This window comes from Streptomyces sp. CC208A (genome assembly GCF_030010625.1).
GTDB lineage: Bacteria > Actinomycetota > Actinomycetes > Streptomycetales > Streptomycetaceae > Streptomyces.
The window spans coordinates 401,068-455,288 of the sequence record NZ_JASCXN010000001.1 but is presented as its reverse complement, the minus strand read 5'-3'; the positions used below and the strand labels follow the sequence as shown (position 1 = coordinate 455,288).

Genomic DNA, 54,221 nt, shown 5'->3' with positions numbered 1-54,221 from the left:
CGCCGTCGTGCTGCTCGCCGCGCCCGTCGGCGGCGCCGTCGCGTACGGCGCGGCCCACGCGGACGCCCGCGAGGAGGCCCGCCAGCAGGCGCTCCTCGCCCGGCTCGCCGCCGCCGACGCGCTGGTGACCGCGCACAAGGGCGAGGCGTTCGCCGCTTCCGAGGGGGACTACGTCAAGGCGCTGGAGGAGTACGACGACCTTGGTACGAAGCACGGCGACTCGCGCGCCGGGAAGCTCGTGCCGGACCGGCTCGACGCGTACTACAAGGCGGTCGCGGCGCCGTACGCGAGCAAGAGCTACTGCGAGGCGCTGGCCCCCCTCAAGCACCTGAAGGGCCTCACCTCCCTCGTCGACAAGGACCTCCTCGGCGAGCGCCCGGCCGGAGTCGAGGAGCCGCTGGCCCACTCGCTGTACGAGTGCGGCGCCGAGGCCCTCGACGGGGACTCCTCACCGACCGCCGAGGGCCACTTCGGCGAGCTCGCCAATCTCTTCCCCGGGTCGCCGTACACCGCGAAGGTCCGCCCGGCCGTCCGGGACGCGGTCCGCACCCGCGTCGGCTCGCTCACCGACTCCGGCGACGACCACTGCGCCACCACGGAGGAGCTGCGCTCCCTGCGGACCACCGCCGACTCGCTGCGCACGCTGAAGCTGACGGAGGTGCGGACGGAGGCGGACCGGGGCGTCCGGAAGGGCGTGTTCGCCTGCGGAACCCAGCAGTTCGGGAACGAGCAGTTCACCAAGGCCGCCGCGACCATGGAGAAGTACGCCAAGGACTACCCGGACAGCGACCAGGCCGCCCACGCCCGCTCCATCGCGATCGCCGCGCAGATCGCCGACAAGGAGCCGGAGGCCGGGAAGAAGCTGCCCCCGGCGAAGGCGCCCGGCGGCGCCCGCATGACCATGGTGATCAGCAACGACGCCCCGGACGAGGTCGAGCTCCTCTACACGGGCCCGGTCACCGGCAAGATCACCCTGAGGCCCTGCGGCGACTGCCGCACCTACGACCGCGTCGAGACCGTCCTGCGGGGCTTCAAGCCCTGCTCCGGGGCGTCCTCGAAGTACCCGAAGGCGACCGTCCAGCTGCCCGCCGGCACGTACCACCTGCTCCAGAAGCGGGCCGGGTCGGGCTTCGCCACGGCCGGCGACACCAAGACCAGCAAGGCGAAGATCGAGCCCGGCTACAGCTACACCAACTGCCTCTACGTGACCAAGGGCCTCTACTGACAGCGCCCCCGGGCCGTCCTCAGTCCGCGAAGACGATCCGGTCCACGGCGGCGGCCACCAGCGCCTCGCGCTCCTCCTCGGAGAAGACCTCGGGGAGGGTCAGCTGCTCGACGATCAGCCAGTTCAGGGTGAGGATCAGCAGCTTGACGGCGGTGGCGTCGCCGGGGAGCCCGGACGCCTCGTGGAAGGTCGTGTTCTGCTCGACGTCGGCCCGTACCCGCTCGGTGAGGATCGAGCGGAGCGCGGGCCGGCGCGTTGCCTCCAGGCGCAGTTCGAGCAGCGCGAGGTAGCCGGTGCGGAAGGCGGAGACCCGCCCGACCAGCTCCCGCATGAGCCGGGTGTACGTCTCCTTGTCGTGCGGCGCGGTCCTGGTGCCCTCCAGGGTGGCCTCGTCGGGCTGGAGCCGCTCGTAGACCCGGGCGCCGGCCTGGGTGAGGAGGTCGTCCCGGTTGGCGAAGTAGTTGGAGGCGGTCCCGGTCGGCACCCCGGCCTCGCCGTCCACCGCCCGGAAGGTCAGCCCCCGGGCACCCTCCCGGGCCAGCACCTCGATCGCCGCGTCCACGAGCGCGGCACGCCGCTCGTCGTTCCGTCTCGCCACAGCGGTCACTCCATTCGTAGTACTACGCCCGGACCCCTTTGCGCAGCCTACTCCGACGGGCGGTGCGGTCAGGGTCAGGCGGAGACCCGGCGCAGCACCCGCAGCGAGTCCGTGACCGAGACCTCCTCGAAGTCGCCGGACTCCAGGGCGCGCAGGTAGATCCGGTACGGCGCCTGGCCGCCGTCCGCCGGGTCGGGGAAGACGTCGTGGATCACAAGGAGACCCCCGGGGGCGACCTTGGGGGCCCAGCCCTCGTAGTCGTTGGTCGCGTGCTCGTCCGTGTGCCCGCCGTCGACGAAGACGAGCCCCAGCTCACCGCCCCACACCTTCGCGACCTGCGGGCTCCGCCCGACCACCGCGATCACGTGCTCCTCCAGGCCCGCCTTCCGCAGCGTCCGCCGGAAGGTCGGCAGCGTGTCCATCACGCCGACCTCCGGGTCCACCACGGTCGGGTCGTGGTACTCCCACCCCGGCTGCTGCTCCTCGCTCCCCCGGTGGTGGTCCACGGTCACCGCCACCGTCCCCGCCCGCCGCGCCGCGTCGGCGAGCAGGATCGTCGAGCGCCCGCAGTACGTGCCCACCTCAAGCAGCGGCAGCCCCAGCTTCCCGGCCTCGGCCGCCGCCGCGTACAGCGCCAGGCCCTCCCCGGCGGGCATGAACCCCTTCGCGGCCTCGAAGGCGGCGAGGATCTCGGGAGTGGGCTCGGGCGTGGCGGACATGGCGCTCTCCTACTGGCGGGTAGTACGTCGGTGCGGGCGCCCATCGTGCCCTACGCGTCGCACTCGAACCACACCGTCTTCCCGTCCCGCCGCTCCTCCACCCCCCACCGGTCCGTCACGCCCTCCACGACCGCGAGCCCCCGCCCGCCCTCCGCCGCCGGGTCCGGCACCTTCGCGTGGAGAGCACAGACCACCCCGTCCGCCACCTCCACCCGCAGCCCGTACGGCTCCCGCAGGAACAGCACCGAGCACCGCCGCCCCGGCACGTGCCGTACGACGTTCGCGACGAGCTCGGTGAGCGCGAGGCCGCCCGCGTCGGACAGGTGACCGAGTTCCCAACGCGTGAGGAACATGCGCAGGATGTGCCGCATGTGGCGGGCGGAGTGCTCACCGACAGTGAAGCCCATGCGGTAGCTGGCCCCAAGTTCTGCGGGATGCAGGTCTGTTGCTTCATTCATGTCCCCAGGGTGGGCGGCTTTCGTTACGCTCGGCTACGGCCTGAACACAACGCCTGCGTGCGTCTGCTTGGGGGTGACCTCGTCATGGTCAACATCCGCAGCCTCGATCCCAGCGCCTCGCCGCTGGACTACTACGGCGCCGAACTCCGCCGACTGAGAGAGGAGGCAGGGCTCAGCCAGGCGCAGCTCGGGGACCTCCTCTTCTGCACCGGCTCGCTCGTCGGCCAGATCGAGACGGCGAGAAAGGTCCCGACCAGGGAGTTCTCGGAGCGGGTCGACGCGGCGCTGATGACGGGCGGGCTCTTCTCGCGGCTGATCGGGCTGGTGCTGAAGAGCCAACTGCCGTCGTGGTTCAGGCCGTACGCGGACCTGGAGGCGAAGGCGACGTACATCTACTCCTTCCAGGCGCAGCTGATCGACGGCTTGCTCCAGACGGAGGGCTATGCCCGCGCCGTCCTGAGCGCCAGGTTCGAGAGTGACCTCGACGGCTTGGTCGCTGCCCGCATGGAACGCCAGCGGATCCTGGACCGCGAACACCCGCCCCTGCTCTGGGTCGTCATGAGCGAGGCGGTGCTGCGCCAGGAGGTCGGTGGCCGGGAAGTCATGCGAGAGCAACTGGCCCACTTGTTGAGGTTGCAGGAGCGCGAGTGGGTGAAGATCCAGATCCTCCCCTTCAAGGTCGGCGCACACGGGGGGCAGATGGGCTCCTTCAATCTCCTCCGCTTCGACGACGACCCCGACCTCGTCTACACCGAGGACTTCGTCCAAGGCCATATGACCGTGGATCCAGCCGCGTTCAAGGACGGGTCACTCCGTTACGATCACCTGCGAGCGGCCGCTCTCTCGGTGGAGGATTCGTCCGCGCTGATCACCCGCGTCTTGGAGGAGCACTATGGAGACCAACCGGAGCCTGGCGGGAGCGCGCTGGCGTAAGTCCTCGTACAGCGGCGACACCGGCGGGCAGTGCATCGAGTGCGCCCCCCTTGGCACAGCCACCTGGCAGAAGTCCTCGTACAGCGCCGACAACGGTGGCCAGTGCATCGAGGTCGCCGACCTCACCGCCCACATCGCCGTCCGCGACTCCAAGAACCCCGAAGGCCCCGCCTTCCTCACCACCGCCGCCGCCTTCACGGCCTTCGTGAGCGCCGCCGCCGAGGGGCGCATCGGTCGCTGACCGCGATGGCGACCCTCATAGGAATGGTGATCCTCGCCCTCGTCCTGCCGACGTGGGCGGGGATCACGTACGTGGGGCTGCTACGGGCCCGGCAGAAGAGCGCCGGACTTCTTCCTTCGGCCTACCTCCGCCTCCGTCGCTCGCCCGCGCAGAAGGCCGCCTGGGTCGCGGTGTTCGCGTGCCTCCTCGGCGGGGCCCTGCACCTCTACGGCCTCTCGTACCTCCCGTTCCTCTTCCCCGAGGACGCCTGCTGGTTCAACGCGGGGCGCAAGATCACGCCCGACTCCAGCAGTGCGCTGCCCGTGAGCCTGGTGTGCGGGGGTGAGGAGATCGTCCCGTGGTGGGTGAACCCGGGGCTGCTCGTCCTCGCGGTGGTCGCGGTCGGCGCGACGGTCGCCGCGATCGCTCTCCGGCGTCGGTAGAGGCCGGGCGCTGCCCGTACTCCGTCACCGCTTCAACTGTCCCCGTTTGAACGGCATTCGCTCCTCCATCCCGGGATGCGAGGGCGCAACCGAAGGCGGACGATGAAGTGGTCAGAAGCCCGTGCACGGAGGCGCCGACATGCCCGTGACCTTCTTCGACATAGGGGCGACCCTGGCGGACGCCCGACTGGGTGCCGACGGCTCCCTGACCCTGTCCCCCCGGCCCCGTGTCCTCTCCGTGCTGGACGACCTCCACGGCGTACGCCAGGGCATCATCTCGAACCCCGGCCCTGGCGAGGGGGCCGTGGAGCGGGCCGCGTCGGCCCTGCGGGAGGCGTTCCCCGGGCGGTTCACGGACGACGCGCTCGTTCGCTGGGGGCCCAAGGACGGCCGGGAGATCTTCGACGCGGCGGTTCGCGCCACGGCGGGGGAGGGGGTGCCGGCCGCCGCGCCCGACGAGTGCGTCTTCGTGGGCGAGGACCACCGGGAGCGCGCGTTCGCCGGGCGGGCGGGCCTGCGGACGGCCGCTCATCCCGTCTTCACCCGCGCCGCCCTGGAGGGCCGCCCCGTCTTCTGGGCGAGGATCGAGCTGCCCGAGGAGCAGGGGCTGCCCGACCTTGAGACGGTCGTCGGAGAGACCGAGGTCGTTCCCGTGCACATCGCGTCCCCGCTGCTCGTCCTGGCCATGGCGAGCACGCGCGGCGCCACGGCGCTCGAAGAGGCCGGGTTCACGGTCGACCTGTGGGGGCCGGTGGAGGACACGGCGGCCTTCCTGGTCCGCGACGACCGTCCCGCCGTCCGCGCCGCGTCCGTTTTCGGGCGCGTCGCCGACGAGCTCGCCGGGCCCGCCGCCCCGTCGCCGCTGCCGCTGGGCCCGGCGCCCGGCGGGGTCTACCTCGCCGCACCGGCCGACGCGCCGGTCGAGGACGTCCACCCGCCGGGCGCGAAGCCCGGCCACACCGAGCGGCTGCTGCCCGACCCGGCCCTTCTCTCCCGGCCCGGCGAGGTGCGGGCGGAAGGGCTCGTCGCCGGTCCGGCGGGGCCGGAACCACTGGAATCACACGCGTCGGAGGAGACGATCGCCGCCGTGCTCGCGGCCGTGACCCCCGAGGTCCTGCGCGACCACGTGGCGCGCATCTCCGGCGTCGAGCCGCTGAGGGGGAGCGGGGAGGACGAGGGTCTGCTGGTGCGCAGCCGGGACGCGTCCGCCGCCGACAACCCCCGGGTCGTCGAGGCGCTCGCGGAGTACTTCCAGGACCTCGGCCTGAGGGTGCGGCTGCATCCGTTCCGGTGGCGCGGCCGGCGGCTGTTCAACGTGGAGGCCGAGCACCACGTGGCCGGGGCGGACTCCGCCGTCCTCATCACCGCGCACCTGGACTCCACCGCCTCCAGCGGCCGCTTCGTCGACGCGAACGGCGACCCGCGCCCCTACGACCCCGGCGTGGACCCCGCGCCGGGCGCCGACGACGACGGCAGCGGAACCGCCGCCGTCCTGGCCGCCGCGGAGTGCCTGCACGCCCTGCTCGCGCAGGGCAGGACGCCGGCCAGGAACGTACGCTTCGTGCTCTTCAACGCCGAGGAACAGGGCCTGGTCGGCAGCAAGTTCTACGCCCGGGCCGCCGCGGCGGCGGACGACCGCATCGCCGGGGTCTTCCAGATGGACATGATCGCGGGCCGGCAGCGGGGCAGTACGCCCACGGTCGAGATCCACACCGGTTCCTCGGTGCCGGGCCCGGTCGTGGGCGCGTCCGACGCGCTCGGCGCCCTCGTCGCGGACACCCTCCCCGTCATCGACCCCGCGGTGACAAGTCAGCAGCTCACCGGGCCTTCCGACCCGGCGATCGGGCGCAGCGACCACGCCAGCTTCCACGAGCGGGGCTGGGCCGCGATCGCCGTCTCCGAGGACATCTTCTCCGCCGACGGCGGGCCCGGCACGGGGACCCGGCAGTACCACACCCCGGGAGACACCCTCCTGGACGAGGACCACAGTCCGCGGTTCGCGGCCACGATCGCCCGCTCCGTCACCACGACCGCCCTGACCTTCGCGGGCCTGTGACCCGCACACGCATGTCACCCGTACACGCATGCCACCCCACGACCACCGTCGACACCGGGCCCCGCGCCCGCGACGAGCAGGAGCATCCGTCATGACACAGCTGATCGACAAGCGGGACCTGGAGTACGACCGGCTCGCCCGCGTCCCGGGCGCCGAGGCGTTCCTCGCCGAGACCGATCGCGTGGCGGAGTCGGTGCACCACACCCTCATCGCCGAGAGCGACAAGGTGAACCGCTTCACCGGCCACCTGACCGAGCTGCGGGTGGAGGGCGCACCGGCAGGACTCGCCGAGCGGGCGGGTGCCGGAGCCGCCGCGGCCACCGACGGCGACTACATCGCCAAGGCCAAGGAGTACCTCTCCTCGGTGTCGGAGGCCATCGGCTTCGCCGCCGGGGAACCCGCCGAGTTCGAGGCCGACCCGAAGGTGGGGGAGACGAGCGGCGGCATGCGGGTGGTCAGCCTCCAGCAGACGCTCAACGGCATCGAGGTGTGGGGCATGGCCCCCAAGGTGTGGCTGGGCGAGGACGGCACGGTGGAGCGGGTCGTCGGCGACACGGCGAGCGTGCCGGCCAACGTCCCCACGATGCCGACGGTGCCGGTCGAGACGGCCCTGGCGGCGGGCGCCGCGAAGGCCGCCGAACCGGCCAGGATCGAAGGCCCCTTCGGCACCGACGAACTGCCGGGCCTGGACGTCTCGGAAGGCTTCCGCCGGCTCGGCGCCCAGGCGGGCAGCGACCAGCCGATGACCTTCGAGGCGGGCGCCTTCGACGAGGCGATCCCCGCCCGGCTCGTCTACTTCTACATGGGCGACGGCGTCCGGCTCGTGTGGTCGTTCCGGTTCTCCCGCGCGCAGGGGGCCGTGCAGTACGAGGCGCTGGTGGAGGCCGACGAGAAGACGGCGGACCCGTCGGCACCCCAGGTGCTCTACCTCCAGGACCTGGCGAACCACGTCGTCGGAGGACTGGTCTTCCGGCAGAACCCGGCCGAGACCGGCTTCTCCCTGGCCTCCTTCCCGCTGCCGCTGACCGACTACCCGGTCGCACCCCCCGCCGCGCCGATGCCCGGCTTCCCCGGCCCCTGGGTCACGCGGACCGACGGTCACATGGCGACGGCCGGGAACAACGTGCAGGCCGTCGACGGGGACACCGGCAAGAGCTTCCGCATCAATGTCGACCAGGCGGGCAACGGCGTGTTCGCCCCGAACCCCGACACGCCGGAACAGCTCATCACCAACATCTTCTTCTTCTGCAACTACATGCACGACTTCTTCGTGATGCTCGGCTTCACGGAGGAGCACGGCAACTTCCAGACCGTCAACTTCTCCGGCCTCGGCAAGGGCGCCGACCCCGTCGTGGCCCGCGCCCACCCCCGCCCGGTCTTCGGCACGGCCAACATGTTCACGCCCGTCGACGGCCTGGCGGCGGAGATGAACATGGGCCTGGTCGCCGACACCCAGAGGCACACGGCCAACGACGCGAGCGTCGTCTTCCACGAGTTCACCCACGGCGTGTCCAACCGCCTCGTCGGCGGCCTGAACGACGCCCACGCCCTGCGCGAGAAGCAGTCCGGGGCGATGGGCGAGGGCTGGTCGGACTACTTCGCCCTCACCATCCCCAACTTCTTCCGGGAGCAGGAGCACACCGTCGTCGGCGACTGGGTGGTCGACGACCCCGGCGGCATCCGCCAGCGCCCGTACGACGACGGGTACCCCGGCGACTTCGGGAGGATCGGCCAGGTCGGGGGCGGCCTGAACTACACGAGGATCCACAACGTCGGCGAGATCTGGTGCGCCGCGCTCATGGAGATGACCCGGCGGATCAGCACGGAGCTCGGCAGCAAGAAGCGCGGCTACCGCATCGCCTGGCAGGCCGTGGTCGACGGCCTGAAGCTCACCCCCAAGAACCCCTCCTTCCTCACAGCCCGCAACGCGGTCCTGCGGGCCCTGAAGGACCTCCAGGGCGGGCCGCTCACGGCGGCCGAGTACCCCGGCGTACGGAAGGCGGCGTGGGGAGCCTTCGCCCGCTACGGCATGGGCTTCGACGCCTTCTGCCCCAACGCGTCCTTCACCGGCTGCCAGGCCGGCACGGCACCGCCCCCGGCCGGCCACGAGGACTGACCGGCGCACCCGGCCCCTCCCTCACGACAGGCCGTCGCGCCCCAGCCACGACGGCCTGACCGGCACCCCGTCCGAGTACCGCTCGACCGGATCCTCCACCGGCGCGGGCTCCGGTACGGGCTCCGGTTCCGGTTCCGGTTCCGGTATGGGCTCCGGGACGACGGGCGCGGCGGGCGCGGCGGAGTCCTCCAACAACTCCGCCACCGTGAACCGGGTGAGATAGGACTGCCACGCCCCGTCGACGACGAGCAGCAACGTGTCCCCCTCCCGAAGAAGCCGACGTCGCTTCGGACTCACCGGATGCGCGGGCACGAAGTTCCGTGCCCGCTGCTCCAGTTCGGCGAGCGCCTCCTCACGCGACCCGGTGACATGCGCCACCACGTACGCCTCCACGTGCTTGCGCTCCCCGGTCCCCACGGTCATCTCCACGACCAGCCCCCACGTCGGCATGTCCCGGCACCCTCCACTCTCGTCCGCCCCCTACGGTAAGCGGCGCGCGGAAGCCGCCCCTTCCCGGCCGTGCGGTCTGGCGCCGGCGAAGAGAACGGTGGCATGGTGAGACGGAAGGGCGACCGTGAAGGAGCCGAGATGTCCAGCAGGTCCAGTGACGACGAAGACGCCCGCCGCCGAAAGGAGGAGGAAGAGGAGGCGGAGCGCCGCCGACGGCAGGAGGAAGACGAACTGAGGGCCGCCGAGGAGCAGAACCGGTCCTCGTGGTACTAGACCGGCGTACCCCCTCGACAACTCAGGGCGCCGCACACGCCTGCACCGCCCCTTCCGCCCTCAAAGTCCTGCGCAGAATGCTCTCCAACGTGGAGTCCGCCGGAAACCGGTAGCCGCCGGCCCGCCGGCTCAAGCCCCCGCCAGGACCCCCGCAGCTTCCGTATCCCCGCCTTCCACGCCTCGCCGTCCGACTCCTCCCACAGCTCCAGGAGTTCGGACGGCTCGGCGAGCACCCGGTCGAGGGCGGTCACGGCCTCCGCCCGCAGTTCCACCGGCAGTTCCCCCAGCGGCTTCTCGGGCCCGTACGAGGTCGTCACCGGCTCCCCGCCCGGGCACTGCGACGCCACCAGCGCCGCCGCCGCGACCGCCTCCACGGCCAGGTCCGCGTCCAGGTAGTCGTCCCCGGTTTCGGTCACCTCCCGGAAGGCCGCGCGCAGCACCTCCGCCTTCTTCCCCTCGGGTGCGGAGTCCACGTCGTAGGAGAAGTCCGCGGCGGTGTCGTTGTCGAACGGTCCGATGTCCCAGGTCCCCATGGCGGTCGTGCCCTTCTCGTGTCAGTTCTCGCATCAGCACCAGTGCTGCTCGGTCCTGCCAGCGTGCCAGGGACCACTGACAACGGCCGGGACGGCTACCTCGCGGCCGCCCACTCCTCGTGCGCCGTGCGGACGCGGTGCCACAGGTCCGTGCGGGCGGGGGCGTCGACGTCGGTCAGGTCCAGGTGGAACGTGCCGGCCAGGACGGCGTACCAGTCGTCGGGCGTGTCGATGGTCCGCTCGGTCGTGCCCGCGGCGTCGAGCCGGCGCAGGACGCAGCCGCGCAGGACGTCCACGCCCTTGGCGTCGCGGCGCTGGGCGGTGAGGACGCGGACGAAGCTGGAGTCGGGGGAGGTGGACAGGCGTGTGTGCTCCGCTGCGAAGGAGGGGAGGTCCACGGGGGCGGGGGCGAAGTCCATCGCCGTGAACGAGCCGCGGGGGTCGTGGCCGAGCCGCCAGCCGCCGGGCTCCGCCGTCGACGGGGCCAGGGTGTAGGTGAAGGGGCCTTGGGTGTGGCTGCCCTCGCGGAGGGGGAGCGGTTCGTGGAGGCCGTCGCCGAGGCCCGTGTCGACCAGCCACCGTTCGCCGTCGAGGCGGACGGTGAGCGCGAGGTGGTCGCCGGACGCGCCCGCCGGGTCCTCGGGGGTGGACTGCACGCCGGCCCGGTGCAGGGTGACGTCGTAGCCGAGGGCCGTGAGGAGGGCGCCGAAGGCGCCGTTGAGGTGGAAGCAGTAGCCGCCGCGTCCGCGTGCGATCCGGGTCACGGACTCCTCGGCGCCGATGCCGGTCGGCCGTCCCAGGTGGATGTCGAGGTTCTCGTAGGCGACCCGCTCCACCTGGGCCCGGTGCAGGGTCCGCAGCGCCTCGGCGGTGGGGGCCGTCGGCCGGGCCACCCCCAGTGCGGCCAGGTATCCGTCGACGTCGATCATGTCCGTAACTCCCCCCCTGTCACCGGAAAGATGACCAGCATAGTCACCGGGAGCGGGGGTCCCTCGGATCCACCACGTATCTGACCTTCCGTCAGAATGGAACGTGTTCTACTCTGCGCGCCATGGGCATCGCCATCACGCACGAACAGCGGGACCTCGCCCGGTCCGTCCGCGCCTGGCTCACCCGCGCCGTACCCCCCGAGGAGATCCGCCGGTGGCTCGACGCGCCCGAGCCGCCCGGCGGCAGGCCGGACCACTGGGACGCGGCCGCCGCGCAGGGGCTCCTCGGGATCCACGTACCCGAGGAGTACGGCGGCGGGGGCGGCGGCCTCGACGACCTCGCCGTGGTCGTGGAGGAGGCCGGCCGCGCGCTCCTGCCCGGGCCCTACCTGCCGTCCGTCCTCGTCGCCGCACTCCTCCACCGGGCCGGGCCGCCCGCCCCCCGTGAACTTCTCGCCGGGCTCGCCGAGGGGCGTCGGATCGGTGCCGTCGCCCTCGGCGGGGCCGGCACCCTCACCGCCGTACGGACCGGCAGCGGGTACCTCCTCGACGGCACCGCGCCGCCCGTCCTCGGCGCCGCCCACGCCGACCTGCTCCTCCTCCAGGCCGCCACCGCCGACGGCACCGTCTGGCTCGCCGTCGACGCGGAGCCGGGCGGCGGGCCGGGCGGCGGGCGCCACGGGTCGGGGCCCGCCGTCCGTGCCCACGCCTCCGCCGACCCCACCCGGCCCACCGCCGAGGTCACCGCCGCCGCCCTCCACGTGCCCGCCGGCCGCGCCCTCGCGCTCGACAGCGGGCTCGTGCACGACCTCGCCGCCGTGCTCTTCGCCGCCGACGCCTGCGGCACCGCCGCCCGCGCCGTCGAGACCGCCGCCGAACACGCCCGCACCCGCGAACAGTTCGGCCGGCCCATCGGGAAGTTCCAGGGCGTCAAACACCTCTGCGCCGACATGCTCGTCCGGCTCGAACAGGCCCGCGCCCTCACCTGGGACGCCGCCCGCGCCGCCCACGACCCCGCCCGGCCCCTCGTCGCCGCCCTCGCCGCCGCCACCGCCCTCGACGCCGCCCACTCCTGCGCCAAGGACTGCGTCCAGATCCTCGGCGGCATCGGCTTCACCTGGGAGCACGACGCCCACATCCTGCTGCGCCGCGCCCTCGTCGCCCGCCAACTCCTCGGCACCGGCGACCGGTTCCGGCTCGACGCCCTCCGGCACGCCGCCACCGGACTGCGCCGCACCCTCCGCCTCGACCTGCCGCCCGCCGCCGAGCCGTACCGCGCCGCCGCCCGCGAGGCCGTCGCCCCCGCCGCCGGACTCGACCCCGCCGCAGCCCGCCGCGTCCTCGCCCCCACCGGCTACGCCGCCCCGCACCTGCCGGAGCCGTACGGCCTCGGCGCCGGGCCGCTCCAACAGCTCGCCGTCCAGCGCGAACTCGACGAGGCCGGGATCACCGTCGCCGGACTCGGCATCGCCACCTGGGTCGTCCCGTCCCTCCTCGCCCACGGCAGCCCCGAACAGCAGGAACGCCACCTCGGGCCCACCCTGCGCGGCGAACAGCGCTGGTGCCAGCTCTTCTCCGAGCCCGGCGCCGGATCCGACCTCGCCTCGCTGCGCACCCGCGCCGAACGCACCGAGGACGGGCGCTGGCGGATCACCGGACAGAAGGTGTGGACGAGCGCCGCCCAGTGGGCCGACCACGGCATCCTGCTCGCCCGCACCGACCCCGACGCGCCCAAGCACCAGGGGCTCACGTACTTCCTCGTCGACATGAGGAACACCCCCGGCATCGACATCCGCCCGCTGAAGGAGATCACCGGCGAATCCCTCTTCAACGAGGTGTGGTTCGACGGCGCCCTCCTCCCCGCCGACGCCGTCGTCGGCGAGGTGAACGACGGCTGGCGGGTCGCCCGCAACACCCTCGGCAACGAACGCGTCCACATGGCCGACCAGGTCGTCTTCGACACCGGCCTCGAAGCGCTCATCAAGGCGTCCGCGGAGGCCGACGGCTCCGTACGGGCCCGCACCGGCGCCCTCCTCGCCGAGGCCCACGCCCTCGCCTGCATCGGCCTGCGCACCACCCTCCTCCAGGTGTCCGGACTCGAACCGGGCGCGGGCGCCAGCGTCCGCAAGCTCGTCCAGACCCTCCACCAGCAGAAGACCGCCGAACTCGCCCTCGAACTCCTCGGCCCCGACGGCGCCGTGCGCGAGGGCCCCGGCGCGGCGGCCGTCCACGGTTTCCTCATGTCCCGCTGTCTGACCATCGCGGGCGGCACCACCCAGGTCCAGCTCAACGTCGTCGCCGAGCGCCTGCTCGGCCTCCCCAGGGACTGAGAAACCGAGAGGGGCACGCCATGAAGCACGCTGGGAAGTCGTACATCGTCGGTGTCGGCACGACGAAGTTCGAGAAGCCCGAGACCCGCGACTGGCAGTACTGGGACATGGCCCGCGAGGCCGGCACCGCCGCCCTCGCCGACGCCGGGATCCCCTACGAGAAGGTCGAACAGGCCGCCGTCGGCCACTGCTTCCAGGCGTCCACCGCCGGCCAGCGGGCCGTCTACGAACTCGGCCTCACCGGTATCCCCGTCTACAACCTCAACAACAACTGCGCCACCGGCTCCACCGCCCTCATGGCCGCCCGCCAGTTCGTCGAGGGCGGGATCTCCGACTGCGTCCTCGCCCTCGGCTTCGAGAAGATGAGCCGGGGTTCCCTCGGCGGAGGGGCAGGCGGTGCCGGGGACTTCAAGACATCCCCGGTCGCCCGGCACTACGGCATCATGGCCGCCGCCCACGGCTTCGAGGCCTCCCCGCCCACCGCGCAGATCTTCGGCAACGCCGCCCGTGAGCACATGGAGCGGTACGGGACGACCGAGGCGCAGCTCGCCGCCGTCGCCGCCAAGAACCACCTCCACTCCTCCCGCAACCCCCACGCCCAGTTCCAGGACGTCTACACCGTCGACGAGATCCTCGCCGCGAAGACCGTCCACCGGCCCCTCACCAAGCTCCAGTGCTCGCCCACCTCCGACGGCGCCGCCGCCGCCCTCGTCGTCTCCGCGCGCTTCGTCGCCGAACACGGCCTGGAGGGGCGGGCGGTGGAGATCGCCGCCCAGGCCATGACCACCGACACCGGCGAGTCCTTCGCCTCCGGCTCCTGCGTCGACGCCGTCGGCCGCCCCATGTCGAGGGAGGCCGCCCGGCAGGTGTACGAGGCCTCCGGACTCGGCATCGAGGACGTCGACGTCATCGAGCTCCACGACTGCTTCTCCGTCAACGAGCTCCTCACCTACGAGGCCCTCGGCATGTGCGAGGAGGGCGCCTCCGGCAAGCTCGTCGAATCCGGCGCCACCACCTACGGCGGCCGGTGGGTCGTCAACCCCTCCGGCGGCCTCATCTCCAAGGGCCACCCCCTCGGCGCCACCGGCCTCGCCCAGGCCGCCGAACTGGTCTGGCAGCTCCGCGGCGAGGCCGGTGGCCGCCAGGTCACCGGCGCCCGCACCGGCCTCGCCCACAACATCGGCCTCGGCGGCGCGGCGGTGGTGACCCTGCTGCGTAAGCCGTAGGTTCCGCGGGTCCTGGGACTTCTCGCTCATGTACGGGGCGGGGGCGGTCTGCGACCATGACGCCCATGTGCCAGACCGGCCCCGCCACCGGATCAGCCCCGTCCCACCCCTCCATACGCACCCCCCCGCCCCTGGCTCGTCGTCCTCGTCGCCTGCGCGGGCCAGTTCCTCGTCGTCCTCGACGTGTCGGTCATGAACGTGGCGCTGCCCTCGATGAAGGCCGACCTCGACCTCTCCACCCCCGGCCTCCAGTGGGTGCTCAACGCCTACGCGATCGCCTTCGCCGGCTTCATGCTGCTCGGCGGCAGGGCGGCCGACCTGTACGGGCGCAAGACCATGTTCCTGGCGGGCCTCGGGCTCTTCACCGCCGCCTCGGTCGTCGGCGGCCTCGCCCCCGAGGGCGCCCACCTCATCGGCGCGCGGGCCGCGCAGGGCCTCGGCGCGGCGGCGCTCTCCCCGGCCACCCTCACCCTCGTCACCTCCGCCGTCCCCGCCGGGGCCGCCCGCAGCCGGGCCATCGGCACCTGGACGGCGGTCGGCGCGGCCGGCGGCGCGGCGGGCGGTTTCGTCGGCGGGCTCCTCGTCGACCTGCTGAACTGGCGCTGGGTCCTGCTCGTCAACGTCCCCGTCGGCGTCCTCGTCCTCGCCGCCGCCGCGCTCTGGCTCCGCGAGGGCCGCGCCGCCGGCCGCCGCCTGGACCTGCCCGGCGCGGTCCTCGTCACCGCGGGCCTGGCCACCTTCGCGTACGGCATCGTCCAGACCGAGACGGCCGGCTGGACCTCCCCGGCGACCCTGCTGCCGCTCCTCGGCGGCCTCGCCCTGCTCGCCGTGTTCGTCGCCGTCGAGCGCCGTACGAAGGAGCCCCTGGTCCCGCTCGGCATCTTCCGCAACCGGGCCGTGTCCGCCGCCAACACCGGGATCATGCTGTGCGGCGCCAGTTCCTTCGGCATGTGGTTCTTCATGACGGTGTACGCGCAGAACGTCCTCGGCTACACCCCGCTCCAGGCCGGCCTCGCCCTGGTCCCCAGTTCGCTCGCCGTCCTCGTCGGCTCCAAGGCCGCCCCCCGCCTGATGGCCGTCACCGGCGCCCGTACCCTCGCGATCACCGGCGTCCTCGCCGCCGCCGCCGGCTTCGCCTGGCAGTCCACCCTGACCGCCGACGGCACCTTCCTCACCATCATCCTCGGCCCCGGCATCCTCATGATGGGCGGCATCGGCCTCGCCACCACCCCGCTCGCCACCCTCGCCACCTCCAGCGCCGCCCCCGGCGACGCGGGCCTCGTCTCCGGCCTGGTCAACACCTCCCGCACGATGGGCGGCGCCCTCGGCCTCGCCCTCCTGACGACGGTCGCCGCCGCGACCACGCTCTCCCCGGGCCCGGACCCCTCCCACCTGGTCCCCGGCTACGCCATGGCCTTCCGCGTCTCCACCGGCATCCTCCTCACCGCGGCCGCCCTGATGACCCTCTGGCTGCCCCGCCCCGTACACCGAACGGCGCGGAAGGGCTGACCGCCGACGCCGTCCGGTCCTGATCGGCGCCGTCCGGTGCCGGGTGGGGGGTGCGGAAGGTGAACGCGAGGGGGCCGGGGCCGTGTTCGCGTAGCAGGGCGACCCGTTCCATCGCCTCGGCGACGCTCGGGCGGTGACCGGCCGGGATCCACCACAGGGCCTGGTGCGCCTCGGCCATGCGGTGGAACCACTCGCGGCGGCGGCTCAGTACGCGCAGGTGGTCGGTGTGGTAGGTGAAGTTCCGCAGGGCTTCGACCGATTCCCAGACCGAGCAGTTGAACAGGATCGTGTCGTCGTTCTCGACGGGGCGGAAGCCGGTCGAGTCCTCGCCCCCGTCGTCGACCATGCGCCACACGAACCCGGGGCTGCGCTCGGCGAGTGCGTTGATCTCGGGCAGTTGGGCGACGAAGCCGGCCAACTCGGGGCTGTCCAGCGGGGCGACGATACGGCCGATGTTGACCTGCGCGAGGTGAAAGCCAGTCATGGGCCCAGCATGACCCCGCCCCGCTTCTATAGTCAATGATCCTTGTTTTTAGAAAGTGCCACGCAGCACCCGCCGGGACACGGATCCATCGCCGGCGCCCACTCCTCGGACGCCATGCCTTCGAGCAGCGCGAGATTCATCCCGCAGACCAGGGCGGGGAACTCCCCGGCCAGCGCGTGGAAGGGGCAGTTGCGCAGCCGTAGCGTCTCCCCGTCCCAGAAGGGCTGGTAGCCGCGGCCCCGCAGCACCTCGACCAGATCGCCGGCGGCCGCGTCCGGATGCGCCGCACCCGCGGCCTTCGCCGCGGCCTGCAACTCCCGGTCCAGGCCGGCGTTCTCCACCACCTCGGCGAGCAGCCGGCCGGCCGCGTCGTAGGACCGGGGCGGGACGGACACGGAGTGCTCGCCCTCGGCGCGCCGGTACACCTTCGCCGGCCGCCCCGCCCCGGGGCCGGTGCGCCCGGACAGCCGCCGGAAGGACACGGCGAGCAGCCCCGCCTCGACCAGCTTGTCCAGGTGGAAGGCGGCCAGCGACCGGGAGACCCCGACCGCTTCCGCGGCCGCGTCGCGCCCCACCTCCCCCGGAGCGGCGGCCACGTGTCGATAGAGCCGGCGGCGCACGGGGTCGCTCAGCACGCCCAGCACCGCGAACGCGGAATCCTCGGAATCCTCAGCAGTCACGCGCCGATTCTATGACCAATGGGAATATTCGAAACAGCGTCGAGCGCCGCCGCCCGAGCACCTGGCGACGGTCGTGACCAGGGCTTTCGCCACACGCTTCAGAGCCAGCCCTGCCGGCGCGCGGCCCGGGCCGCCTCCATCCGGTTCCGGGTTCCCGTCTTGCCGATGGCCGAGGAGAGGTAGTTCCGTACGGTCGACTCCGACAGGTGCAGCCGTCCGGCGATGTCGGCGATCGTCGCCCCGTCCACCGCCGCCGCCAGGGCCTCCCGTTCACGGGCCGTCAGCGGGTTCGGGCCCGCGCCGAGCGCGGCGGCGGCGAGGGCGGGGTCGATGACGGTCTCGCCGCGGAGGACCTTGCGGATCGCCTCCGCCAGTTCCTCCACCGGGCCGTCCTTCACCAGGAACCCGGCCGCCCCCGCCTCCATCGCGCGGCGCAGATAGCCGGGGCGGCCGAAGGTCGTCAGGATCAGCACCCGGCAGTCCGGCACCTCGTCGCGCAGCTCCGCCGCCGCGTCGAGGCCCGACCGTCCCGGCAGCTCGATGTCGAGGAGGGCCACGTCGGGGCGGGCCACCAGCGCCCGGTCCACGATCTCGTCGCCCCGGCCGACCTGGGCGACGACCTCGATGTCCGGCTCCATCCCGAGCAGCAGCGCGAGCGCCCCGCGCATCATTCCCTGGTCCTCGGCGAGGAGAACCCGGATCGACGTGGCCGGGCGGTGGTCCTGCGGCATCTCGTTCACACCCCGAAGCGTAGGCCGGGTGTTTCATCGGTGCCCGGCGGTGGTGAGGCGGGCAGTTCCGCCGTCAGGCGGAAGCCGCCGCCGGGGGCCCGGGACGTGACGAGGGTGCCGCCGGCGGCCGTGAGGCGTTCGGTCAGGCCGAGCAGGCCGCTGCCGGCGGGGGCGGGGGAGGGGCCGCGGCCGTCGTCGGTGACGGTCAGGCGGGCCCGCTCCGGGCCGCTCGTCACCGCGATCTCGCAGCGGGTCGCCCCCGCGTGCCGGACCACGTTCGTCGCCGCCTCCCGCACCACCCAGCCGAGCAGCGCCTCCGCCGTCGGCTCCAGCGGCGGGCCCGAGCGCCGTACCACCGGCTCCACGCCCGCCGAGACGAGGGCGTCGCGGGCCCGGTCGAGCTCCGTGCCGAGGCTGCCCTCGCGGTAGCCGGTGACCGCCTCCCGGATCTCGGTGAGCGCCTGCCGGCCCACCGCCTCGATGTCCGTGATCTGGCCCAGCGCCGCGTCCAGGTCGCGCGGCGCGAGCCGCCGGGCCGCCTCCGACTTCACCACGATCACCGACAGGGTGTGGCCGAGCAGGTCGTGCAGATCGCGCGAGAACCGCAGCCGTTCCTTCTCCACCGCCGCCCGCGCCAGCTCCTCCCGGGTCGCCCGCAGCTCCCGCACCGTCTCGTCCAGGGCGAGGATCGCCGCCGTCACCATGACCGAGATGAACGTCCCGTACACGACCCCGAAGGCCGTCCAGCTGTCCCGCCACAACGTCACCGCGGCGACCGCCGCGCAGAGCGGGAGGGCGACCGTCGGCAGGAGGCGGGGGCGGCGCACCACGGAGCCCACCGCGAGGCCGAGGAGCGGGAAGAGCAGCAGCCACTCCCGGCCGTAGCCGATGGCGAGTGCGAAGGCCAGGACGGCCAGGGCGGCGAGCAGCGCCCAGGTGAGGGGGGTCTCGCGGCGGCTCCGGTCGAAGGCGCGGAAGACGATCGCGACGTAGAGGGTGTTGAAGGCGAGGAGGCCGAGTCCGCCGAGCCAGGGGTTCGGGGCGTCGCCCTGGACGAGGTGGGAGAGCGCGCCCATGCCCATGAGCAGCCAGGGCAGCAGGCTGAACCCGCTGGGCCCGCCCTCCCTCCGGGCCCGCCACCGCTCCCGTACCGTCGCCGGACGGCACACCGCCGTCGTGCGCTTCAGCAGGGCTTCCGTCATGCCGCGGGCTCCTCTTCGTTCTACGCCGTCCTCGCCGCACGACGGTACGAGACCGCCGCGTAGCCGCCGAAGAGGGCCGTCCACAGGGCCAGGACGCCGAGCGCCGCCGCCGTGGGGGCGTGTCCCCCGGCGAGGGCCCCGCCCAGCTGCGCGAAGCGGAAGGTCGGGGTGTACGCGGAGAGCGTCCGCATCCAGTCGGGGAAGAGCGCCGCCGGGAACCAGAGCCCGCCCACGACCGCGAGGCCGAGGTTGCAGGCGAGGTTGACGACGCCGGTGGTCTGGGCGGTGAGCCGGTAGCCGTTGCCGAGGCCGAGCAGGGCGAACGGCAGCGACCCCGCCCACAGGGCGAGCGCCAGCGCCGCCCACTGCCAGGCGGCCAGCCGGACGGAGTTGACCAGGGCGCCGGCGAGCAGCACTGAGACGATCGCCGGCAGGACGACCACCGAACCGGTCAGGGTGCGGCCCGTCACCACCTGCCGGGGCGTCATGGGGGTGATCCGCAGCTGCCGCAGCCAGCCGGTGGACTTGTCCTCGGCGACCCCGGTGCCGAGCGAGAGGGCCGCGCCGAGGGTGCCGTACGCGGCCATGCCGATCATCGAGGCCGTGCGGTAGGCGGTGTCGTCGCTGCCGCCCAGGAGGTTGGTGAAGAGCAGGTACATCATCACCGGCACCCCGATCGTGGAGATGACGAAGGCGGGGTCGCGCAGGGTGCGGCGCACTTCGAGGCGTACGTACGCGGTGATCATCGGGCCGTCTCCAGGGCGTGAGGGGTGGTCTGCGAGGTGGTCAGGGCGAGGAAGGCGTCGTCGAGCGAGACCGGCGCCACCTCCAGGGCCCGGATCGCGCCCCGCTCGGCGAGGGCCCGCACGGTGCCGTCGGAGTCGGTGGTACGCAGCAGGGCGCGGTCGCCCCTCACCTCGTACGAGCCGACGCCGGGCAGCAGGCCGAGCCACTCCGTCGGGCCGCCCGCCAGGTCGAAGGAGACGAGGCTGCCGCCGACCGCCCGCTTGAGCTCCTCGCTCGTGCCCGCGGTCACGATCCGGCCGGAGTCGAGGACGACGATCCGGTCCGCGTACGCGTCCGCCTCCTCCAGGTAGTGGGTGGAGAACAGGACGGTGTTGCCCCGGCGGGCGTACCCGCGCATCGCCTCCCAGAACTCCCGGCGCGCCTCGACGTCGAGCGCCACCGTCGGCTCGTCCAGGACGATCAGCTCCGGGTTGCCGGCCAGCGCGACGGCGAACCGGACCCGCTGCGCCTGGCCGCCGGAGAGCCGGTCCACCCGGCGGTCCGCGAGGGAGGTGAGGCCGGCCACGGCGAGGGCGTCGGCGACGGGCATCGGCGCCGGGTACGTCCGGGCGACGAAGGCGACGAGCTCGCGGACGGTGACGCGGGGGACCGGCCGGCCCTCCTGGAGCATCGCGCCGACCCGCCCCGCGGCGACCGCCCGGGCCGGGTCGGCGCCGAAGAGCGTGACCCGGCCGCCGTCGGGGGCGTCGAGGCCGAGGAGCAGGTTGACGGCGGTCGACTTCCCGGCGCCGTTGCGCCCGAGGAGGGCCACGGTCTCGCCGCGCCGGACGGTGAGGTCCACGCCGTCGGCCGCGCGGACGGAGCCGTACGTCCTGGTGACCGCCTCGAAGACGGCCGCGGTGTCGTTCGTCATGCGTTCGACGGTACGGAGGCGGGGGCCGCCTCCGGCAGGCACGCGTGTACGGACCCGGCGGTGACAAATGTCCTGGGTCACCGGCCGCCCGAAGTCATCTGACGTATCGTCAGGTGGGTTGGCGTACGAGGGTTCCCAACGTCCGGCCCCTCCGCTATACATGGGGGACACCGAACTGGAACGCGTTCTAAAGCGGCGCGTACGGGACGGTTCCCGCACGGCCTCGGCGTGACCGACGGTGCGGACGGTCGCGCCGAGGTCTTCCACGCCGAGCACCGCCAAGGAGCAGCAGGCCGATGCCCATTGACGCCGCCAAGGCCCTCGCCGCCGAACCCCGCAGCGCCGAGATCTCCTGGGACCACAAGGACGTCCAGCTCTACCACCTCGGCCTCGGCGCGGGCCGGCCCGCCACCGACCCGGCCGAGCTGCGCTACACCCTCGAATCCCGGCTCCACGTGCTGCCCAGCTTCGCCACCGTCGCGGGCGCCGGCATGAGGGTCGTCGGCGGACTGTCCGCCCCCGGCATCGACATCGACCTCGCCGCCGTCCTCCACGGCGGCCAGTCGGTCACCCTGCACCGCCCCCTGCCCACCCGCGGCCGGGCCGTCTCCACCTCCCGCGTCGCCGCCATCCACGACAAGGGCAAGGCCGCCGTCCTCGTGCTCCGCTCCGAGGCCGCCGACGACGACGGGCCGCTGTGGACCTCCGACGCCCAGATCTTCGTCCGCGGCGAGGGCGGCTGGGGCGGCGACCGCGGCCCCTCCGAGCGCCTGGAGGTCCCCGACCGCGAACCCGACAAGACCGTCGAACGCCCGATCCGCGAGGAACAGGCCCTCCTCTACCGCCTCTCCGGCGACTGGAACCCGCTCCACGCCGACCCCGAGTTCGCCGCCCTCGCCGGTTTCGACCGCCCGATCCTGCACGGCCTCTGCACGTACGGCATGACCCTCAAGGCCGTCGTCGACACCCTCCTCGACGGCGACGTCACCCGCGTCCGCGCCTACCGGACCCGCTTCGCCGGGATCGTCTTCCCCGGCGAGACGCTGCGGATCCGGATGTGGGCCGGCGAGGGCCGTACGCAGGTGACGGTCACCGCCGTCGAACGGGACGACGCGTCCGTACTCGCCGACACCGTCGTCGCACACTCCTGACACCCCCGAGGGGAGCCGCACCATGCGCGCAGCCGTACTGCACGAGATCGGCCAGGACAAACTGGAGGTCCTCGACGACGTCGAGGCGGTGGGCTTCGGCCCGGGCAAGGTGCGGATCCGGGTACGGGCCACCGGCCTGTGCCACTCGGACGTCTCCGCCATGAGCGGCGTCCTGCCGCAGCCCGCCCCCTTCATCCCCGGCCACGAGGGCGCGGGCGAGATCCTCGACGTCGGCGACGGCGTCACCGGCCTGACGGCGGGGCAGCGGGTGCTGCTCTGCTGGCTGCCCGCCTGCGGCGCCTGCCCCGCCTGCAGGCGCGGCCAGACCCAGCTCTGCCTGGCCGGCTTCATGAACGCCGGCACCCCCAACTTCAAGCGCCCCGGCGGGGACGTCTTCGGCTTCGCCGGCACCGGCACCTTCACCGAGGAGGTCGTCGTCGACGCCGGCTGCGCCGTCCCCATCCCCGACGACGTGCCCTTCGACATCGCCGCCCTCATCGGCTGCGGCGTGACCACCGGCCTCGGCGCCGCCCTCAACACCGCCAAGGTGGAGGCCGGTTCCTCGGTCGCCGTGATCGGCTGCGGCGGCGTCGGCATCTCCGCGATCCAGGGCGCCCGGCTCCAGGGCGCCGCCCAGATCGTCGCCGTCGACCCCGTCGAGTCCCGCCGCGAGGCCGCCCTCCGCTTCGGCGCCACCGAGGCCGTCGCCCCCGAGGCCCTGGGCGACGCCAAGCAGCGGATCACCGGCGGCGAGGGCTTCGACTACGTCTTCGAGGTCGTCGGCAGGTCCGCCACCGCGCGGACCGCGTACGAGACGACCCGGCGCGGCGGCACCCTGTGCGTGGTCGGGGCGGGCGCCATGGACGACCACCTCCAGCTCAACATGTTCGAGCTGTTCTTCGACGAGAAGCGGATCCTGCCCTCCATGTACGGCGGCGGGGACGTGCTCCGTTCGTACGAGCGGGCCATCGCGCTCTGGCGGGCCGGCCGCATCGACCTGGAGTCGCTGATCACCCACCGGGTCCCGCTGACCGGCATCAACGAGGCCCTGGAGCAGATGCGGACCGGCGCGGCCCTCCGTACCTGCATCGAGATCTGAGAGGAACCTCCGACATGTCACTGCCTCTTGAGGGGCTGAGCGCGATCGTCACCGGCGCCGGGCGCGGGCTCGGCCGCGCCGAGGCGCTCGAACTGGCCCGGCTCGGTGCCGCCGTGGTCGTCAACGACTACGGGCAGCCCGGCCGGGACGGGTCCGGGGAGGCGTCGGCCGCCCCCGCCGAGGAGGTGGCCGCCGAGATCACCGCCGCGGGCGGCCGGGCCGTCGCCCACCTCGGCGACGTCTCCGACTTCGAGACCGCGCGGGCCCTGGTCGACCTGGCCGTCGCCGAGTTCGGCAAGCTGGACGTCCTGGTCAACAACGCGGGCATCCTGCGCGACCGGATGATCTTCTCGATGAGCGAGGACGAGTGGGACTCGGTGATCCGCGTCCACCTCAAGGGCCACTTCAACACCACCCACTTCGCCGCCGTCCACTGGCGCGGCCGGGCCAAGGCGGGGGAGACCGGCGTCTACGGCCGGATCGTCAACACCTCCTCCGAGGCCTTCCTCGCCGGTTCGGCCGGACAGCCCAACTACGCGGCCGCCAAGGGCGGGATCGTCGGCCTCACCACCTCGACGGCGCTCGCGCTCGCCAAGTACGGGGTCACCGCCAACGCCATCTGCCCCCGCGCCCGCACCCGCATGACGGAGGACGTCTTCGCCGGCTTCGCCGAACCGACGGCCGGGAACGAGCTCGACCCGCTGTCGCCGGAGCACGTGGCCCCGCTCGTCGGCTACCTCGCCTCCCCGGCGGCGGCCCGGGTCAACGGACAGCTGTTCGTCGTCCACGGCGGGATGGTCGCGATCGTCGAACGGCCGCGGGTGGCGGCCAAGTTCGACACCGCCAAGGAGGTCTTCGGCCACGAGGAACTGGACGGGCTGCTCTCCCCGTACTTCGCGGAACGGCCCCCGAACGAGACCTTCGCGGCGGCCGAGGTCCTGGGCCTGAAGAAGGGCTGAGACCAGGGGAAGGCGGGGGGCGGTGGGGATGGCGGAGGGCCCCGGGGAACCGATCGGTTCCCCGGGGCCCTCCGCCACGCGCGCGTACGGCGCGGATTCGGCAGCCGGCTTCGGAAAACCGGCCGCCACGCGCGCGTGCTAGCGCTCGTCCGCCTCGCGGCGGTGCCGGCCGTGCGGCGCGGAGGTGGGTTCCTCCGTCGACGCGGCCGGGCCGCGGTGCCGTCCGGCGCCCGTCTTCTGCGACTCCTGGGCCGCCTCCGTGCTGTTCTCCGCCATGGTCGTACTCACCCCGTTGACATGCTCGTGCTGTGTTTCGTGCGGCGGTGAGTCTAACCAGCGGGTTTACGGTCCGTCAGGGGCGCCTGCTGGAGCGGCACCGGACGGCACGCGCGCGGCTGTTCCGCCGCCGCGGCCTCGGCCGTCCCGGGGGCCTCCGCTTCCGGCTCCGGTTCCTCCGGCACCGTGAGGCCCGCCAGCGCGCAGGGCAGCTCCTCCGTCGAGCACGGCAGCCGCAGGACGCCCTCGGGCGACCACGTCCCGGACCCGGCCAGCCAGCCGGGCGGGGCGGCCACCTGGTGCATCCGCCGCCCCGAGGGCCGCCACAGGCCCACCCAGCTGCCCGCCGCCGCGTCGATCCGCAGGGCGACCCCGCAGCTCTCCGGCATCAGCACCTGCCCCGGCTGGATCGCGAAGGGCGTCACCGCCGCGTCGTCGAGCCGCAGGCACTCCGGGAACCGCACCGGCAGCAGGCTCCCCAGCACCCCCCAGCCCAGCCGCTCGTGACCCGGCGAGGGCGCGTCCGAGCGGATCAGGAGCAGCCCGCTGTCCGGGTCCGCGAGCAGCAGCCGGTCGTTGCTCGTCTCGGTGATCTGAAGCAGCGGCGACACCTCGCCGCCCCGCTCCAGGTCCACCGCGACCGCCTTCACGGGGCCGTCGCCGAGCCGCCGGTCCAGGGCCAGCATCCGCCCCGTACGGTCGAGCCAGACGCCGCCCCCGCAGTGGCCCGGGACCTCCGCTACCCGCTCCGGGCCGAAGGCCCCGCCCGCCACCAGCCAGAGGGTGGTGGACTCCGGGCCCGCGTACCTCGCGTACGCGCAGATGCCGTCGGGGGAGGGCGGCAGCAGCTCCACGCGCCCGGGGCCGGGGGCCTCGACCGCGCCGAGCCGCAGCTCGCCGGTGCCCGGCCCTGTCGGGTACAGCAGCGAGAAGGTGTGGCGCCGCCCGTCCACCCGGCGGCACACCAGGACCCGGCCGTCGGCGAGCGGCAGCAGCTGGGTGTCGGGCTCCTCGGGCTGGTCCATGGGGAGCGGTACGGCGTACGGCTCCGGGCCGTCGAGGGTCCAGCGCTCCGCGTACAGGGCGTCCCCGGCACCCGCGAGCCTGGCCGCGTACGCGCCGTTCGCCGTGATCGCGAGACCCGCCGGGGGGTGGACGGCCGTCCTCTCGTGGTCGCCGTCCTCGGCCGCGGTCTCGATGGCACACGCTGTCATCGACTCGTCACCTCCGGCCACGAAGCTAGTTTTCGCACTTCCAGCCGAACAACACGAGCCCGCGCACTTCACACATAAGGGTGGCGGTGGGGGCGTTCCGTGGAGTGGAGGGGGCGGATTGTGCTGACGGGGCCAGGGGTACGTAAGGTAAGGCGAACCTAAGTGGAGGCTGTGGCTCCGTCAGGAGCCGCCCGCTTCCGCCTGCCTCGGCCCGTCCCCGCCCGCCCCCGCCGTCCTGTTTCGACGCCCGCCATCGAAGAGGAGCCCTCCTTGATGTCCCTCCGCCGCCGCGGCACCGCCGCCGCCGTCGCCCTCGCCGCCGCGTTCTCCCTCGCGGCCTGCGGAGCGGGCGACAACTCCTCCGACGCCTCCGGGAAGAAGGAGGACACGACGAAGAAGAAGGACGTCGCCGCCGGCGGCAAGGACTTCGGCGACGCGGCCGCCAAGACCGCCGCCATGGGCACCGACGCCAAGCCCGGCCAGTTCCCCCGCACCCTCACCCACGCCATGGGCACGACCGAGGTCAAGGCCGCCCCCAAGCGGGTCGTCGTCCTCGACGTCGGCGAGCTCGACAACGTCGTCTCCCTCGGCGTCCAGCCCGTCGGCTACGCCCCCGCCGAGGGCGACGACGGCATCCCCGGCTACCTCGCCAAGGACGCGGGCGCCCCCAAGCCGGTCGGCACCATCAACAACCTCAACCTGGAGGCCATCGCCAACCTCCAGCCCGACCTCATCCTCGGCAGCCAACTGCGCGCCGCCGACAAGTACGACGAACTGTCGAAGATCGCGCCGACCGTCTTCTCCATCCGCCCGGGCTTCACCTGGAAGGAGAACTACCTCCTCAACGCCGCCGCGCTCGACAAGACGGCCGAGGCGAAGGAGCAGCTCGCCGCGTACGAGACGAAGGCGAAGCAGCTCGGCACCGACGTGGGCACGGACAAGCCGACCATCTCGATGGTCCGCTACCTCCCGGGCAAGATCCGCCTCTACGCGAAGGCGTCCTTCATCGGCACCATCCTGGAGGACGCCGGCCTGCCCCGGCCGCAGAACCAGCAGGTGGACGACCTCGCCGTCGAGGTCAGCCCGGAGAAGATCGACCAGGCCGACGCAGACTGGATCTTCACCGGCGTCTACGGCGACCCGAAGGCCACCAGGAAGGACGCCGCCCAGGGCAACCCGCTCTGGAAGAACCTCAAGGCCGTCAAGGCCGGACAGGCCAAGGACGTCCCGGACGAGACCTGGTACCTCGGCCTCGGCGTGACCGCCGCGAACAGCGTCCTCGACGACCTGCGCGCCGACCTCGTGAAGAAGTAAGGACCTGGGCCGAGGGTTGTCCACAGGCTCGGACGGCGGGGTGCGGAGGACAGGTAGCCTTTCCTCCGTGCCCCGCCTGTCTGAAGTCATCGCCGAGCTCGACGCCCTCTGGCCGCCCCAGCGCGCCGAGCAGTGGGACGCCGTCGGCACCGTCTGCGGCGACCCCGACGCCGAGGTCACCCGTGTCCTCTTCGCCGTCGACCCCGTCCAGGAGATCGCGGACGAGGCCGTCGCCCTCGGCGCCGACCTGATCGTCACCCACCACCCGCTCTACCTGCGCGGGACGACGACGGTCGCGGCGGGCCACTTCAAGGGCCGCGTCGTGCACACCCTGATCAAGCACGACATCGCCCTGCACGTCGCCCACACCAACGCCGACACCGCCGACCCCGGCGTCTCCGACGCCCTCGCCGGCGCCCTCGGCCTGCGCGTCACCGGCCCGCTCGTCCCCGAGAACAACCTCGGCCGGATCTGCGAGCTCGACCACCCCGAGACCCTCGCCGAGTTCGCCGCCCGCGCCGCGAAGCGGCTGCCCGCCACCGCGCAGGGCGTCCGGGTCGCCGGCGACCCCACCACGACCGTCCGCCGCGTCGCCGTCAGCGGCGGCTCCGGCGACAGCCTCTTCGACGCCGTGCGCGCCGCCGGGGTGGACGCCTTCCTCACCGCGGACCTGCGCCACCACCCCGTCTCCGAGGCCACCCAGCACTCCCCGCTGGGCCTCGTCGACGCCGCCCACTGGGCCACCGAATGGCCCTGGTGCGAGCAGGCCGCCGCCCAGCTCGACGAGATCTCCGACCGCCACGGCTGGGACCTCCGCGTCCACGTCTCGAAGACGGTCACCGACCCCTGGTCCTCCCACCACACCTCTCCTGGAGCCCCCAACTGAACGCCGCGCCCGCCGACCAGATCCGCCTCCTCGACGTCCAGGCCCTGGACGTCCGCCTCCAGCAGCTCGCCCACAAGCGCAAGGCGCTGCCCGAACACGCGGAGATCGAGGCGCTGACCAAGGACCTCAACCAGCTGCGCGACCTGCTCGTCGCCGCGCAGACCGAGGAGAGCGACTGCGCCCGCGAGCAGACCAAGGCCGAGCAGGACGTCGACCAGGTCCGCCAGCGCGCCGCCCGCGACCAGCAGCGGCTCGACTCCGGCGCCGTCTCCTCCCCGAAGGACCTGGAGAGCCTCCAGCACGAGATCACCTCGCTCGCCAAGCGCCAGGGCGACCTGGAGGAGATCGTCCTGGAGGTGATGGAGCGCCGCGAGTCCGCCCAGGAGCGCGTCGCCGAGCTCGGCGAGCGCGTCGCCGCCGTCCAGGCCAAGGTCGACGACGCCACCGGCCGCCGGGACACCGCCCAGGCCGCCCTCGACGAGGAGGCCGCCACCGTCGCCAAGGAGCGCGAGGTCGTCGCGGGCTCCGTCCCCGCCGACCTCCTCAAGCTGTACGAGAAGCTGCGCGAGCAGCAGGGCGGCATCGGCGCGGCCCGCCTCTACCAGCGCAAGTGCGAGGGCTGCCACATCGAGCTCAACATCACCGAGCTCAACGAGGTGCGGGCGGCCGCCAAGGACGCCGTCGTGCGCTGCGAGAACTGCCGCCGGATCCTCGTCCGCACGGCGGAGTCCGGCTTGTGATGCGCGAGCTCGTGGTCGAGGCGGACGGCGGCTCCCGGGGCAACCCCGGACCCGCCGGTTACGGTGCCGTCGTCCTCGACCCGGCCACGGGCGAGACCCTCGCGGAGGCCGCCGAGTACATCGGCGTCGCGACCAACAACGTCGCCGAGTACAAGGGCCTCATCGCGGGCCTCCGCGCCGCCCTGGACCTGGCGCCCGACGCCACGGTCCGGGTCAGGATGGACTCCAAGCTCGTCGTCGAGCAGATGTCGGGCCGCTGGAAGATCAAGCACCCCGACATGAAGCCCCTCGCGGCGGAGGCGGCCCGCGTCTTCCCCCCGGACCGCGTCCACTACGAGTGGATCCCCCGCGAACGCAACAAACACGCCGACCGCCTCGCCAACGAGGCGATGGACGCGGGCGGGCGCGGGGAGCGGTGGACGCCGCGCGACACGTCGGCGGCCCAGGTCGCGGCGGCCCTGCCGCCGTCGGGCCCGCCGGGCGACGCGACGGCGGGCGCGGCCCGCGCCCGAGCGGCCCTCGCCGCCGCGACCCCGCCCGCGGCGGGCAGCGCTGCCGCCCCCGCCCCGCCGCACGGCGCCCCCGACATGTCCACCCCCGCCACCTTCGTCCTGCTCCGGCACGGTGAGACCGCGCTCACCCCCGAGAAGCGGTTCTCCGGCAGTGGCGGGAGCGATCCCGGGCTCTCCGAGGCCGGGCGCCGCCAGGCCGCCGCCGTCGCCGAGGCGCTCGCCGCGCGCGGCACGATCCAGCACGTCGTCAGCTCCCCCCTCGCCCGCTGCCGCCAGACCGCCGAGACCGTCGCCGCCCGCCTCGGGCTCGACGTCGTCGTCGAGCAGGGGCTGCGCGAGACCGACTTCGGCGCCTGGGAGGGCCTCACCTTCGCCGAGGTCCGCGAGCGGTACCCCGAGGACATGGACGCCTGGCTCGCCTCCCCGAAGGCCGCCCCGACCGGCGGCGAGAGCTTCGCCGTCGTGACCCGCCGCGTCGCCGCCGCCCGCGACCGGCTGGCCGCCGCCCACGCGGGCCGGACGGTCCTCCTCGTCAGCCACGTCACGCCCATCAAGACCCTCGTCCGGCTGGCCCTCGGAGCCCCGCCGGAGTCCCTGTTCAAGATGGAGCTGTCCGCCGCCTCGCTGTCCGCCGTCGCCTACTACGCCGACGGCAACGCCTCCGTACGCCTCCTCAACGACACCTCGCACCTCAGACGCTGAGCGCGGGAGGACGCGGGAAACCGGTGGCGGCCGCCCCCGCCCTCGTACCACCATCCCCGCATGACCTGGCACTTCACCACAGACCCCGCCGTCTTCCGCGCCGCCGCAGGCGCGCACCTCGCCGCCGAACCGGCCCGCGACACCGCCGTGCTGACCCTGATGGAGACGGCGGCCCGGCTCGGCTGGTGGACGGAGCCGGGCGGGCGGGTGACCGGTGTCGCCGCGCTCGCGCGAGGCGGCGCGCTGTCCCTCGGGGCGACCACCGAGGAGGCGGCCCGGGCCCTGGTCCTCCCGGACGGCGACGAGCCGGTGGAGCTGCGCGGCGAGACCGCGGCGGTGGAGGCGTACGCGCACGGCACCGGGCGTCCCTGGGAGCCCGCCGCCCGCATGCGGCTCTTCCGGCTCGGCGCGCTCACCCCGCCGGACCCGGCCCCGGCGGGCCGCGCCCGGCTCGCGACCGAGGCGGACCTGCCGCTGCTCGGCGACTGGACCGCGGCCTTCGCCCGCGCCATCGGCGAGGAACCCGCCGCCGACCACACCGACTTCCTCACCGGCCGGATCACCGAGGGCCGCCTCCACCTCTGGGAGGCCCCCGACGGACGCCCGGTGTCGATGGCCGCCGTCTCCCGCACCCTCGCAGGCCAGGCCCGCGTCCACCTCGTCTACACCCCGGACGCCGAGCGGGGCCGGGGCTACGCGGCGGGCGCCACCACCGCCGTCAGCCGCGCCGCCCTCGACTCGGGCGCCGCCGCGGTCGTCCTCTTCACCGACCTCGCCAACCCCACCAGCAACGCCCTCTACCGGCGCCTCGGCTACCGCCCGGTGACCGATCACCTCGCCGTCCGCCTCACCCCCCGGTCGTAGCCGTCCGCAGCCCCGCCGCCTCCCGCGCCAGCGCCTCCACCCGTTCCCAGGCGCGGGCGGCGAGCACGTCCGGCGGCAGCATCCAACCGCCGCCGACGCAGGCCACGTTGGGCAGGGCGAGGTAGCCGGGGGCCGAGGCGGCCGAGATGCCGCCGGTCGGGCAGAAACGGGCCTGCGGCAGAGGACCCGCCAGAGATCTCAGATACGGGACGCCGCCCGCCGCCTCGGCCGGGAAGAACTTCAGCTCCGTGACGCCCTCCTCAAGGAGCGCCAGCACCTCGGAGGCGGTCGAGACGCCCGGCAGGAACGGCACGCCCGACTCCCGCAGCGCCCCGAGCAGTCGCCCCGAGCACCCCGGGCTCACCAGGAACCGCGCCCCCGCCCGTACGGCGTCCGCGACACCCCGCGCCGACACCACCGTCCCCGCGCCGACCACCGCCTCCGGCACCTCGGCCGCGACCGCCCGCACCGCGTCGAGCGCGGCCGGCGTACGCAGGGTGATCTCGATCAGCGGCAGCCCGCCGGCCACGAGCGCCCGGGCCAGCGGCACGGCGTCGGCGACGTCCTCGACCACCACGACGGGAACGACGGGGGCGACAGGAACGGAGGGAGCGACAGGAACGGCGGCCGGGGCGAGCGCGAAGAAGCCGGAGGCGCTGGGCATGGCCTCATCCTGCCCAGCGCCCCCAACCCCCGCAACGGCCGTTGCGCTCCGCGCAACGGAACGTCAGTGGACCTCGTCCACCAGCACGTCGAGGGCCCCCGCCTTCGCGCCCGTCTCCACCACGTACCCGAGGTCCCGCAGCGCCTCCACCAGCTCCGCCGGGGTGCCGGGGGCCGCGCCGGACTCCAGCAGGCTCCGTACGATCCGGCCCTTGGTCGCCTTGTTGAAGTGGCTGACCACCTTCCGGGTCGGCGCGTGCAGCACCCGTACCGTCGCGGTCCGCCCCGCCACCTCGCCCTTCGGCTTCCACGCCGTCGCGTACGCGGCCGAGCGCAGGTCGAGCACCAGACCGTCCCCGGCCGCCTCCGGCAGCACCGACGCCATCGCGCCCCGCCAGTGCGTTCCCAGCGCGCCGAGCCCCGGCAGCTTCACCCCCATCGAGCAGCGGTACGACGGGATCCGGTCCGTCACCCGCACCGCCCCCCACAGCCCGGAGAAGACGAGCAGCGAGGCGCCCGCCCGCTCCCGCGCGGCCGCGTCCAGCGTGGCCAGGCCCAGCGCGTCGTACAGGACCCCGGTGTAGATCTCCCCGGCCGGCCGCGCGCCCGCCGTGCGAAGCCCGGCGTTCTTCGCGACCTCGCCGCGCAGCCCCTCGCTCAGGCCGAGCACCTCGCGCGCCTTCTCCTCGTCGGCGGCGCACAGCTCGACCAGCTCGTCCAGGACGGCCGCCCGCGCCTCCGCGAGCCCCGGCAGCGACAGCGACTCCGGCTTGAGCGGCGCCCCGGCCCCGGAGGGCGCCTTGCCTTCGGAGGGCGGCAGCAGCACGAGCACGGTGGTTCTCCTTCGTACGGACCAGAAACGGGGGTGCGGCCCCGGCATGCCAGCGTACGAGGTGCCCGCCCCCCCGACATGCCTCCGCCCCACGGCATGCCACCCCCCACCTCCGTGACATGCCACCCCGCCCCCACGACATGCCACCCCACGCCCCCCGTCCTACGCTCGGTTGCATGCCCCGCCGCCACATCCACGTGACCGGCGCAGCCGAGGCTCCGCTGCGGGCCGCCCTGCGCGCACTCCGTACCGAGCTCGCGGTTCCCGAGGGCTTTCCGCCCGCCGTGCTCGCCGAGGCCGAGGCCGTCGCGAAGAACCCGCGCCTCCCGGCGCAGGACGCCACCGACCTGCCGTTCCTCACCATCGATCCGCCCACCTCCACCGACCTCGACCAGGCCATGCACCTGGCCCGGCGGGCCGACGGCGGCTACCGCGTCCACTACGCCATCGCCGACGTCGCCGCCTTCGTCGCGCCCGGCGGGGCGCTCGACGCCGAGGCCCACCGGCGGGTCCTCACCCTCTACTTCCCCGACGGCAGGGTCCCCCTCCACCCGCCGGTCCTCTCCGAGGGCGCCGCCAGCCTGCTGCCCGGCGAGCCCCGCCCCGCGCTCCTCTGGCGGATCGACCTCGACGCCGAGGGACGCAGGGTCGCCACCGACGTGCGCCGGGCCCTGGTCCGCAGCCGCGCCAGGCTCGACTACGCGACCGCCCAGCGGCTCATCGACTCCGGCACCGCCGAGGAACCCCTCGCCCTCCTCCGCGACATCGGCCGGCTCCGCGAGGAGCGGGAGGCCGAACGCGGCGGGATCTCCCTCGCCGTCCCCGAACAGGAGATCGTCGAGGTCCCCGGGGACCGCACCTACTCGCTCGCCTACCGGGCGCCGCTCCCCGCCGAGAGCTGGAACGCGCAGATCTCCCTCCTCACCGGCATGGCCGCCGCCGACCTCATGACCGCCGCCGGGACCGGCATCCTGCGCACCCTGCCGGTCGCCCCCGACGGGGCCGTCGCCCGGCTGCGCCGCACCGCCGAGGCGCTCGGCGTCGACTGGCCGCACCACGTGTCGTACGCGGAGGTGGTCCGGCACGCCGACCCCACCGACCCCCGCCAGGCCGCCTTCCTCCAGGAGTGCACCACCCTGCTGCGCGGCGCCGGCTACACCGTCTTCACCGACGGGCAGCTGCCCGACCCGGCCGTGCACGCGGCCGTCGCCGACGAGTACACCCACTGCACGGCCCCGCTGCGCCGGCTCGTCGACCGGTACGCCTCCGAGCTGTGCGTGGCGGCGGTCGCCGGGAACGAGCCGCCCCCGTGGGTGCGGGCCGCGCTGCCCGACCTGCCCGCCACCATGGCCACCGGCGCGCGCCGCGCGTCCGCGGTCGAGCGCGAGTCCGTCGACATCGTCGAGGCGGCGCTGCTCAGCGGCCGGATCGGCGAGCTCTTCGACGCGTACGTGATCGACGTCAAGGAGCGCGAACCGTCGGTCGGCACCGTCCACCTCGACGCCCCTGCGGTGGTCGGCCGGGTCTCCGGCGGTACGGCCCCGCTGCCGCTGGGCGAGTGGCTGCGGGTCAGGCTCGCGGAGGCGGCCCCGGGAAGGGCGAAGGTCCTGTTCACCCCGGCGTGACGCCCTCGGACACGGCTCCGCGCACGGCCTCGTACAACGCCGTGGGATCGTCGGCGTGCAGCCGGATGACGGACACGGCCCGCACCCCGCCGAGGAGCCGGACGACGTCCACCGGCTCGGACAGCTCCAGCGTGACGGAGGTCCGCGACCCGACGGCCAGGTTCAGCTCCCCGTCCCGCTTCTCGTGGGTGAAGACGTTCTCGCGGCGGACGGCCGCGATCTGGTCCAGCGGGACGGCCACGTCCACGTGGGCGGCCTGCCGGACCCGCAGCCGGCCGCCGGCGAGCACGTGCGGCCGGGTGACGGAGGCCGCGTGCAGCCCGAGGACGAAGAGGACCGTGTAGACGTCGAGGACGAGGACGACGGCGTGCACGACGGGCCATCCGGCCAGGAGCCACGACATGCCGACGGTCTCGACGAGACAGACGAACGCGAACCCGTACATGAGGGCGGCCTGCTCCCGCGCGTGCGGGAACACCCCTTCCGCCCCCGCGGTCCCGTGCGGCCGCCGAGCCGCCCACCGTCCGAGGGCCGCCATCAGCCTCAGCTCGTGCGAGACCAGCCGCAGCACCCGCTCCGGTACGAGCTCCGCCAACGCCTCCCGCCGCGTGAACCCCCGCCGCCGCAGCCGCAGCCACACACCCCCCTCGACGACGAGCAGCACGCCCACGACGACTTCCCCGCCCGCGAGCACGACCCCTGGTACCGGCACCCCGCCGACCAGCAGCACAAGCAGCACCACCTCGGCGGGAAGCGCGGCGTACGCGACCGCCCGCAGCCCCCGCAGCACGACCCCCCGCTCACGCCCGGCCACGGCGGTCCCGCTCCTGGACGAGGCGGAGCGCCCGCCGCACGGCGGCGGCCTGAGCGGGCGCGAGATCGGCGAAGAAGACGTCGGCGAGCCCGCCGGCCCCCTCCTCGGGCAGCTCGAACCGCCCGATCCCGTCCGGCAGCACCCCGGCGAGCACCCGAGCGGCCTCCTCGACCCGAGGATCATCGACTTCGGCACCGGCGAGCGCGTCGAGAAGCCCGTACACCTGCCCCGCGCTCCCGGAGACCTCGTGCATCAGCCCCATCAGCCGGGCCCGCTCCTCCTCGGGCACGACGGTGTCGAGCAGCGCGAGGACCTCCCGGTCCTTCACGGCCATCGGCGAGTCCGGCAGCTCCCCGACCCCCGCGAGCAGCGCGGCCAGCTCCGGCGACACCGGCCCCTCGGCGGTGAGCCGCCCGCCCCGCGCGTCGTCGAGCAGCCCGGCGAGCCGCGCCCGCCGCTCCCGGATCACGGCCTCCTGACGCGCGAGATCCGCGTCCAGCTCCTCAAGCACCTCCACCAGCTCCCGTCCCTCGTCGTCGGCGAGCACGTCCCGCACCTCGTCGAGCCCGAGCCCCAGCTCGGCAAGGCGCCGCACCCGGGCGAGCAGCACCGCGTCCCGGATGCCGTACTCCCGGTAACCATTGGCCAGCCGCGCGGGCTCGGGCAGCAGCCCCAGCCGGTGGTAGTGCCGCACGGCCCGGGGCGTGACCCCGACGAGCGCGGCGAGTTCTCCGATCCGCATACCCTCATGAGAAACCCTGACGCTGCGACAAGGTCAAGCGGTGTCGATCAGGCGGGTAGCATGGTCGGCACGGCAGACGAGCCGGGCGGACGGCCGCGTGGAGATCCCCGGATCTCCCCGAGGAACGTCCGGGCTCCACAGAGCAGGGTGGTGGCTAACGGCCACCCGGGGTGACCCGCGGGACAGTGCCACAGAAAACAGACCGCCGGGGGCCTCGGCCCACGGTAAGGGTGAAACGGTGGTGTAAGAGACCACCAGCGCCTGAGGCGACTCAGGCGGCTAGGTAAACCCCACCCGGAGCAAGGTCAAGAGGGGACACCCCGGTGTCCCTGCGCGAACGACCGAGGGCTGCTCGCCCGAGTTCGCGGGTAGACCGCACGAGGCCGACGGCAACGCCGGCCCTAGATGGATGGCCGTCACCCCGACGACCGCGAGGTCCCGGGGCACAGAACCCGGCGTACAGCCCGACTCGTCTGCCACCTCAAGGCTTCTGACCAGCGAAACCGCGGGTCAGTGGCCTTCTTCGTGTAATGGTGGGCCCTCGCCTCCCGGGTCGGAGACCGTACCGGGGCCGTCGCGGCGCCTCAGGCTTCCCAGGTCTGCCGGTCCAGGAGCCGCGGTGACAGGATGAGGCGGTGCTCGACTCCCTGCGTGAACCGTGGCTGCGCGGCATCGCCTTCAACCGGGCGGCGCCCTCCGGCGTACTGATACGCCTGGTGGACCGGGCGGCCGGTGAGGCCGGACCGCTGATGTGCGAGGGCCGTCACCTGCCCGACGCCGTCGTCGACGAGGCCCTCCAGCACCCGGCCCGGGAGATCCGCCGCGCGCTCGCCCGCAACCTGCACGTCGACCCGGCGCGACTCGCCCCCTTGGCGACGGACCCGTCGGGGCTCGTTCGCGCGTCGCTCGCCCGTGGCCTCAGCGTCAGTCCCCGATGGATCCGGCCGCTGCCGGACGACGTCCTCGTCACCCTCCTGACCGCTCAGGACGGGGGCGAGGACGGCAGGCTCGACGCGGGCGAGATCATCGGGAAACTCTGTTCCTCCCGACAGATCCCGCTGTCCTTCCACCGTTCCCTGGCCGACCGTGAGCACCCCGAACTCCGGAGACGGGCCACCTGGGACTGGCACTCGCTCACCCCGGCGCAGCGGGAGAGGCTGCTCGACGATCCGGACCCCGCGGTCCGCGAAGCGGCGCAGGCCGGGAGCTGGGTGCTGGACCCGGAACGGGTGGAGGCCAAGCTGCCGTCCTTCTCGCGCGGCGGCGTCTTCGTGTTCGGCATGTGCGCCCTGTCCCCCGCGCTCATCGAGCGGTGCTTCACGGACGACACGCCGTACCTCCTGACCCTGGCCCGGAACCGCCACGCCCCGGCCTTCGCCGTCGCCCGGCTCGCCCGCCACCCCGAGGCGAAGGTCCGCGCGGTGGCCGCCGTCCGGCCCGACCTGGGGCCGGACCTGGTCGCGGAGTTGAGGAAGGACCCGGACGACGACGTGCGGATGCGCGCACGCCTCCACCCCTTCCTCCGCACCTGGGTCGAGTACGAGATGATCGAGAGGGCCGTCGATCACGGTCCGGACTGCACCTGCCCGATCACCGAGCCCGCCGTCGAGCCGTCACCCGACTGGTTCGCCGCCTGCGCGGTGTCCGGGGAACCGGTACTCCGCCGGGTCGCGGCGAGCTGGCCCCGCCTGCCCGCGGAACTCGTCGCAGCACTCGCGCAGGACGACGACGAGGAGGTACGGATCCGGCTGGCCTGCCACCACCCGCTGGCTCCGCCGCGCCTCCTCCTGAACGTCTTCGTCACCCGCCCGGCCCACCGTCCGCACCTGCTGACCCTGCCCGCGTTCCCCCGCACCGGCACGGCCCACCTCATCGGCCACTCGGATCCGCAGGTGCGCGCCCTGGCCGCAGCCGATCCCGCCCTGCCCGACCCTCCGCTGGACGACCCCGACGAGTCGGTGCGCCGGGCAGCCGCCGCCAACCCGTGCCTGACACCGCAGGCACTGGAAGTCCTCCTCGTCGACCCCCGCACCGCAGAGGGCGCCGCGGCCAACCCGTCCCTCCCCGTCCCCCGCATGCACGACCTCCTCGACCACTGCCTGAACACCGCCGCCACCCCGCCGCCGACGGCCTGACGCCGGAGCGGTGTCCCCGCACCGCCGAGTGGCCGGCCCCGGCAGCCGACGGGCCGGAGGGCGGTTTCCCTGGTGCTTTTCCCGGACACGTCCAGGGGCGTGCGACGATCACGACGTGATCACCCCTGCCCCTCCGCCGCCTGACGCACCGCGCTCGCCCATACGTCGTGCGTCGGCCATGTCCGTGCTGGCGGCGTTGCTGGACCGTTCGGTGGAGCAGATGGCGGAGGCCGCCGCAGACGTGCGCCTGTTCGACCGGGAAGCCATTCGCGCGGCAGCGGACGTGTGGGACAACAACCTGTTTCCGCTGTTCTGGGCGGCGAGCACCTCCAGGGCCGGTGAACGCGAGCGGCGGGCGATGACCGTACTGGAGTGGATGGCCGGTCTCGGTGAGCGGCGGCGCGCGTGGATGACCGAGCAGGCCGCGGTGGCCGGGTACGACATCGAACCGCTCCTGCCACCACCCGTACCGTCCACACCGGGCCGTGACTACCGCGGACACGTCATGGCACCGCAATGCCGACTTGCGCGCCGGAACGTGGAGGAGCTGGTCCCCGACTACGATCTGGCGACGGGGTCCGTCCGTCACTTGCGGGTGGAGCGTGCAGGTACCCGCCTGACCGCTTTCCTTCAGGTGGCAGTTGACCGCAGGTTCGCCGTCGACGAGTCCGCGCCGCCCGCCCTGCTGGACGTATGGCTGGACGACGTCACCGACGTCGTCTTCAACCTGTCCGACACGCGGGGGCTGGTCTTGGACGCCGGAGCGCGGGAGACCGGGATCGCCCTGGGCCCTGGCGGCCGGCTCCGCGCCGCCGGTGGCGAGTACCGCCTGGACGACCGTTCATGGCACCTGTCGGCCGCCGGCCGGCGCGCGGACGCGGTCGTCCCTCCCCGTACCCGCCGGTCGGGCCGCCCGCGTCGGCCGCCGGGCGGAGACCTGGGCTCCGACGCGTATGCTGCCGCCGCGCTTCTGCACCATGCCATGGTGGAGCTCCGCTCGGTGCGTTACGCCGCCCGCGCGGATCACGTCCCTGTGCTCAAGCTGTGCCGGGCCTTCGCAGGAGCGGGGGAAGCGATCCTGGCCGCCGGGTCGCAGCACGGCGCCCGCCGCCGAGAGACGGCCTTCCGGGGCGTGATCCGAGCGTGGGCCGGTCGCGGCGGCCCGGACCTCACCCGCTGGTTCGCCGGGGTGCTCAGGGGCCGCGCGGGCCGCCCGGACATCATCGAGACACCCCGGGCCCCCGATGCTCCTGAACGGACGCCTCCCTCCCGCGGCACCGAGGTGTCCGGCGCGCCTACGCAGGCAGTCCTCGTCATGGCCGCCTGGACGGCGGCACACACTGACTACCGGACAGAGCGTCCGGCCGCCGCGCAGCTTCAGTTCGCCCTGCCGCCCCGCGCCGACGAGAACCCTTCAGAACCCTGGCGACTGCGTACCGTCGACTGCGCCGAGCCGGACGCCTTCCGCCTGCGCACCGACGCCTTCCAGGGGCCCGGCCCGCTCGTCCAGGCGGGAGCGCCCCCTGCCGCCCGCGGCCTCGACCTGCGCCAGGGAGCCTTGTACGTCGCGACCGGAGCCGGCTGGAGCCCGCCCGTGAGCTGACCCGCACGGCTCGGTGGGTTTCTCCTCCTCGGCCCCTCTGCGGTGCCGAGCCCACCGGGGCTGTGGCGTCAGGGGTCGACGAGCCGACCGACGGCCTTGGCCAGGATGAAGCCCGCAGTGTTGGCGTCGACGTTGACGGTGACCGCGGCACCGCCCGATACGTACATACGTACTGGAGAACCGAATTGGTGGCGGCGTGCGACCCCGAGGCCGCCACCATAGTTCAGCGGCCTCGACGCGAAGTGGACGGGGAGCTGGGCCTGCTGCGTGTTGCCGTCCGAGGCCCAGATCTCGTCCACGGTGTCGTTCTGCCCGATGGCGGCGTAACCGGACAGGTGCTCGACGATCAGCAGCTTTCCGGCCGGGACGGGGTCCATCACCACGGACACTCGGGTGCTGGGAGCGGCACTGTTGTCCTGGTACTTCACCGACGACCACGGCTGGATGCCCATGCTGAGCGCCTTCCCGTCCTCGATCCGGAGCCGCCTCCCGGCCCGCTGCGTGCATGCTCGCACCCGCTGCCGTCATGCGCCGTCCGCCTTGACGCGCGGGACGCGAAACCACCCGAAGGAGTCGAACGATGTCGCCGCCGAACTGAACGGGCAGGCCTCACAGGACGCTCGGCCGGGAAGCGCCGACCGAAGACCTGTCTACACTGCTCAAGGCTCAAGAGAGCCGGTCGTCGACTTTCCGTCGGCATATGGCAGAACTACGGCGGGGGAGCGGTGAAAGTACCCGCGGAACTGGTCGGCGCTTGTGTCACGCGCCTGGCCTTCGACCACCAGGCCCGGATCACCTTCGCCGATCAGACCCCGGACGGCCGCGTCCGCGTCAATGGCGAGCTCGTCATCGAGACACCGTTCACCCTCACCGACGCCTCGGGCCGCCAGGCCCTTCTGACGCCGGGCACCGGACCGTCCTTGGCGCCGCTTCTCGGCCTGTTCGCCAGGGTCGTCACCGAAATCGGGGTCACCGGGCGAGGAACCCTGTCACTCGGCTTCGACGACGGCACTCGGCTCGGCGTCGAGCCGGACCCCGACTACGAGTCGTGGAATCTCACCGGCTCGGGAATCGATCCCGTCCTGGTAGGCCCGGGCGGCGAGACCGACTGGCGACACTGATCACCGCCGAGACCTACACCATCGCGGGGACTGTAGACGCAACGCTATGACCTGCATAAACGTGCAGGGATGGTGCTTCCGTGGCTACTTTGATGGCTACGTAACAAGACATCCCCGCCCGGATCGACCCGGACGGGGATGTCGTCGCCCCTGAGATCAGACGGTCCCTTCGATGCGCTCGAAGATGTCCGCGTCCGTCTCCCGCTGCCAGGCCGGCAGGTCGGACCAGTCGGCGACATACCCGGGCTTCGGGTCCTCGAAGTGCCTGAACATCTGGGCGGTCCAGCAGATCGCGACGAAGCGGCCCTTCTGCTCGCGGGTGAGCCGGGCCGCATGCCCGCCGCTGACCTCGATGAAGTCGCGCACCTGCCCGTACACGGCGGCGGCGGCTTCGCGCTCCCACGCGGGCGTCTCGTCCCACGGCGTGACGTAGCCAGGCTTGGGCTCGCCGGGATAGTGCTTGTTCACGCCGTCGATCCACGCCTCGCGGAAGATCCGGCCGTCATTCATGCGCGTGTCCCTCTCGTCATGCGGTGCGCGGAAGCGCCGCGATTCGGTGATCAAGAGTCGAGACTCGGTCATCGGACATGAGCGGGGCAAGACGCTCTCGAAGCCCGTCCAGCTTCTTGCCGATGAATCCCGAATTCGACCGGTCGGCCAGTCCGAGTGCTTGCTCCGCGTAGTGCACGACCTGGTCGATGTCCCGCCTGTGCGCCCCGAGTACGGCGAGGTCGCTCAGAACAGCAGCGCGGCGACGCAGGGACAGAGGCTGGGCAAGGGCTGCGGTGAGCGCTTCCTCGGCGAGATCAGGGCGGCCCAGTTGGAGGTAGCAAGCTCCTCGCTCCTCCGCCAGGCGGGAGCCGTCGAAGCGGAGCCAACCGCCGTTGTGGGAGTGAGCGCCGTCGAGGGCGTGTACTTTCTCAGCTTCGTCCAGTGCCCGGTTGCACGCGTCGAGATCGCCCACGGCCGCGTACGCCTGCGCCTGGACAGCCGCGACCCAGTGACGGGTGGAAAGAGTATCGTCGCCCCTCCGGGCAATCCGGAAAGCCGCAGCGAGCAGGGGTTGCGCGGCGTGCGCGCGGCGCGCGTACAGCTCGACGTACGCGTGGCGGGTCATGGCACAGGCCCACAGGTCGTGGGCACCACCGGTGTAGGCCGCGTTGGCGGCCAGTGTGTAGCACTGGGCGGCGTCGGTGTACCGGTTGGAGTCGAAGAACAGCTCGCCGACGAGCTGGTAGAGGTCGGCCGTCATCCGACACAATCGGGACCGATCCACAGCAGTACGTGTCTCGGTCAGCCCCTTCGCCATCACATCGAGCTGTGCGCGCACCACAGGGAACACGGCCTGCTTGGAGTCCGACAGCGCGTAGACCTGCCAGAGGCTGCGATGGAGGGCGTCCCCCGTCTCCAAGAGCGTCGACGCCGCCCTCTCTCGGGCGGCCTCACCGAAATCGGGAAGAGCGACCAGCGCACCCGTAACGGCGAGCAGACCCAGGACTTCGCGGCGCTTCATGTCGTCATCATCACCATGGAGGAGGGGAGGGGCAGCGGAGAGCCCGACTTCCTCGGCCGGCTGTTCGTCGGAGAAGAGGGCTTCCAGCTCGGGGAGGTTCACTCCCAACAGCTCTGCGATCTTCGGTCGTTGGTGGGGGCGCGGGGTGGCGCGGCCACTTTCCCAACGAACCACGGTGGACGCGGCCACCGAGAGCGCTTCTGCGAATTCCTCCTGAGAGTAACCCCGGGCCGCTCGCCGTTCCGCAAAGTGCTTACGCCTCGACGTCATAGGTCTCCCCACACGAGAACCCTTTCACGCACTCATGCCCGCCACGCGCCAACGCCTGGAAAACGCCCGGGTATTGCGCGAGGTTCGCTCTGGGAGAAGGTAACGGATCGTCGTTCACTGGTCACACGCCGCTCGGAGGCCGAAAGACCCTCCGGGTGCCCCCACGGAGAGGAGTGACCGCGTGACAACCTCCGGACTACCCCGCAGGATCCCTGGCGCCAGCGGCCGTACGTACACACCGCCGGAGCCCCGGCCGGGTGCGCCGAGCCGGGCTCTGCGGGTGCGGGCGGCCGCCGGCTGGGAGAGGTTCATGCGCCGCGTCGAGGCCCGGCAGGAGCCGGAGGAGTGAACCCGGTCGGTTCCGACGGCTACGAGCATCACCCGCTCCTGTACACGCGTGTCCGTGACATCGCCTCGCGTGGGGAGGGTGTGCTCGTCGCCGTCACACACGAGCTCCACAGCCACGGCACGGTCCGCATCGCACACATCCGACCCGCGTCCGGAGTCGAGCGGACGACCGCGGCCGACAACATCCAGGCCGCTCACCCCTGAGTCGCTTCCCACAGATCACCGTCCGCGCCCCCTGACGCAGGCGGTTTCCCGCACCACACCCTTCAACCCAAGGAGTTCTCATGACCGCCTCCGTCACGCTTCCCGCCTCCACGCGGCCGTGGGGTGCGGGCCGACTCGCGCCCTACCCGACGGTCGTCCGCCGCCCCCACGCCACGGTCACCATCGACCCCACGACACAGCTCGGAGTGTTCCGCGACCGCGCCGGGCGGATGGCCGAGATGGGCAAGCACGGCACCAGCTCCGGTACCGAGACCTCCACGACGACGAACTCGGACTCCCGGAACGACCAGGGTCACGACCAGGACAGCAACCAGGACTGATGACCATGACCGAGAAGAGGTCGGTTCTGGTGGCCACCGAGGCGGACGACATCACCGCCGACATGGTGATCACCGAACTCAACCGGCGCGATGTGCCGGTGGTCCGGTTCAACCCCGCCGACATCGGCGAGGAACTCACGGTCTCGGCTCGGTTCGGCGCCTGCCCGGCCCCGGTGGTCGGGCAGTTGCGCACCCCGTCGAGAACCGCTGATGTGACCCGGGTCCGGTCGGTGTACTGGCGCCGCCCGGAGTGGCCCACATTTCCCCATCTGTCCCCTGACGACTCCCGGTTCGCGGCGGCGCAGGTCCGCTACGGACTCGGTGGCACCCTCTACGCCTTGGGCGGCCCACTCTGGGTCAACCACCCCTTGCGCGTTGCCGCAGCCGACTACAAGCCCGCGCAGCTCGTTCTCGCCCAGCAGCTCGGTCTCACCATCCCGCCCACCCTTGTCACCAACGACCCGGACGAGGCGCGCGAGTTCGTCCACGCTCAGGGCCAGGCGATCTTCAAGACGCTGCGATGGACCCCCTGCACGCGTGATGGCGTGCCGGTGACGGGATGGGCTACCCCCGTCACCCCCGACGAGATCGACGACAGCGTTCGGGTCGCGCCCCATCTGTTCCAGGCCCGCGTGGACAAGGTCGCCGACGTCCGCGTACTGCTCGTAGGCCGGCATACGTTCGCCATACGCATCGACTCCGACCTCCTGGACTGGCGCAAGGACTACAGCGCCCTGACCTACACCGTGGAGCGCCTACCCGACCGGGTGGACCAGGCACTGCACACCTACTTGGACCGACTGGATCTGGTATCGGGAAGCTTCGACCTCGCGGTCGACCGCGCGGGGGACTACTGGTGGCTGGAACTGAATCCCAACGGACAGTGGGGGTGGCTGGAGACCGAGACCGGCCTCCCGATGTCCGCCGCCTTCGCCGACCTACTCGCACAAGGAGAGCGCCGATGACCGATCCGGCATCCGAGCGACGCCGCATGGCGACCGTGCTCGTGAACGAAGGCATCCTGAAATCCCCCTGGCTGCGTACGGCCGTCGAGACCGTCCCTCGCGAGCGGTTCCTCTGCCCAGGAGTGTTCCTGGACGAGGAGCGGACCTGGCGGCCCGTCATCGCCGACGACACAGACCCGGATGAGTGGCTGAAGATCGCATACAGCGTCGACACCCTCACCACCCAGCTCGACGGCCACCTCACCGCCGACGAGGCCGGCGGACCCGTCGTGGGAGTGCCCACATCGTCCTCGACCGACCCGGCCACCGTCGTCGGCATGGTCGAGACCTTGGACCTCGCGGCGGGGCATCGCGTCCTGGAGATCGGCACGGGCACCGGCTACTCCACGGCCCTGATGTGCCACTACCTCGGCGAGGACGACGTCACCACGGTCGAGGTGGACGCACAGGTGGCCGCACGCGCCGATGCCGCTCTCGAAGCGGTCGGCTTCTCGACGTGGACGGTGACGGGCGACGGGCTGCTCGGCCACCCGTACCGGGCACCGTACGACCGTGTCATCGCCACCTGCGCGGTCCGCCGCATCCCGTACGCGTGGATCAGGCAGACGAGACCCGGAGGCGTCGTCCTCGGTACGGTCGGCTCGTGGCCGTGGGGAACCGGCCTCGCGAAACTGATCGTCGGCGATGACGGCACCGCCGAGGGCTCGATCGTCGGGCGCTCCTCCTTCATGCAGGCGCGGGCCCAGGCAGTGGCCCCCGTGGCCGGAGATCTCTCCGCCCGGACCGCGTACACGGACAGTGAGCGGCGCACTCAGGTGTCTCCCCTTCTCCTGGAAGAGTGGATGCCCGCCTTCCTTGCGCAGTTGGCTGCGCCCGGCGCTCAGTTCGTCCGCGCGACGGGCGGTGACGGCTCGCCCTTGCGGTACCTGTTCGACCCGGAGAAGGAATCGTTCGCCGAGTTCCTCGCCGACGGCGAGAGCTGGACCGTCCGCCAAGGCGGCCCGGTGGCCCTGTGGGACGACGTGGAACGTTCTCTCGTCGCCTGGCAGGACGCCGGCGCCCCGGAGATCGACTCCGTACGGCTCCACGTGACGCCCGAGTCCCACCGGTACTGGATCGACCGGGCCCCCTCCCTGCGCTGGGAGCACCGGATCACCTGACCCACTACCCTCCGGACATGGACGACGAACCGCTCACCGCCGGTCAGCACGCCGTTGCGCCCGAGGACCGGCGTCTTCTGCTCCGGCTGTTCCTGCGTGACAGGGGTGCCACGGAACCGGCCGCCTCGTAGGTCGCGGGGCAGGTGTCCGGCCGGGTCCCGCCGAGGGCCCTAGATCCGCGAGTTGCGCAGCGACTGCCACGCAGCGCCGGCCAGCGCCCGCGTCGACCGGGGGACCGACAGCCCCTCGTGCTCGCGGTACAGCTCCCAGTTGTACCGGACCAGCGACAACTTGTTGGAGGACAGCGATCCCGCCTGGTGGGACCTGTACACCGCAAGCGGCTCGGGCAGCCCCCGGGCGTCGGCGCCGTCGCGCATGATCGACAGCCACAGGGCGTAGTCCTGCCGCTTTCGCATCTCCGGCATCAGCCGCGTGCCGAGGACGGTGCGGTCGTACATGGCGGTCAGAGCGCCGATGTGGTCCCGCACCAGCATCGCGCGGTAGTCCACGTGCTCTCGCGCGTGGACCACGCGCCCGTTCGGGATGAAGTCGGTGCTCTCGCCCTCGTAATCGGCGTCCATCTTGAAGTACGAGGTGAACGTCAGCGGCGCCCTGCCCGCCTTGGCGAATTCGATTTGCCGCTCGGTCTTCTCCGGAAGCCACATGTCGTCGCTGTCGAGAAAGGCGATGTAATCCCCCCGGGCCCGCTCGATGGCGAGGTTGCGCGCCCGACCGGCACCGCCCTGTTCCGGTGCCGATTCCGGCAGGACGCGCTTGTCCTGCCGGGCGAACTCCATGAGCAGGTCCATGGAGCCATCGGAAGACCTGTCGTCCGTGACCAGCAGTTCCAGGTCGCTGTGGGTCTGCGTGAGCACCGACCGAACCGCTGCGCCGAGAGTCGCCGCCGAGTTGTATACGGGCATTACGACGGACACCAGGGGCACAGCGCTTCTCCTTGCCAGGCCAAAGACGACGGCCCATTCAAGCACTGGAATCGTAGGGGAGCCGCCATGCGTGGTGTTGCCTCTGGTCAGGGCTCCCGAGTGCTCCTGCTCGGTCTCGCGTACAAGAAGAACACCGGCGACACGCGGGAGACGCCGGCCGCACGGGTCATCGAACTGCCGGCCCGGATGGGCGCTGAGGTCCGGGCCGCCGACCCACATGTAGCGGCCGGAGTACACGTCCCCAAGCCGGTCGTCCCTGGGTAGCGAGCGGCCGGGCATGACCGGCGCGGCGACCCGTTCGCCGTGGTCCATCGGGTCGAGGCGATGCCGGAAGAGCCGGCCACAGCAGACGCGGTGGTGCTGCTCGCCGACCACGACGACTTCGACTACAAGGCGGTGGAGCTGCACGCCCGGTACGTGCTGGACTGCCGGAACCGCCTGTCCGGCGCAAACGTCGATGCTCTGCGAGCCCCGAGGACAGCGAAAAGGCCCCTGGCCTGTGGTTTCGCTGGCCAGAAGCCCTGAAGAGCAGACGAGTCGGGCTGTACCCGGCGTACAGCCCCACTCGTCTGCCGCCTCAGGGCCCCCGACCGAAGAAACGCCAGGTCAGAGGCCCTTCCTCGTGGGGTAGGGAGCTCGGCTGGTTCCCGGTGCGCACCAGTGCGAACCGGATCTCACGGCTGGGAAGGCAGCCACGAAAGCAGCCGCCAGGCCGGCCACGCCTCATGGGGGGGGACGGCCCTCTCAGATCTCCCGGAAGATCAGAGCCGTACCGAGGGCCGCTTCGGCGGGGACGAAGAGCTCCCCCCGGGCCGTCTCGCGCACGGGAAGTCCGTTGTCCGCGAGCAGCGCACGCACCCGGGCGAGGTCGGGGACGGCGAGGGTGCAGGCGACGAGTGCCGGGAGCGCGGGCGGTTCCTCGCCCGGCAGCAGTCTTCGGAGGTCGGTCCCGGTCAGGAGGGTGACCGGCCCCGGTGCGGAGGCGGGCAGGCCCAGGTACCGCTCGTAGCGCTCGCGGGCCAGGGGGAGCTGCCCGTCGGGTACGCACAGCACCGCCTCGACGAGGTCCTGGGCGCCGTTGGGGTGGTCGAGGTGCCGGAGGTGCTGGAAGGCCGGGTCCACGTCGGCGACGACGCCGACCCGGCCTTCCGGTACATCGTCGATCTCCAGGTAGCGGACGGGTTCCGTGCGCACGCCGTCGGGGGTCTCGACCGGTCGGCCGACGGTGTCGACCCCGCCGTGGCCGACACCGGCCGCGGTGAGCCGGTTCGCGGTGCCGTCGATGTCCGGCGAGGAGAACATCAGGATGTGGAGCCCTTCGAAGCGGTCGCGCCATCCGCCGAGCCGGGCGCTGGTCGCCTCGATCCGCGACAGGAGCAGGGGGAGCTTCTCCGGGGGCGCGTGGAGCGGGACGATCCGCGTGTCGGGTGGCAGGCCCGCCGTGTTCCCGGGCTTCACCGGGGTCACCAGCTCGACGAAGCTCCGGCGGAGGTCGGCGTGGGTGTTCGCCGCCCCGAAGGGCTCCGGCGCGGCGCCCTCGCGGGGGGCCAGCGCCGGCACGCCGGGCGGCGGGACGTGGAAGCCGAGCCGCTGGTAGAGCGCCATGGCCTGTGTCATGTCGCTGACGACGTGGCCGACGTGGTGTAAGCGTGTGAGGGCGTGAGACATGACCCCACCGTAGGCCCCCACGCGGGAAGCCCGCCGACCTTCGCCCGAGGCGAACGACCGGGCGCCGCGGCCAACCCGTCCCCCGCATGCACGCCCTCCTCGTCCACTGCCTGAACGCCGCCGCCACCCCGCCGTCGGCGGCCTGAGCCGGGTGGCTACGGCGGGGTCAGATCAGGACCTCCAGGAACCAGTGCGGTTCGCGGTCGTCGGTGCGGATGACGATCGGTTTCGGGGCGGGGGAGGGGTCCTCGAAGAGGTCGCGGCCCAGGGCGAGGCCGTTCTGGGTGATGACGTGGGTGCCGGTGCGCAGGGCCGTGGGGGAGTCGACGGCGGCGAGGCCCTCGGGGGTGACCCGTTGGAGGCGCCAGACCGAGGCGGGGGTGGTGTCGGGGCGGACCTCGGCCTGGGCGCGGGTCGTGCCGGGGGCGGTCAGGGTGTCCTCGGTGCCCTTGACGGTGAGGCGGAAGCCGCCGTCCGCCGGGCCGACCGCCCACTCGGCGGTGCGGTGCCCGTCGGCCGGGAAGCCGACCAGCTTCCCCTCGTGGACCCCGACTGGGATCCCCTTCGCGTACAGCTTGACGATCCGGTCGTGCTCCGACATCGCTCCTCCAGCAGGGAAGGCGGGTTTGGACTCCTGATACTGCCCGGGGCTTCCGCCGGGGGGTCGGATTGGGGCGCCGGGCTCGCCCGACTGGCTCATCCCGGGTGCCGGAGCGGGGCACGGGGCGGTACGGCTGGTGCATGACCATTCCTGTGGAGAAGCTTCGTGAGCCCGCCGTGCGCGCCTTCGTGGTCGCGGTGAACGCCAATGACCGGGAGGCCTTCCGGCGTGTCCTCGCGCCGGGGGCGACCATGTCCGACGACGGGTCCGAGCGGGACCTGCGGGAGTGGACCGAGCGGGAGGTGTTCTCGTCCCACGGGCGGATGGAGGTGGAGGGCGAGGACGAGGACGGGCTCGGGCTCCTCGCCACCTACACGAACGACACCTGGGGGTCGATGCGGACCGTGTGGCGGTTCACCGTCGAGGGCGGGAAGGTGGCGCGGTTCGAGACCGGGCAGGCTCCTGTGGAGTGAGCCGTCAGCCCCGGCCGATGTACGGCATCGTCGTGGCCATCACCGTGGCGAACTGGACGTTCGCCTCCAGCGGGAGGGCCGCCATGTGGACCACCGTCGCGGCCACGTCCGCCGCGTCCATCACCGGCTCCACCGCCAGCTCGCCGTCGGCCTGGAGGATGCCGCTCTGCATGCGGGCCGTCATGTCCGTGGCCGCGTTGCCGATGTCGATCTGGCCGCAGGCGATCCGGTACGGGCGGCCGTCCAGCGACAGGGACTTCGTCAGGCCCGTCATCGCGTGCTTGGTCGCCGTGTACGCGATCGAGTGCGGGCGCGGCACATGGGCCGAGATCGAACCGTTGTTGATGATCCGGCCGCCTTGCGGGTCCTGCTCCTTCATGGCCCGGAAAGCGGCCTGGGCGCACAGGAACGCGCCCGTCAGGTTGACGTCGACGACCGCGCGCCAGGTGTCGTAGGACAGCTCCTCCACCGGGGTGCCGCCGCCCGCGAACGTACCGGCGTTGTTGAAGAGCAGGTCGACGCGGCCGAAGCGGGCCCGTACCGCGTCGAAGAGGGCCGTCACCTCCTCCGGTGACGTCACGTCCGTCGGGACGCACAGCGTCCGCCCGGGCGGCAGGCCCTGTGCCGTCTCCTCCAGGGGGGTGAGGCGGCGGCCGGCCAGGACCGTCGTCCAGCCGGCCTCCGCCAGGGCCCGCGCCACCGCGCGGCCGATGCCCGAACCCGCTCCCGTCACCACCGCGACGCCCATGTCGCACCCTCCTCGTCGGTCCGCGTCGTTCCTGTCGCCCGGGCGCGCAGCGTACGTCAGAGGCGGGTGCCGTGAGCGCGGTCGTCCGATCCGTGGATGACCTGTTCCCCCGGCAGGGCGTCGTCGCTCACACGGTCGCTCACACGCGGGTGAGTTCCGGCTCCTGTTCCCGGGGGTAGCGGACGCCCACCCGGTCGCGTACCGCGTCGAGCGTGCGCATCACCGCGAGCGTGCCGTCCAGCGGGACGAGCGGCGACTCCGTCTCGCCCGCCCGCAGGCAGCGCATCACCTCGGCGGCCTCGTGCCGCATCGAGTGCGGGTCGTCGGCGTTCACGAACTCCTCCGGCTCGGCGCCGTCCCGCAGCAGCGTGAACCGCTCCGGGAAGAAGAAGCCGCGCGGCACGTCGATCCGGCCGCGCGTGCCCGTCACCGACGCCGTCAGCGGGGTGTCCGCCTCCAGCGAGCAGGACAGCAGCGCCGAGGCGCCCGACGCCCAGCCGAGGAGCATGCCGGTGTTCAGGTCCACGCCCTCCGGGGAGAGCCGCGCGTGCGCCTGCACCGAGTCCGGCTCGCCGAGCAGCAGCTGCGCGAACGACACCGGGTACACGCCCAGGTCGAGCAGGGCCCCGCCGCCGACCGCCGGGTCCCGCAGGCGGTGGCCGGGATCGAAGGGACCGGCGAGGCCGAAGTCGGCCTGTACGGTGCGTACGTCTCCGATCGCGCCGTCCCCGACCAGCTCGGCGAGCCGCCGGATCAGCGGGTTGCAGTACATCCACATGGCCTCCATGAGGAAGAGGCCGCGCTCCCGGGAGAGCGCGACCAGCTCCTCCGCCTCCCGGGCGTTCAGGGTGAAGGCCTTCTCGCAGAGGACCGCCTTTCCGGCCTCCAGGGCGCGGCCCGCGGCCTCACGGTGGGCGTGGTGCGGGGTGGCCACGTACACCACGTCGACCTCCGGGTCGGCGAAGAGCCCGTCCCAGCCGCCGTACGCCCGCCCGATCCCGAACCGGTCCGCGAAGGCGCGCGCCGACGCCTCCGTACGGGACGCCACCGCCACCACCTCGGCGCCGTCAAGGCCCGCCAGGTCCGTCACGAACCGCTCGGCTATCCCGCCCGTGGCGAGGATCCCCCACCGCACGCCGCCGTCCGTCCTCGTCGTCATCTCAGTCCACCCCAAGGGTCTCGTGGCGCCCCGCCGAGCTGAGAGCATAGGCAAGGATTCAACGAAATGGAGCTGTGATGCCGGAGAGCGGCCGAACCTCGACCCACGACCCTTCCATAGCCGCCCCCACCGCATCCGGCGTCCCCGCCGCCCGGCGGGCCGGACTGCTCGTCACGCTGGTCCTCGGCGGGCTCACCGCCCTCCCGCCGCTGTCCATGGACATGTACCTGCCGGCCCTGCCGGAGGTCACCCGCTCGCTGACCGCCCCCGCCGCCACCGTCCAGCTCACCCTCACCGCCTGCCTCGCCGGCATGGCCCTCGGGCAGCTCGTCGTCGGCCCCATGAGCGACAAGTGGGGGCGGCGGCGGCCGCTGCTCGCCGGCATGGTCGTGTACGTCCTCGCGACCGCCGTCTGCGCCTTCGCGCCCAGCGCCGGGCTCCTCGTCGGCTTCCGGCTCCTCCAGGGGCTCGCCGGCGCGGCCGGCATCGTCATCGCCCGTGCGGTCGTCCGCGACCTCTACGACGGCGTCGAGATGGCCCGCTTCTTCTCCACCCTGATGCTGATCTCCGGAGTCGCGCCCGTCGTCGCGCCGCTCATCGGCGGGCAGATCCTGCGGATCACCGACTGGCGGGGCGTCTTCCACGTCCTCGCCGTGATCGGGGTTCTCCTGACGGTCGTCGTCTGGCGGTTCCTCCACGAGACGCTGCCGCCGGAGCGGCGGCAGGAGGGCGGCGTCGGGCAGGCCCTGCGGACCATGCGGGGGCTGCTCGCCGACCGCGTCTTCACCGGGTACATGCTGGCCGGGGGGCTCGCCTTCGCCGTGCTGTTCGCCTACATCTCGGCGTCGCCGTTCGTGGTGCAGGAGATCTACGGGGCCTCGCCGCAGACCTTCAGCCTTCTCTTCGGGCTCAACTCGGTGGGGCTCGTCGCCGTCGGCCAGATCAACGGGAAGCTGCTCGTCGGCCGGGTCAGCCTCGACAAGGCGCTCGGCTTCGGGCTCTCCGTCATCCTGCTCGCCGCGACCGCGCTGCTCCTCATGACCAGTGGAGTCTTCGGCGAGGTCGGGCTCGTGCCGGTGGCCGCCGGACTGTTCGTGCTCATGTCCGCGATGGGGCTCGCGCTGCCGAACACCAACGCGCAGGCGCTCATGCGGACGCCGCACGCGGCGGGGTCGGCGTCGGCGCTGCTCGGCACGTCGTCGTTCCTGATCGGGGCGGTCGCGTCGCCGCTGGTCGGTGTGGCGGGGGAGCGGACGGCGGTGCCGATGGCGGTCGTCCAGCTCGCCTGCGCGGCCGCGGCGCTCACCTGCTTCCTGCTGCTGTGCAGGCCGTGGCGCGACGCGGAGCCCGCGGCCTGACGAGCCCCGCGACGGAGCGACTCGGCGGGCGCGGGTCCGGCGGAAGCGGGCGCCTAGACTGGAGCGGTGAATTTTTCCCCCGTTTCCGGCGAGTCGTTGCGCGCCGCTCTCGCCGGTGTGCTCGACGGGCTGCCGCCCTCGCAGGCCGCCAAGGCCGTCGAGCGGCTGATCGCGCACTACCGGGGGACGACCCCGACCGACGCGCCCGTGCTGCGCGACCGGTCCGACGTGGTCGCGTACGCCGCCTACCGCATGCCCGCCACCTTCGAGGCCGCCCGTGGGGCCCTGGCGGCGCTGCGGGCGGCCGCGCCCGACTGGGTGCCCGGCGGTCATGTCGACGTCGGCGGTGGGACCGGCGCCGCCAGTTGGGCCGTCGCCGACCTGTGGGGCGGGGCGCCGCCGCGTACCACCGTGCTCGACTGGGCCGAGCCCGCGCTCGCGCTCGGGCGGGAGCTGGCCGGCGGGGTCCTTGACGCCGAGTGGCGGCGCGAGCGCATCGGTACGGCGCTGCGGCTCGGCGAGACCGACCTCGTCACCGTCTCGTACGTGCTCAAGGAGCTGACCCCGGCCGACCGGGCCGCGCTCGTCGCCGAGGCGGCGCGGGCCGCGCGCGGGGCCGTGGTGATCGTCGAGCCGGGGACGCCTGACGGGTACGAGCGGATCATCGCCGCCCGGTCCGTCCTCGTCGACGCCGGTTTCACCGTCGCCGCGCCCTGCCCGCACAGCGGCGCCTGCCCGATCGAGCCCGGCACCGACTGGTGCCACTTCTCGGCGCGGGTCAGCCGCTCCTCGCTGCACCGGCAGGTGAAGGGCGGCTCGCTGCCGTACGAGGACGAGAAGTACGCGTACGTCGCCGCCGTCCGGTTTCCGGTGACTCCCGCACCCTCCCGCGTCACCCGTCGGCCGCAGATCCGCAAGGGGCTCGTCCTCCTCGACCTCTGCGGGGCCGACGGGCTCGGGCGCGACACCGTCACCAAGCGCCACGGGACCCTCTACAAGCAGGCCCGTGACGCCGAGTGGGGGGACTCCTGGCCGCCCGCCGAGGAGGGCGCCGAGGAGGGCTAGGGGCGCAGCTCCTGCGTGCAGCACTTCACGCTGCCGCCGCCCTTGAGGAGTTCGCCCAGGTCCATGCCGATCGGCTCGAAGCCGCGGGAGCGGAGCGGGGCGAAGAGGCCGGCCGCCGTCTGCGGGAGCAGGACGTGGAGGCCGTCGCTGACCGCGTTGAGGCCCAGGGCCGCCGCGTCCTCCGCGGTGGCCCGCAGGGCGTCAGGGAAGAGGCGGGCCAGGACGGCGCGGCTGCCGGGGGAGAACGCCTCGGGGAAGTACATGACCTCGTCGCGCGCCTCGTCGAGGACGCACAGCGCCGTGTCCAGGTGGTAGTAGCGGGGGTCGACCAGTTCCAGGCCGATCACCGGGCGGCCGAAGAACTCCTGGGCCTCGCCCTGGGCGAGCGGGCTGGAGCGGAAGCCGGAGCCCGCCAGGATCCAGGAGGAGGTCACGGCGAAGTCGCCCTCGCCCTCGTTGACGTGCTCCGGGACCCGCAGGTCCTCCTCCGCCCAGCCGTGGCGGCGGAACCAGTCGAGGTGCACCTCGGCCTCGGCGGCCCGCTCGGGGTACGCGAAGCGGGCGCCCAGGACCCGGCCGCCGACGACGGTCGCGCCGTTCGCCGCGAAGACCATGTCCGGCAGCTCCGGGTGCGGGTCGAGGAGTTCGACCGTGTGCCCGAGGGCCCGGTAGCGGTCGCGCAGGTCCTCCCACTGGGCGAGGGCGAGCGGGAGGTCGACGGGTTTCGCCGGGTCCATCCACGGGTTGATGGAGTACGACACCGCGAAGTGCGCGGGTGGGCACATCAGATAGCGGCGGGGCGAGGACTCGCGCGGAGTGGGGCGCAATCGGGCCTCCTCACGGACGGGCGGCCCGCGGGGCGGGCCGTGGATCGGTGGAGCCATGGTCCGCTCTCGGTGGCCGCCGCGCAGTGGACCGTTCGGGTGGTTCGGTCCCCGAACACCCGGGCGAGACGCTCCGTCTCGTGCGAGTGGTAGGTTGCGGCCATGCCCGAGCCGAAGGCCCCCGCCGTCCTCCAGGTCCCCCAGACCCCCAAGACCCCCACGGCGTCCAAGACCCCCGACGCCTCCCGTCGCAGCGAGCGCTCCCGCCGTGCCATCTTCGACGCCGCCCTCGCCCTCGTCTCCGAGACCGGGTACGCGAAGACCACCGTCGAGGGCATCGCCGCCCGCGCCGGCGTCGGCAAGCAGACCATCTACCGCTGGTGGCCCTCCAAGGCCGCCGTCCTCCTCGACGCCTTCCTCGACCTCGCCGCCCGCACCGCCGAGGAGGCCGGCGGGGAGGCCGGTGCCGACCCCCGCGAGGCCGCCCTCCCCGACACCGGCGACCTCGCCGCCGACCTCCGGAGCGTCCTGCGCGCCACCGTCGACGAACTCA

Annotated in this window: 58 protein-coding genes, 1 other RNA gene and 2 pseudogenes (2 of these 61 only partly in view); 34 read left to right on the top strand and 27 right to left on the bottom strand. The window is 73.1% G+C overall.

Features of this window, described 5'->3' with window-relative positions; all coding sequences use genetic code 11:
- A protein-coding gene (locus QK442_RS02085) for a hypothetical protein (RefSeq protein WP_282691997.1) crosses the window boundary here: on the top strand, positions 1-1,225 show its 3' portion. The gene continues 779 nt to the left of window position 1, outside the view; only the last 1,225 of its 2,004 coding nucleotides appear in the window; its start codon lies off the left edge, out of view; it ends in the stop codon at positions 1,223-1,225.
- Positions 1,226-1,244: 19 nt separating this feature from the next.
- Here the strand turns inward: QK442_RS02085 and QK442_RS02080 are convergent, their stop codons facing one another.
- The 3 genes from QK442_RS02080 to QK442_RS02070 all read right to left on the bottom strand — a co-directional run bounded on the left by QK442_RS02080 (position 1,245) and on the right by QK442_RS02070 (position 3,000).
- Positions 1,245-1,823 (bottom strand): TetR/AcrR family transcriptional regulator, encoded by a 579-nt coding sequence (locus QK442_RS02080; protein WP_282691996.1) that lies wholly within the window; start codon positions 1,821-1,823, stop codon positions 1,245-1,247.
- A gap of 74 nt (positions 1,824-1,897) precedes the next feature.
- Positions 1,898-2,542 (bottom strand): class I SAM-dependent methyltransferase, encoded by a 645-nt coding sequence (locus QK442_RS02075; RefSeq protein ID WP_282691995.1) that lies wholly within the window; start codon positions 2,540-2,542, stop codon positions 1,898-1,900.
- A gap of 50 nt (positions 2,543-2,592) precedes the next feature.
- Positions 2,593-3,000, bottom strand: coding sequence for an ATP-binding protein (locus QK442_RS02070; protein WP_282691994.1), 408 nt, complete (start codon positions 2,998-3,000; stop codon positions 2,593-2,595).
- A gap of 84 nt (positions 3,001-3,084) precedes the next feature.
- Here QK442_RS02070 and QK442_RS02065 point away from each other — a divergent pair, with 84 nt between their 5' ends.
- The 5 genes from QK442_RS02065 (at position 3,085) to QK442_RS02045 (ending at position 8,768) form a co-directional block, all read left to right on the top strand.
- On the top strand, positions 3,085-3,933 hold the full coding sequence (locus QK442_RS02065; RefSeq protein WP_282691993.1) for a helix-turn-helix transcriptional regulator: 849 nt from the start codon (positions 3,085-3,087) through the stop codon (positions 3,931-3,933).
- Positions 3,893-4,174: a DUF397 domain-containing protein gene (locus QK442_RS02060; RefSeq protein WP_282691992.1), complete on the top strand. Its 282-nt coding sequence runs from the start codon at positions 3,893-3,895 to the stop codon at positions 4,172-4,174. The genes QK442_RS02065 and QK442_RS02060 overlap by 41 nt, the downstream gene beginning before the upstream one ends.
- A gap of 5 nt (positions 4,175-4,179) precedes the next feature.
- Positions 4,180-4,596 (top strand): hypothetical protein, encoded by a 417-nt coding sequence (locus tag QK442_RS02055; protein ID WP_282691991.1) that lies wholly within the window; start codon positions 4,180-4,182, stop codon positions 4,594-4,596.
- Positions 4,597-4,735: 139 nt separating this feature from the next.
- Positions 4,736-6,652: a M20/M25/M40 family metallo-hydrolase gene (locus QK442_RS02050; protein ID WP_282691990.1), complete on the top strand. Its 1,917-nt coding sequence runs from the start codon at positions 4,736-4,738 to the stop codon at positions 6,650-6,652.
- 91 nt (positions 6,653-6,743) lie between these two features.
- Positions 6,744-8,768 (top strand): M36 family metallopeptidase, encoded by a 2,025-nt coding sequence (locus tag QK442_RS02045; protein WP_282691989.1) that lies wholly within the window; start codon positions 6,744-6,746, stop codon positions 8,766-8,768.
- Positions 8,769-8,789: 21 nt separating this feature from the next.
- Here the strand turns inward: QK442_RS02045 and QK442_RS02040 are convergent, their stop codons facing one another.
- On the bottom strand, positions 8,790-9,218 hold the full coding sequence (locus tag QK442_RS02040) for a hypothetical protein (protein ID WP_282691988.1): 429 nt from the start codon (positions 9,216-9,218) through the stop codon (positions 8,790-8,792).
- A gap of 138 nt (positions 9,219-9,356) precedes the next feature.
- Here QK442_RS02040 and QK442_RS02035 point away from each other — a divergent pair, with 138 nt between their 5' ends.
- Complete coding sequence (locus QK442_RS02035; RefSeq protein ID WP_282691987.1) at positions 9,357-9,491, top strand: hypothetical protein; 135 nt, start codon at positions 9,357-9,359, stop codon at positions 9,489-9,491.
- A 149-nt stretch (positions 9,492-9,640) separates the two neighbouring features.
- Here the strand turns inward: QK442_RS02035 and QK442_RS02030 are convergent.
- Positions 9,641-10,024 (bottom strand): annotated as a pseudogene (locus QK442_RS02030) (DUF4259 domain-containing protein); the annotation flags it as partial.
- 95 nt (positions 10,025-10,119) lie between these two features.
- Entirely contained in the window at positions 10,120-10,953 is an 834-nt protein-coding gene (locus QK442_RS02025) for an arylamine N-acetyltransferase (RefSeq protein WP_282691986.1), read from the bottom strand.
- Between the two features lie 122 nt (positions 10,954-11,075).
- Here QK442_RS02025 and QK442_RS02020 point away from each other — a divergent pair, with 122 nt between their 5' ends.
- The 3 genes and pseudogenes from QK442_RS02020 to QK442_RS02010 form a co-directional block, all read left to right on the top strand.
- A complete protein-coding gene (locus tag QK442_RS02020) occupies positions 11,076-13,283 on the top strand; it encodes an acyl-CoA dehydrogenase (protein ID WP_282691985.1) in 2,208 nt (735 codons plus the stop codon).
- A gap of 20 nt (positions 13,284-13,303) precedes the next feature.
- The gene (locus tag QK442_RS02015) at positions 13,304-14,509 is read left to right on the top strand and encodes a lipid-transfer protein (RefSeq protein ID WP_282691984.1); all 1,206 of its coding nucleotides are present in this window, start codon (positions 13,304-13,306) and stop codon (positions 14,507-14,509) included.
- A 132-nt stretch (positions 14,510-14,641) separates the two neighbouring features.
- Positions 14,642-16,018, top strand: a pseudogene (locus tag QK442_RS02010) (MFS transporter); the annotation flags it as partial.
- Here QK442_RS02010 and QK442_RS02005 read toward each other — a convergent pair.
- From QK442_RS02005 to QK442_RS01980, 6 genes are all read right to left on the bottom strand, one after another.
- Positions 15,951-16,502 (bottom strand): DUF3291 domain-containing protein, encoded by a 552-nt coding sequence (locus QK442_RS02005; RefSeq protein WP_282691983.1) that lies wholly within the window; start codon positions 16,500-16,502, stop codon positions 15,951-15,953. The pseudogene QK442_RS02010 and the gene QK442_RS02005 sit on opposite strands and share 68 nt — an antisense overlap.
- A gap of 32 nt (positions 16,503-16,534) precedes the next feature.
- Positions 16,535-17,182 (bottom strand): helix-turn-helix domain-containing protein, encoded by a 648-nt coding sequence (locus QK442_RS02000; protein ID WP_282691982.1) that lies wholly within the window; start codon positions 17,180-17,182, stop codon positions 16,535-16,537.
- A gap of 98 nt (positions 17,183-17,280) precedes the next feature.
- A complete protein-coding gene (locus tag QK442_RS01995; RefSeq protein WP_282692058.1) occupies positions 17,281-17,913 on the bottom strand; it encodes a response regulator transcription factor in 633 nt (210 codons plus the stop codon).
- 5 nt (positions 17,914-17,918) lie between these two features.
- On the bottom strand, positions 17,919-19,115 hold the full coding sequence (locus tag QK442_RS01990) for a sensor histidine kinase (RefSeq protein WP_282691981.1): 1,197 nt from the start codon (positions 19,113-19,115) through the stop codon (positions 17,919-17,921).
- A 20-nt stretch (positions 19,116-19,135) separates the two neighbouring features.
- The gene (locus tag QK442_RS01985) at positions 19,136-19,858 is read right to left on the bottom strand and encodes an ABC transporter permease (RefSeq protein WP_282692057.1); all 723 of its coding nucleotides are present in this window, start codon (positions 19,856-19,858) and stop codon (positions 19,136-19,138) included.
- Positions 19,858-20,775, bottom strand: a complete 918-nt coding sequence (locus QK442_RS01980) for an ABC transporter ATP-binding protein (protein ID WP_282691980.1) — start codon at positions 20,773-20,775, stop codon at positions 19,858-19,860. The genes QK442_RS01985 and QK442_RS01980 overlap by 1 nt, the downstream gene beginning before the upstream one ends.
- Before the next feature lie 296 nt (positions 20,776-21,071).
- On the opposite strand from QK442_RS01980, the gene QK442_RS01975 reads away from it, so the two are divergent.
- The 3 genes from QK442_RS01975 to QK442_RS01965 are packed head-to-tail and all read left to right on the top strand — an operon-like array spanning position 21,072 to position 23,984.
- Positions 21,072-21,926, top strand: coding sequence for a MaoC/PaaZ C-terminal domain-containing protein (locus QK442_RS01975; protein WP_282691979.1), 855 nt, complete (start codon positions 21,072-21,074; stop codon positions 21,924-21,926).
- 22 nt (positions 21,927-21,948) lie between these two features.
- The gene (locus tag QK442_RS01970; RefSeq protein WP_282691978.1) at positions 21,949-23,025 is read left to right on the top strand and encodes a Zn-dependent alcohol dehydrogenase; all 1,077 of its coding nucleotides are present in this window, start codon (positions 21,949-21,951) and stop codon (positions 23,023-23,025) included.
- Positions 23,026-23,039: 14 nt separating this feature from the next.
- Positions 23,040-23,984: a 3-oxoacyl-ACP reductase gene (locus tag QK442_RS01965; RefSeq protein ID WP_282691977.1), complete on the top strand. Its 945-nt coding sequence runs from the start codon at positions 23,040-23,042 to the stop codon at positions 23,982-23,984.
- A gap of 138 nt (positions 23,985-24,122) precedes the next feature.
- On the opposite strand, the gene QK442_RS01960 is transcribed toward QK442_RS01965, so the two are convergent.
- Complete coding sequence (locus QK442_RS01960) at positions 24,123-24,260, bottom strand: hypothetical protein (protein WP_282691976.1); 138 nt, start codon at positions 24,258-24,260, stop codon at positions 24,123-24,125.
- Between the two features lie 53 nt (positions 24,261-24,313).
- Positions 24,314-25,474 (bottom strand): hypothetical protein, encoded by a 1,161-nt coding sequence (locus tag QK442_RS01955; protein WP_282691975.1) that lies wholly within the window; start codon positions 25,472-25,474, stop codon positions 24,314-24,316.
- Between the two features lie 273 nt (positions 25,475-25,747).
- Here QK442_RS01955 and QK442_RS01950 point away from each other — a divergent pair, with 273 nt between their 5' ends.
- From QK442_RS01950 to QK442_RS01930, 5 genes are all read left to right on the top strand, one after another.
- Positions 25,748-26,788: an iron-siderophore ABC transporter substrate-binding protein gene (locus tag QK442_RS01950; protein WP_282691974.1), complete on the top strand. Its 1,041-nt coding sequence runs from the start codon at positions 25,748-25,750 to the stop codon at positions 26,786-26,788.
- Positions 26,789-26,855: 67 nt separating this feature from the next.
- Positions 26,856-27,674 (top strand): Nif3-like dinuclear metal center hexameric protein, encoded by an 819-nt coding sequence (locus tag QK442_RS01945; RefSeq protein WP_282691973.1) that lies wholly within the window; start codon positions 26,856-26,858, stop codon positions 27,672-27,674.
- Positions 27,671-28,414 (top strand): C4-type zinc ribbon domain-containing protein, encoded by a 744-nt coding sequence (locus tag QK442_RS01940; protein WP_282692055.1) that lies wholly within the window; start codon positions 27,671-27,673, stop codon positions 28,412-28,414. Before QK442_RS01945 ends, QK442_RS01940 begins: the two co-directional genes overlap by 4 nt.
- Positions 28,414-29,628, top strand: a complete 1,215-nt coding sequence (locus tag QK442_RS01935; protein WP_282691972.1) for a bifunctional RNase H/acid phosphatase — start codon at positions 28,414-28,416, stop codon at positions 29,626-29,628. The genes QK442_RS01940 and QK442_RS01935 overlap by 1 nt, the downstream gene beginning before the upstream one ends.
- A gap of 60 nt (positions 29,629-29,688) precedes the next feature.
- Positions 29,689-30,492, top strand: coding sequence for a GNAT family N-acetyltransferase (locus tag QK442_RS01930; protein WP_282691971.1), 804 nt, complete (start codon positions 29,689-29,691; stop codon positions 30,490-30,492).
- On the opposite strand, the gene eda is transcribed toward QK442_RS01930, so the two are convergent.
- Together eda and yaaA are read right to left on the bottom strand one after the other, a co-directional pair.
- Positions 30,476-31,156: a bifunctional 4-hydroxy-2-oxoglutarate aldolase/2-dehydro-3-deoxy-phosphogluconate aldolase gene (eda, locus tag QK442_RS01925; RefSeq protein WP_282691970.1), complete on the bottom strand. Its 681-nt coding sequence runs from the start codon at positions 31,154-31,156 to the stop codon at positions 30,476-30,478. The genes QK442_RS01930 and eda overlap by 17 nt on opposite strands.
- Positions 31,157-31,219: 63 nt before the next feature.
- Positions 31,220-31,987, bottom strand: coding sequence for a peroxide stress protein YaaA (gene yaaA / locus QK442_RS01920; protein WP_282691969.1), 768 nt, complete (start codon positions 31,985-31,987; stop codon positions 31,220-31,222).
- Between the two features lie 176 nt (positions 31,988-32,163).
- On the opposite strand from yaaA, the gene QK442_RS01915 reads away from it, so the two are divergent.
- The gene (locus QK442_RS01915; protein ID WP_282691968.1) at positions 32,164-33,612 is read left to right on the top strand and encodes an RNB domain-containing ribonuclease; all 1,449 of its coding nucleotides are present in this window, start codon (positions 32,164-32,166) and stop codon (positions 33,610-33,612) included.
- On the opposite strand, the gene QK442_RS01910 is transcribed toward QK442_RS01915, so the two are convergent.
- On the bottom strand, positions 33,599-34,426 hold the full coding sequence (locus QK442_RS01910; RefSeq protein ID WP_282691967.1) for a hypothetical protein: 828 nt from the start codon (positions 34,424-34,426) through the stop codon (positions 33,599-33,601). The genes QK442_RS01915 and QK442_RS01910 overlap by 14 nt on opposite strands.
- Positions 34,413-35,168 carry a MerR family transcriptional regulator gene (locus tag QK442_RS01905; RefSeq protein ID WP_282691966.1) on the bottom strand — a complete coding sequence of 252 codons (756 nt, stop codon included), beginning with the start codon at positions 35,166-35,168 and terminating at the stop codon, positions 34,413-34,415. Before QK442_RS01905 ends, QK442_RS01910 begins: the two co-directional genes overlap by 14 nt.
- A 77-nt stretch (positions 35,169-35,245) precedes the next feature.
- On the opposite strand from QK442_RS01905, the gene rnpB reads away from it, so the two are divergent.
- The 3 genes from rnpB to QK442_RS01890 all read left to right on the top strand — a co-directional run bounded on the left by rnpB (position 35,246) and on the right by QK442_RS01890 (position 38,906).
- An RNA gene (gene rnpB, locus QK442_RS01900) (RNase P RNA component class A) lies at positions 35,246-35,644 on the top strand.
- 159 nt (positions 35,645-35,803) lie between these two features.
- On the top strand, positions 35,804-37,303 hold the full coding sequence (locus tag QK442_RS01895; protein WP_282691965.1) for a hypothetical protein: 1,500 nt from the start codon (positions 35,804-35,806) through the stop codon (positions 37,301-37,303).
- Positions 37,304-37,481: 178 nt separating this feature from the next.
- Positions 37,482-38,906 (top strand): hypothetical protein, encoded by a 1,425-nt coding sequence (locus tag QK442_RS01890; RefSeq protein ID WP_282691964.1) that lies wholly within the window; start codon positions 37,482-37,484, stop codon positions 38,904-38,906.
- 68 nt (positions 38,907-38,974) lie between these two features.
- Here the strand turns inward: QK442_RS01890 and QK442_RS01885 are convergent, their stop codons facing one another.
- The gene (locus QK442_RS01885) at positions 38,975-39,358 is read right to left on the bottom strand and encodes a hypothetical protein (RefSeq protein ID WP_282691963.1); all 384 of its coding nucleotides are present in this window, start codon (positions 39,356-39,358) and stop codon (positions 38,975-38,977) included.
- A 273-nt stretch (positions 39,359-39,631) separates the two neighbouring features.
- Between QK442_RS01885 and QK442_RS01880 the strand changes: the two genes are divergently transcribed.
- The gene (locus QK442_RS01880; RefSeq protein WP_282691962.1) at positions 39,632-40,027 is read left to right on the top strand and encodes a DUF6188 family protein; all 396 of its coding nucleotides are present in this window, start codon (positions 39,632-39,634) and stop codon (positions 40,025-40,027) included.
- A gap of 156 nt (positions 40,028-40,183) precedes the next feature.
- On the opposite strand, the gene QK442_RS01875 is transcribed toward QK442_RS01880, so the two are convergent.
- Positions 40,184-40,537: a hypothetical protein gene (locus QK442_RS01875; RefSeq protein ID WP_282691961.1), complete on the bottom strand. Its 354-nt coding sequence runs from the start codon at positions 40,535-40,537 to the stop codon at positions 40,184-40,186.
- Positions 40,538-40,553: 16 nt separating this feature from the next.
- Entirely contained in the window at positions 40,554-41,729 is a 1,176-nt protein-coding gene (locus QK442_RS01870; RefSeq protein WP_349239627.1) for a helix-turn-helix transcriptional regulator, read from the bottom strand.
- Positions 41,730-41,991: 262 nt separating this feature from the next.
- Between QK442_RS01870 and QK442_RS01865 the strand changes: the two genes are divergently transcribed.
- The 5 genes from QK442_RS01865 to tgmC all read left to right on the top strand — a co-directional run bounded on the left by QK442_RS01865 (position 41,992) and on the right by tgmC (position 44,828).
- On the top strand, positions 41,992-42,159 hold the full coding sequence (locus QK442_RS01865) for a hypothetical protein (RefSeq protein ID WP_282691959.1): 168 nt from the start codon (positions 41,992-41,994) through the stop codon (positions 42,157-42,159).
- Positions 42,156-42,362: a hypothetical protein gene (locus QK442_RS01860; RefSeq protein WP_282691958.1), complete on the top strand. Its 207-nt coding sequence runs from the start codon at positions 42,156-42,158 to the stop codon at positions 42,360-42,362. Before QK442_RS01865 ends, QK442_RS01860 begins: the two co-directional genes overlap by 4 nt.
- An 80-nt stretch (positions 42,363-42,442) precedes the next feature.
- A complete protein-coding gene (tgmA, locus tag QK442_RS01855; protein ID WP_282691957.1) occupies positions 42,443-42,703 on the top strand; it encodes a putative ATP-grasp-modified RiPP in 261 nt (86 codons plus the stop codon).
- Between the two features lie 5 nt (positions 42,704-42,708).
- On the top strand, positions 42,709-43,668 hold the full coding sequence (gene tgmB / locus QK442_RS01850; RefSeq protein ID WP_282691956.1) for an ATP-grasp ribosomal peptide maturase: 960 nt from the start codon (positions 42,709-42,711) through the stop codon (positions 43,666-43,668).
- Positions 43,665-44,828, top strand: a complete 1,164-nt coding sequence (tgmC, locus tag QK442_RS01845; RefSeq protein WP_282691955.1) for an ATP-grasp peptide maturase system methyltransferase — start codon at positions 43,665-43,667, stop codon at positions 44,826-44,828. Before tgmB ends, tgmC begins: the two co-directional genes overlap by 4 nt.
- A gap of 170 nt (positions 44,829-44,998) precedes the next feature.
- On the opposite strand, the gene QK442_RS01840 is transcribed toward tgmC, so the two are convergent.
- Complete coding sequence (locus QK442_RS01840) at positions 44,999-45,772, bottom strand: glycosyltransferase family A protein (protein ID WP_282691954.1); 774 nt, start codon at positions 45,770-45,772, stop codon at positions 44,999-45,001.
- Positions 45,773-45,838: 66 nt separating this feature from the next.
- On the opposite strand from QK442_RS01840, the gene QK442_RS36315 reads away from it, so the two are divergent.
- Positions 45,839-46,036, top strand: coding sequence for a UDP binding domain-containing protein (locus QK442_RS36315; RefSeq protein WP_349239626.1), 198 nt, complete (start codon positions 45,839-45,841; stop codon positions 46,034-46,036).
- Between the two features lie 39 nt (positions 46,037-46,075).
- Positions 46,076-46,297 (top strand): hypothetical protein, encoded by a 222-nt coding sequence (locus QK442_RS36310; protein WP_349239625.1) that lies wholly within the window; start codon positions 46,076-46,078, stop codon positions 46,295-46,297.
- A 219-nt stretch (positions 46,298-46,516) separates the two neighbouring features.
- On the opposite strand, the gene QK442_RS01830 is transcribed toward QK442_RS36310, so the two are convergent.
- Positions 46,517-47,440: a VOC family protein gene (locus QK442_RS01830; protein ID WP_282691953.1), complete on the bottom strand. Its 924-nt coding sequence runs from the start codon at positions 47,438-47,440 to the stop codon at positions 46,517-46,519.
- A gap of 166 nt (positions 47,441-47,606) precedes the next feature.
- On the bottom strand, positions 47,607-48,041 hold the full coding sequence (locus tag QK442_RS01825; RefSeq protein WP_282691952.1) for a hypothetical protein: 435 nt from the start codon (positions 48,039-48,041) through the stop codon (positions 47,607-47,609).
- A 140-nt stretch (positions 48,042-48,181) separates the two neighbouring features.
- Between QK442_RS01825 and QK442_RS01820 the strand changes: the two genes are divergently transcribed.
- Positions 48,182-48,514: a nuclear transport factor 2 family protein gene (locus QK442_RS01820; RefSeq protein ID WP_282691951.1), complete on the top strand. Its 333-nt coding sequence runs from the start codon at positions 48,182-48,184 to the stop codon at positions 48,512-48,514.
- 4 nt (positions 48,515-48,518) lie between these two features.
- Here the strand turns inward: QK442_RS01820 and QK442_RS01815 are convergent, their stop codons facing one another.
- Both QK442_RS01815 and QK442_RS01810 read right to left on the bottom strand, forming a co-directional pair.
- Positions 48,519-49,262, bottom strand: coding sequence for an SDR family oxidoreductase (locus tag QK442_RS01815; protein WP_282691950.1), 744 nt, complete (start codon positions 49,260-49,262; stop codon positions 48,519-48,521).
- A 139-nt stretch (positions 49,263-49,401) separates the two neighbouring features.
- A complete protein-coding gene (locus QK442_RS01810; protein ID WP_282691949.1) occupies positions 49,402-50,421 on the bottom strand; it encodes a Gfo/Idh/MocA family oxidoreductase in 1,020 nt (339 codons plus the stop codon).
- 77 nt (positions 50,422-50,498) lie between these two features.
- Between QK442_RS01810 and QK442_RS01805 the strand changes: the two genes are divergently transcribed.
- Together QK442_RS01805 and QK442_RS01800 are read left to right on the top strand one after the other, a co-directional pair.
- On the top strand, positions 50,499-51,779 hold the full coding sequence (locus QK442_RS01805) for a Bcr/CflA family multidrug efflux MFS transporter (RefSeq protein ID WP_282691948.1): 1,281 nt from the start codon (positions 50,499-50,501) through the stop codon (positions 51,777-51,779).
- A gap of 66 nt (positions 51,780-51,845) precedes the next feature.
- Complete coding sequence (locus QK442_RS01800) at positions 51,846-52,844, top strand: small ribosomal subunit Rsm22 family protein (protein WP_282691947.1); 999 nt, start codon at positions 51,846-51,848, stop codon at positions 52,842-52,844.
- Here the strand turns inward: QK442_RS01800 and ddaH are convergent.
- Positions 52,841-53,671, bottom strand: a complete 831-nt coding sequence (gene ddaH, locus QK442_RS01795) for a dimethylargininase (RefSeq protein WP_349239624.1) — start codon at positions 53,669-53,671, stop codon at positions 52,841-52,843. The two genes, QK442_RS01800 and ddaH, sit on opposite strands and share 4 nt — an antisense overlap.
- Before the next feature lie 159 nt (positions 53,672-53,830).
- Here ddaH and QK442_RS01790 point away from each other — a divergent pair, with 159 nt between their 5' ends.
- Positions 53,831-54,221 carry the 5' portion of a TetR/AcrR family transcriptional regulator gene (locus QK442_RS01790; protein ID WP_282691946.1) on the top strand. It continues 299 nt past the right edge of the window, so the window shows 391 of its 690 coding nt (coding positions 1-391); its start codon is at positions 53,831-53,833; the stop codon falls past the right edge of the window.

What these genes read in the sequence shown, in the direction of transcription:
- QK442_RS02075 (WP_282691995.1), bottom strand. Translation starts at nt 2,542, where the DNA reads ATGTCCGCCACGCCCGAGCCCACTCCCGAGATCCTCGCCGCCTTCGAG.
- QK442_RS02070 (WP_282691994.1), bottom strand. Translation starts at nt 3,000, where the DNA reads ATGAATGAAGCAACAGACCTGCATCCCGCAGAACTTGGGGCCAGCTAC.
- QK442_RS02065 (WP_282691993.1), top strand. Translation starts at nt 3,085, where the DNA reads ATGGTCAACATCCGCAGCCTCGATCCCAGCGCCTCGCCGCTGGACTAC.
- QK442_RS02060 (WP_282691992.1), top strand. Translation starts at nt 3,893, where the DNA reads ATGGAGACCAACCGGAGCCTGGCGGGAGCGCGCTGGCGTAAGTCCTCG.
- QK442_RS02055 (WP_282691991.1), top strand. Translation starts at nt 4,180, where the DNA reads ATGGCGACCCTCATAGGAATGGTGATCCTCGCCCTCGTCCTGCCGACG.
- QK442_RS02050 (WP_282691990.1), top strand. Translation starts at nt 4,736, where the DNA reads ATGCCCGTGACCTTCTTCGACATAGGGGCGACCCTGGCGGACGCCCGA.
- QK442_RS02045 (WP_282691989.1), top strand. Translation starts at nt 6,744, where the DNA reads ATGACACAGCTGATCGACAAGCGGGACCTGGAGTACGACCGGCTCGCC.
- QK442_RS02040 (WP_282691988.1), bottom strand. Translation starts at nt 9,218, where the DNA reads ATGCCGACGTGGGGGCTGGTCGTGGAGATGACCGTGGGGACCGGGGAG.
- QK442_RS02035 (WP_282691987.1), top strand. Translation starts at nt 9,357, where the DNA reads ATGTCCAGCAGGTCCAGTGACGACGAAGACGCCCGCCGCCGAAAGGAG.
- QK442_RS02025 (WP_282691986.1), bottom strand. Translation starts at nt 10,953, where the DNA reads ATGATCGACGTCGACGGATACCTGGCCGCACTGGGGGTGGCCCGGCCG.
- QK442_RS02020 (WP_282691985.1), top strand. Translation starts at nt 11,076, where the DNA reads ATGGGCATCGCCATCACGCACGAACAGCGGGACCTCGCCCGGTCCGTC.
- QK442_RS02015 (WP_282691984.1), top strand. Translation starts at nt 13,304, where the DNA reads ATGAAGCACGCTGGGAAGTCGTACATCGTCGGTGTCGGCACGACGAAG.
- QK442_RS02005 (WP_282691983.1), bottom strand. Translation starts at nt 16,502, where the DNA reads ATGACTGGCTTTCACCTCGCGCAGGTCAACATCGGCCGTATCGTCGCC.
- QK442_RS01995 (WP_282692058.1), bottom strand. Translation starts at nt 17,913, where the DNA reads ATGCCGCAGGACCACCGCCCGGCCACGTCGATCCGGGTTCTCCTCGCC.
- QK442_RS01990 (WP_282691981.1), bottom strand. Translation starts at nt 19,115, where the DNA reads ATGACGGAAGCCCTGCTGAAGCGCACGACGGCGGTGTGCCGTCCGGCG.
- QK442_RS01980 (WP_282691980.1), bottom strand. Translation starts at nt 20,775, where the DNA reads ATGACGAACGACACCGCGGCCGTCTTCGAGGCGGTCACCAGGACGTAC.
- QK442_RS01975 (WP_282691979.1), top strand. Translation starts at nt 21,072, where the DNA reads ATGCCCATTGACGCCGCCAAGGCCCTCGCCGCCGAACCCCGCAGCGCC.
- QK442_RS01970 (WP_282691978.1), top strand. Translation starts at nt 21,949, where the DNA reads ATGCGCGCAGCCGTACTGCACGAGATCGGCCAGGACAAACTGGAGGTC.
- QK442_RS01965 (WP_282691977.1), top strand. Translation starts at nt 23,040, where the DNA reads ATGTCACTGCCTCTTGAGGGGCTGAGCGCGATCGTCACCGGCGCCGGG.
- QK442_RS01960 (WP_282691976.1), bottom strand. Translation starts at nt 24,260, where the DNA reads ATGGCGGAGAACAGCACGGAGGCGGCCCAGGAGTCGCAGAAGACGGGC.
- QK442_RS01955 (WP_282691975.1), bottom strand. Translation starts at nt 25,474, where the DNA reads ATGACAGCGTGTGCCATCGAGACCGCGGCCGAGGACGGCGACCACGAG.
- QK442_RS01950 (WP_282691974.1), top strand. Translation starts at nt 25,748, where the DNA reads ATGTCCCTCCGCCGCCGCGGCACCGCCGCCGCCGTCGCCCTCGCCGCC.
- QK442_RS01935 (WP_282691972.1), top strand. Translation starts at nt 28,414, where the DNA reads ATGCGCGAGCTCGTGGTCGAGGCGGACGGCGGCTCCCGGGGCAACCCC.
- QK442_RS01930 (WP_282691971.1), top strand. Translation starts at nt 29,689, where the DNA reads ATGACCTGGCACTTCACCACAGACCCCGCCGTCTTCCGCGCCGCCGCA.
- eda (WP_282691970.1), bottom strand. Translation starts at nt 31,156, where the DNA reads ATGCCCAGCGCCTCCGGCTTCTTCGCGCTCGCCCCGGCCGCCGTTCCT.
- QK442_RS01915 (WP_282691968.1), top strand. Translation starts at nt 32,164, where the DNA reads ATGCCCCGCCGCCACATCCACGTGACCGGCGCAGCCGAGGCTCCGCTG.
- QK442_RS01905 (WP_282691966.1), bottom strand. Translation starts at nt 35,168, where the DNA reads ATGCGGATCGGAGAACTCGCCGCGCTCGTCGGGGTCACGCCCCGGGCC.
- QK442_RS01890 (WP_282691964.1), top strand. Translation starts at nt 37,482, where the DNA reads ATGTCCGTGCTGGCGGCGTTGCTGGACCGTTCGGTGGAGCAGATGGCG.
- QK442_RS01885 (WP_282691963.1), bottom strand. Translation starts at nt 39,358, where the DNA reads ATGGGCATCCAGCCGTGGTCGTCGGTGAAGTACCAGGACAACAGTGCC.
- QK442_RS01875 (WP_282691961.1), bottom strand. Translation starts at nt 40,537, where the DNA reads ATGAATGACGGCCGGATCTTCCGCGAGGCGTGGATCGACGGCGTGAAC.
- tgmA (WP_282691957.1), top strand. Translation starts at nt 42,443, where the DNA reads ATGACCGCCTCCGTCACGCTTCCCGCCTCCACGCGGCCGTGGGGTGCG.
- tgmB (WP_282691956.1), top strand. Translation starts at nt 42,709, where the DNA reads ATGACCGAGAAGAGGTCGGTTCTGGTGGCCACCGAGGCGGACGACATC.
- tgmC (WP_282691955.1), top strand. Translation starts at nt 43,665, where the DNA reads ATGACCGATCCGGCATCCGAGCGACGCCGCATGGCGACCGTGCTCGTG.
- QK442_RS36315 (WP_349239626.1), top strand. Translation starts at nt 45,839, where the DNA reads ATGCGTGGTGTTGCCTCTGGTCAGGGCTCCCGAGTGCTCCTGCTCGGT.
- QK442_RS01830 (WP_282691953.1), bottom strand. Translation starts at nt 47,440, where the DNA reads ATGTCTCACGCCCTCACACGCTTACACCACGTCGGCCACGTCGTCAGC.
- QK442_RS01825 (WP_282691952.1), bottom strand. Translation starts at nt 48,041, where the DNA reads ATGTCGGAGCACGACCGGATCGTCAAGCTGTACGCGAAGGGGATCCCA.
- QK442_RS01820 (WP_282691951.1), top strand. Translation starts at nt 48,182, where the DNA reads ATGACCATTCCTGTGGAGAAGCTTCGTGAGCCCGCCGTGCGCGCCTTC.
- QK442_RS01815 (WP_282691950.1), bottom strand. Translation starts at nt 49,262, where the DNA reads ATGGGCGTCGCGGTGGTGACGGGAGCGGGTTCGGGCATCGGCCGCGCG.
- QK442_RS01810 (WP_282691949.1), bottom strand. Translation starts at nt 50,421, where the DNA reads ATGACGACGAGGACGGACGGCGGCGTGCGGTGGGGGATCCTCGCCACG.
- QK442_RS01805 (WP_282691948.1), top strand. Translation starts at nt 50,499, where the DNA reads ATGCCGGAGAGCGGCCGAACCTCGACCCACGACCCTTCCATAGCCGCC.